55 protein-coding genes, 1 tRNA gene and 1 pseudogene (1 of these 57 running past the window's edge) are annotated in these 56,849 nt (G+C 66.5%); 39 read left to right on the top strand and 18 right to left on the bottom strand.

What is annotated here, in order from left to right; translation table 11 throughout:
- The 3 genes in view from KBI44_06310 to KBI44_06300 are tightly spaced (at most 51 nt apart) and all read left to right on the top strand, a layout consistent with a single transcriptional unit that may run on beyond the window.
- Positions 1-1,052, top strand: partial view of a serine hydrolase gene (locus KBI44_06310; GenBank protein MBP9144076.1) — the 3' portion only. It extends 76 nt beyond the left edge of the window; the window shows 1,052 of its 1,128 coding nt (coding positions 77-1,128); its start codon lies off the left edge, out of view; its stop codon occupies positions 1,050-1,052.
- Between the two features lie 51 nt (positions 1,053-1,103).
- On the top strand, positions 1,104-1,604 hold the full coding sequence (locus KBI44_06305) for a VOC family protein (protein ID MBP9144075.1): 501 nt from the start codon (positions 1,104-1,106) through the stop codon (positions 1,602-1,604).
- Positions 1,605-1,625: 21 nt separating this feature from the next.
- Complete coding sequence (locus KBI44_06300) at positions 1,626-2,099, top strand: hypothetical protein (protein ID MBP9144074.1); 474 nt, start codon at positions 1,626-1,628, stop codon at positions 2,097-2,099.
- A 41-nt stretch (positions 2,100-2,140) separates the two neighbouring features.
- Here the strand turns inward: KBI44_06300 and KBI44_06295 are convergent.
- Positions 2,141-2,226, bottom strand: a tRNA-Leu gene (locus KBI44_06295).
- Positions 2,227-2,451: 225 nt separating this feature from the next.
- Here KBI44_06295 and KBI44_06290 point away from each other — a divergent pair.
- The 20 genes from KBI44_06290 (at position 2,452) to KBI44_06195 (ending at position 23,195) form a co-directional block, all read left to right on the top strand.
- Entirely contained in the window at positions 2,452-2,973 is a 522-nt protein-coding gene (locus KBI44_06290; GenBank protein MBP9144073.1) for a CarD family transcriptional regulator, read from the top strand.
- Positions 2,974-3,172: 199 nt separating this feature from the next.
- Entirely contained in the window at positions 3,173-5,638 is a 2,466-nt protein-coding gene (gene priA / locus KBI44_06285) for a primosomal protein N' (protein MBP9144072.1), read from the top strand.
- 67 nt (positions 5,639-5,705) lie between these two features.
- A complete protein-coding gene (locus KBI44_06280; protein MBP9144071.1) occupies positions 5,706-6,695 on the top strand; it encodes an acetyl-CoA carboxylase carboxyltransferase subunit alpha in 990 nt (329 codons plus the stop codon).
- A gap of 6 nt (positions 6,696-6,701) precedes the next feature.
- Positions 6,702-8,426, top strand: coding sequence for a single-stranded-DNA-specific exonuclease RecJ (gene recJ / locus KBI44_06275; GenBank protein MBP9144070.1), 1,725 nt, complete (start codon positions 6,702-6,704; stop codon positions 8,424-8,426).
- Positions 8,427-8,436: 10 nt separating this feature from the next.
- Positions 8,437-10,464: a hypothetical protein gene (locus KBI44_06270; GenBank protein ID MBP9144069.1), complete on the top strand. Its 2,028-nt coding sequence runs from the start codon at positions 8,437-8,439 to the stop codon at positions 10,462-10,464.
- Complete coding sequence (gene lptB, locus KBI44_06265; protein ID MBP9144068.1) at positions 10,461-11,195, top strand: LPS export ABC transporter ATP-binding protein; 735 nt, start codon at positions 10,461-10,463, stop codon at positions 11,193-11,195. The genes KBI44_06270 and lptB overlap by 4 nt, the downstream gene beginning before the upstream one ends.
- 22 nt (positions 11,196-11,217) lie before the next feature.
- The gene (rpoN, locus tag KBI44_06260) at positions 11,218-12,690 is read left to right on the top strand and encodes an RNA polymerase factor sigma-54 (GenBank protein MBP9144067.1); all 1,473 of its coding nucleotides are present in this window, start codon (positions 11,218-11,220) and stop codon (positions 12,688-12,690) included.
- A 16-nt stretch (positions 12,691-12,706) separates the two neighbouring features.
- Complete coding sequence (gene raiA, locus KBI44_06255; protein MBP9144066.1) at positions 12,707-13,258, top strand: ribosome-associated translation inhibitor RaiA; 552 nt, start codon at positions 12,707-12,709, stop codon at positions 13,256-13,258.
- 3 nt (positions 13,259-13,261) lie between these two features.
- A complete protein-coding gene (locus KBI44_06250; GenBank protein MBP9144065.1) occupies positions 13,262-13,753 on the top strand; it encodes a PTS sugar transporter subunit IIA in 492 nt (163 codons plus the stop codon).
- A complete protein-coding gene (gene hprK, locus KBI44_06245; protein ID MBP9144064.1) occupies positions 13,746-14,705 on the top strand; it encodes an HPr(Ser) kinase/phosphatase in 960 nt (319 codons plus the stop codon). The genes KBI44_06250 and hprK overlap by 8 nt, the downstream gene beginning before the upstream one ends.
- A complete protein-coding gene (gene rapZ, locus KBI44_06240; GenBank protein MBP9144063.1) occupies positions 14,674-15,573 on the top strand; it encodes an RNase adapter RapZ in 900 nt (299 codons plus the stop codon). The genes hprK and rapZ overlap by 32 nt, the downstream gene beginning before the upstream one ends.
- A complete protein-coding gene (locus KBI44_06235) occupies positions 15,570-16,013 on the top strand; it encodes a PTS sugar transporter subunit IIA (protein MBP9144062.1) in 444 nt (147 codons plus the stop codon). The genes rapZ and KBI44_06235 overlap by 4 nt, the downstream gene beginning before the upstream one ends.
- Entirely contained in the window at positions 16,006-16,275 is a 270-nt protein-coding gene (locus tag KBI44_06230) for an HPr family phosphocarrier protein (GenBank protein ID MBP9144061.1), read from the top strand. The genes KBI44_06235 and KBI44_06230 overlap by 8 nt, the downstream gene beginning before the upstream one ends.
- Positions 16,272-18,026, top strand: coding sequence for a phosphoenolpyruvate--protein phosphotransferase (gene ptsP / locus KBI44_06225; protein MBP9144060.1), 1,755 nt, complete (start codon positions 16,272-16,274; stop codon positions 18,024-18,026). The genes KBI44_06230 and ptsP overlap by 4 nt, the downstream gene beginning before the upstream one ends.
- Positions 18,027-18,038: 12 nt before the next feature.
- Entirely contained in the window at positions 18,039-18,392 is a 354-nt protein-coding gene (locus KBI44_06220) for a cupin domain-containing protein (protein ID MBP9144059.1), read from the top strand.
- Positions 18,379-19,191: a hypothetical protein gene (locus tag KBI44_06215; protein MBP9144058.1), complete on the top strand. Its 813-nt coding sequence runs from the start codon at positions 18,379-18,381 to the stop codon at positions 19,189-19,191. The genes KBI44_06220 and KBI44_06215 overlap by 14 nt, the downstream gene beginning before the upstream one ends.
- The gene (gene miaB, locus KBI44_06210) at positions 19,188-20,666 is read left to right on the top strand and encodes a tRNA (N6-isopentenyl adenosine(37)-C2)-methylthiotransferase MiaB (protein MBP9144057.1); all 1,479 of its coding nucleotides are present in this window, start codon (positions 19,188-19,190) and stop codon (positions 20,664-20,666) included. The genes KBI44_06215 and miaB overlap by 4 nt, the downstream gene beginning before the upstream one ends.
- Positions 20,667-20,907: 241 nt before the next feature.
- The gene (locus tag KBI44_06205; protein ID MBP9144056.1) at positions 20,908-21,420 is read left to right on the top strand and encodes a bifunctional nuclease family protein; all 513 of its coding nucleotides are present in this window, start codon (positions 20,908-20,910) and stop codon (positions 21,418-21,420) included.
- 145 nt (positions 21,421-21,565) lie between these two features.
- Positions 21,566-22,324 carry a ParA family protein gene (locus tag KBI44_06200; protein MBP9144055.1) on the top strand — a complete coding sequence of 253 codons (759 nt, stop codon included), beginning with the start codon at positions 21,566-21,568 and terminating at the stop codon, positions 22,322-22,324.
- Entirely contained in the window at positions 22,317-23,195 is an 879-nt protein-coding gene (locus KBI44_06195; GenBank protein MBP9144054.1) for a ParB/RepB/Spo0J family partition protein, read from the top strand. The genes KBI44_06200 and KBI44_06195 overlap by 8 nt, the downstream gene beginning before the upstream one ends.
- 736 nt (positions 23,196-23,931) lie before the next feature.
- Here KBI44_06195 and KBI44_06190 read toward each other — a convergent pair.
- A complete protein-coding gene (locus KBI44_06190; protein ID MBP9144053.1) occupies positions 23,932-24,387 on the bottom strand; it encodes a 6-carboxytetrahydropterin synthase in 456 nt (151 codons plus the stop codon).
- A 3-nt stretch (positions 24,388-24,390) separates the two neighbouring features.
- On the opposite strand from KBI44_06190, the gene KBI44_06185 reads away from it, so the two are divergent.
- Positions 24,391-26,865, top strand: a complete 2,475-nt coding sequence (locus KBI44_06185) for an LptF/LptG family permease (protein MBP9144052.1) — start codon at positions 24,391-24,393, stop codon at positions 26,863-26,865.
- Between the two features lie 15 nt (positions 26,866-26,880).
- On the opposite strand, the gene polX is transcribed toward KBI44_06185, so the two are convergent.
- The 3 genes from polX to KBI44_06170 form a co-directional block, all read right to left on the bottom strand.
- Positions 26,881-28,644 (bottom strand): DNA polymerase/3'-5' exonuclease PolX, encoded by a 1,764-nt coding sequence (gene polX, locus KBI44_06180; protein MBP9144051.1) that lies wholly within the window; start codon positions 28,642-28,644, stop codon positions 26,881-26,883.
- A gap of 112 nt (positions 28,645-28,756) precedes the next feature.
- Positions 28,757-29,935 carry a methionine adenosyltransferase gene (metK, locus tag KBI44_06175; GenBank protein MBP9144050.1) on the bottom strand — a complete coding sequence of 393 codons (1,179 nt, stop codon included), beginning with the start codon at positions 29,933-29,935 and terminating at the stop codon, positions 28,757-28,759.
- 143 nt (positions 29,936-30,078) lie between these two features.
- On the bottom strand, positions 30,079-30,675 hold the full coding sequence (locus KBI44_06170) for a DUF84 family protein (protein MBP9144049.1): 597 nt from the start codon (positions 30,673-30,675) through the stop codon (positions 30,079-30,081).
- A 91-nt stretch (positions 30,676-30,766) separates the two neighbouring features.
- Between KBI44_06170 and KBI44_06165 the strand changes: the two genes are divergently transcribed.
- Positions 30,767-31,471, top strand: a complete 705-nt coding sequence (locus tag KBI44_06165) for an RNA methyltransferase (protein MBP9144048.1) — start codon at positions 30,767-30,769, stop codon at positions 31,469-31,471.
- On the opposite strand, the gene KBI44_06160 is transcribed toward KBI44_06165, so the two are convergent.
- Entirely contained in the window at positions 31,458-32,438 is a 981-nt protein-coding gene (locus KBI44_06160; protein ID MBP9144047.1) for an electron transfer flavoprotein subunit alpha/FixB family protein, read from the bottom strand. The two genes, KBI44_06165 and KBI44_06160, sit on opposite strands and share 14 nt — an antisense overlap.
- Positions 32,438-33,226 (bottom strand): electron transfer flavoprotein subunit beta/FixA family protein, encoded by a 789-nt coding sequence (locus KBI44_06155; GenBank protein ID MBP9144046.1) that lies wholly within the window; start codon positions 33,224-33,226, stop codon positions 32,438-32,440. Before KBI44_06155 ends, KBI44_06160 begins: the two co-directional genes overlap by 1 nt.
- 164 nt (positions 33,227-33,390) lie before the next feature.
- On the opposite strand from KBI44_06155, the gene KBI44_06150 reads away from it, so the two are divergent.
- The 7 genes from KBI44_06150 (at position 33,391) to rpsT (ending at position 38,618) form a co-directional block, all read left to right on the top strand.
- Complete coding sequence (locus tag KBI44_06150; GenBank protein MBP9144045.1) at positions 33,391-34,119, top strand: MotA/TolQ/ExbB proton channel family protein; 729 nt, start codon at positions 33,391-33,393, stop codon at positions 34,117-34,119.
- The gene (locus KBI44_06145) at positions 34,119-34,559 is read left to right on the top strand and encodes an ExbD/TolR family protein (GenBank protein MBP9144044.1); all 441 of its coding nucleotides are present in this window, start codon (positions 34,119-34,121) and stop codon (positions 34,557-34,559) included. Before KBI44_06150 ends, KBI44_06145 begins: the two co-directional genes overlap by 1 nt.
- Positions 34,556-35,314: a TonB C-terminal domain-containing protein gene (locus KBI44_06140; GenBank protein ID MBP9144043.1), complete on the top strand. Its 759-nt coding sequence runs from the start codon at positions 34,556-34,558 to the stop codon at positions 35,312-35,314. Before KBI44_06145 ends, KBI44_06140 begins: the two co-directional genes overlap by 4 nt.
- A 13-nt stretch (positions 35,315-35,327) precedes the next feature.
- Positions 35,328-36,767, top strand: coding sequence for a Tol-Pal system beta propeller repeat protein TolB (gene tolB / locus KBI44_06135; GenBank protein MBP9144042.1), 1,440 nt, complete (start codon positions 35,328-35,330; stop codon positions 36,765-36,767).
- Positions 36,768-36,912: 145 nt separating this feature from the next.
- On the top strand, positions 36,913-37,446 hold the full coding sequence (gene pal, locus KBI44_06130; GenBank protein MBP9144041.1) for a peptidoglycan-associated lipoprotein Pal: 534 nt from the start codon (positions 36,913-36,915) through the stop codon (positions 37,444-37,446).
- Positions 37,447-37,456: 10 nt separating this feature from the next.
- Positions 37,457-38,296 (top strand): tol-pal system protein YbgF, encoded by an 840-nt coding sequence (gene ybgF / locus KBI44_06125; GenBank protein ID MBP9144040.1) that lies wholly within the window; start codon positions 37,457-37,459, stop codon positions 38,294-38,296.
- 58 nt (positions 38,297-38,354) lie between these two features.
- A complete protein-coding gene (gene rpsT, locus KBI44_06120; protein MBP9144039.1) occupies positions 38,355-38,618 on the top strand; it encodes a 30S ribosomal protein S20 in 264 nt (87 codons plus the stop codon).
- A gap of 76 nt (positions 38,619-38,694) precedes the next feature.
- On the opposite strand, the gene KBI44_06115 is transcribed toward rpsT, so the two are convergent.
- The 8 genes from KBI44_06115 to KBI44_06080 all read right to left on the bottom strand — a co-directional run bounded on the left by KBI44_06115 (position 38,695) and on the right by KBI44_06080 (position 45,356).
- Positions 38,695-39,213 carry a hypothetical protein gene (locus tag KBI44_06115; GenBank protein MBP9144038.1) on the bottom strand — a complete coding sequence of 173 codons (519 nt, stop codon included), beginning with the start codon at positions 39,211-39,213 and terminating at the stop codon, positions 38,695-38,697.
- Entirely contained in the window at positions 39,210-41,708 is a 2,499-nt protein-coding gene (locus tag KBI44_06110) for a leucine--tRNA ligase (protein MBP9144037.1), read from the bottom strand. Before KBI44_06110 ends, KBI44_06115 begins: the two co-directional genes overlap by 4 nt.
- On the bottom strand, positions 41,705-42,814 hold the full coding sequence (locus tag KBI44_06105) for a transglutaminase domain-containing protein (protein ID MBP9144036.1): 1,110 nt from the start codon (positions 42,812-42,814) through the stop codon (positions 41,705-41,707). Before KBI44_06105 ends, KBI44_06110 begins: the two co-directional genes overlap by 4 nt.
- The gene (gene nusB, locus KBI44_06100; protein ID MBP9144035.1) at positions 42,814-43,311 is read right to left on the bottom strand and encodes a transcription antitermination factor NusB; all 498 of its coding nucleotides are present in this window, start codon (positions 43,309-43,311) and stop codon (positions 42,814-42,816) included. Before nusB ends, KBI44_06105 begins: the two co-directional genes overlap by 1 nt.
- 84 nt (positions 43,312-43,395) lie before the next feature.
- Positions 43,396-43,884: a 6,7-dimethyl-8-ribityllumazine synthase gene (locus KBI44_06095; GenBank protein MBP9144034.1), complete on the bottom strand. Its 489-nt coding sequence runs from the start codon at positions 43,882-43,884 to the stop codon at positions 43,396-43,398.
- A gap of 146 nt (positions 43,885-44,030) precedes the next feature.
- Entirely contained in the window at positions 44,031-44,738 is a 708-nt protein-coding gene (locus KBI44_06090; protein ID MBP9144033.1) for an SDR family oxidoreductase, read from the bottom strand.
- A 28-nt stretch (positions 44,739-44,766) separates the two neighbouring features.
- Positions 44,767-45,105: a type II toxin-antitoxin system HicB family antitoxin gene (locus KBI44_06085; GenBank protein ID MBP9144032.1), complete on the bottom strand. Its 339-nt coding sequence runs from the start codon at positions 45,103-45,105 to the stop codon at positions 44,767-44,769.
- Positions 45,102-45,356 carry a type II toxin-antitoxin system HicA family toxin gene (locus KBI44_06080; protein ID MBP9144031.1) on the bottom strand — a complete coding sequence of 85 codons (255 nt, stop codon included), beginning with the start codon at positions 45,354-45,356 and terminating at the stop codon, positions 45,102-45,104. Before KBI44_06080 ends, KBI44_06085 begins: the two co-directional genes overlap by 4 nt.
- Before the next feature lie 221 nt (positions 45,357-45,577).
- Between KBI44_06080 and KBI44_06075 the strand changes: the two genes are divergently transcribed.
- From KBI44_06075 to KBI44_06045, 7 genes and pseudogenes are all read left to right on the top strand, one after another.
- Positions 45,578-46,402, top strand: a complete 825-nt coding sequence (locus KBI44_06075; protein ID MBP9144030.1) for a hypothetical protein — start codon at positions 45,578-45,580, stop codon at positions 46,400-46,402.
- Between the two features lie 51 nt (positions 46,403-46,453).
- Positions 46,454-47,218, top strand: a complete 765-nt coding sequence (locus tag KBI44_06070; GenBank protein MBP9144029.1) for a hypothetical protein — start codon at positions 46,454-46,456, stop codon at positions 47,216-47,218.
- A gap of 171 nt (positions 47,219-47,389) precedes the next feature.
- Positions 47,390-48,004 carry a hypothetical protein gene (locus KBI44_06065; GenBank protein ID MBP9144028.1) on the top strand — a complete coding sequence of 205 codons (615 nt, stop codon included), beginning with the start codon at positions 47,390-47,392 and terminating at the stop codon, positions 48,002-48,004.
- Positions 48,005-49,250: 1,246 nt separating this feature from the next.
- A complete protein-coding gene (locus tag KBI44_06060; GenBank protein MBP9144027.1) occupies positions 49,251-49,628 on the top strand; it encodes a hypothetical protein in 378 nt (125 codons plus the stop codon).
- A gap of 90 nt (positions 49,629-49,718) precedes the next feature.
- Positions 49,719-51,311 (top strand): DUF4339 domain-containing protein, encoded by a 1,593-nt coding sequence (locus KBI44_06055; protein MBP9144026.1) that lies wholly within the window; start codon positions 49,719-49,721, stop codon positions 51,309-51,311.
- A gap of 302 nt (positions 51,312-51,613) precedes the next feature.
- On the top strand, positions 51,614-52,333 hold the full coding sequence (locus KBI44_06050) for a DUF4339 domain-containing protein (GenBank protein MBP9144025.1): 720 nt from the start codon (positions 51,614-51,616) through the stop codon (positions 52,331-52,333).
- A 667-nt stretch (positions 52,334-53,000) separates the two neighbouring features.
- Positions 53,001-54,108: pseudogene (locus KBI44_06045) on the top strand (IS3 family transposase).
- A 298-nt stretch (positions 54,109-54,406) separates the two neighbouring features.
- Here KBI44_06045 and KBI44_06040 read toward each other — a convergent pair.
- The 3 genes from KBI44_06040 to KBI44_06030 all read right to left on the bottom strand — a co-directional run bounded on the left by KBI44_06040 (position 54,407) and on the right by KBI44_06030 (position 56,049).
- Positions 54,407-54,781, bottom strand: coding sequence for a hypothetical protein (locus KBI44_06040; protein ID MBP9144024.1), 375 nt, complete (start codon positions 54,779-54,781; stop codon positions 54,407-54,409).
- Positions 54,782-54,832: 51 nt separating this feature from the next.
- On the bottom strand, positions 54,833-55,456 hold the full coding sequence (locus KBI44_06035) for a hypothetical protein (protein MBP9144023.1): 624 nt from the start codon (positions 55,454-55,456) through the stop codon (positions 54,833-54,835).
- A gap of 266 nt (positions 55,457-55,722) precedes the next feature.
- The gene (locus tag KBI44_06030; protein MBP9144022.1) at positions 55,723-56,049 is read right to left on the bottom strand and encodes a hypothetical protein; all 327 of its coding nucleotides are present in this window, start codon (positions 56,047-56,049) and stop codon (positions 55,723-55,725) included.
- Positions 56,050-56,849: the final 800 nt, after the last annotated feature.

Here is a 56,849-nt window from a genome sequence, read left to right as displayed (position 1 = left end):
CACCGCTCGCTCGCGCTGGCGAGTCGGCGCCCGTGCCGCAGCAGTTTGCTGCCGCCGCGGCCGCGATCGAGCGCGGGGACTTCCAGCAGATCACCAGCGTCCTCGTCGCCCGCCGGGGCGAGATCCTCTTCGAACGATACTTCGACGCCGGCGGCGCCGAAGCACGGCGAAACACGCGCTCGGCGACCAAGACCGTGACCGGACTCCTGGCCGGGCTGGCGATCGAGCGCGGCCGGATTCCGTCGGTCGCCGCGCCGATCCTGCCCTACCTCGCCGAAGCGATCGGCAAACGGCCCCTCGAGAATCCCGATGTGCGCAAGGGGGCGATCACCGTCGAGGACCTTCTCACCATGAGCTCGCTGCTCGAATGCGACGACGAGAACTCCTTCTCGCGCGGCAACGAGGAGAGGATGTACCTCGTCGAAGACTGGGTGGGATTCTTCCTCGACCTGCCGATTCAGGGGTTTCCCGCCTGGTACAGGAAGCCCGCCGACTCGCCGTACGGACGCAACTTCCGCTACTGCACCGCCGGGGTCACGACCCTCGGCGCGGTCGTTCAGTCGGCAGTGGGGAAGCCGCTCGCGGAGTTCGCCGAGGAGGCGCTCTTCGCACCGTTGGGAATCACCGGGGCCGAATGGCAGTACTCGCCGCTCGGTCTCGCACAGGGCGGCGGAGGCCTCGGCCTGCGCACCCGCGACCTCTGGGCTTTGGGGCAGCTCGCCGCCGACGGTGGGCGCTTCCAGGGGAAGCAGGTGATCTCCGCCGAGTGGATCTCGGCCGCCACCGCCCCCCACGCCGAGATCGACGAGACCACCCGCTACGGCTACCTGTGGTGGATCCACGACTTTCCCGCGCTGGCGGCCTTCCCCGGCAGGACGCTCGAGAGCTTCGCGATGAACGGCACGGGCGGCAACACCGTGCAAGTCGTACCCGATCTCGACGCCGTCATCGTCATCACCACGACCAACTTCGGCGTGCCACAGCCGCATCGCCTGACGCAGAAGCTCCTCTTCGAACAGCTCCTGCCGGCGCTGGGGACTTTGCAGGAGTAGGCGGGCTCCGGCAGAATGCGCTCAACCGCGGTCCGCGAGGAGTGAGAACGCATGACGATGCCGTTGCCTGCCGCCCTCCACCACACCTGTTTCGTCGTCCGCGATCTCGAGGGTACTGCCCAGCGCCTGGCGGACGCGCTCGGGGTCGGGCCGTGGGCAGTGCATACGATCGTGCCCACGAGGTCGAGGGTGCACGGAGTGGAGACCCCGTTCACCTTTCGCGTGGCGCTGTGCGCGGTCGGCGGCGGGCACTTCGAGCTCGTCTCGCCGCACACCGGCCGCAGCGTTTGCGATGAGCACCTCGAAGAGCATGGCGAAGGGTTCCACCATACCTGCCTGGTCTATCCGACCGTCGAAGCGGTGCGCGCCGCCAAGGCCCAACTGATAGCGCAGGGGCGCGAGTGCCTGCAGGAGGGGAGTGCCGACGACGCCTTCGACTTCGCCTACTTCCAGTTCCCCGAGATCGGCTCGGCGGTGGAGGTGCTCTTCCTCGATCCCTCGCAACTGCCGCCTCCGGACGCGGTGATCCAGCCGCGGCATCTCCCGGAGTGAGGCCGGGATGAGCTGCGGCGGGTGGCGCTCGTGAACGCACCGGGTCTGCCCCTGGAGGTCGTTCGCCGGGTCGTCGTCCTCGTCGCGACGTTCGGATTCGTCCTCGTGCCGGGGATGGTGCTGGCTCTCGGCGGACCCCTCTTCGCCGGCTTCGTCAGCTCGTTCCACTGGGCGCATCTCTGCATCGCGGCCCTGGGGCTCTATGGCGTCGCCTGGCTCGGCGCCCCGAAGCTCGCGGCCGCCGGCCCGCACCTGGGATTCGACGCCATCGCCCTCACCCTGAAGGCGTTCGCGGCCGGAGCTGTCGCCGGCTGCCTCACCAACTACTTCGTCGTCGGCCGCGATTTCCGGCGAGGGGACTTCGAAAGCCTGGTTCTCACGCCACTCTTCTGGATGGCCCTCTTCGGCCTCCCCCTCGCCATCCTGGTCGGCTTTCTCCTCTGGTACAGCTTGGGCCGGCGCCTCCGGCGCGCGCCTGGAATGCCGACCGAATAGCTCGAGCGGGCCGTGCTGGATTACTAAGTTATTGATTCCATTGGTGCCGGAGACAGGAGTCGAACCTGCACGCCCGTGAGGACGGGGGATTTTGAGTCCCCTGCGTCTGCCATTCCGCCACTCCGGCATGAAAAAGGTGGTGGGGGAGGGATGCTACGGGCCGGGCAGGGTGCTGTCAATCTGTGGAAAAGTCGGTGGAAAACTCCCTTGTGAGCGGACACTTACGCCGCAGTTATGCTACCCCCAGGGGTTGACGAATTCGCCGTTTTCGGCTACTCTTCGGCGTCGGCAGTTGTAGCTCTCGTATCCTAAGTACCCAGCTTCACAATAGTTACAGAAGGGGGCAGAGGACGTGACATTCAAAGTCGGTCAGAAGGTCGTCTACCCGAATCACGGCGTAACCGTTGTGGAGGAGATTGCTCCGAGCCGGATCGATGGCACCGAGCGCACCTGTTACCACCTCCGGCTCCTGTCGGGAAATTCCAAGGTGATGGTGCCCAAGGACAACCTCGATCTCGTCGGGCTGCGTCCCCTCTGCGAGGCGAAGGAGATCCGCACGCTGTTCGGCATCCTCGAGAACGGCAGCGTCGAAGCACAGAAGGACTGGAAAGGCCGCTACAAGCAGAACGTCGAGAAGATGAAGACCGGCCGCATCACCGAGGTCGCGGAAGTGCTCAAGAACCTCCGCTTCGTCAGCCAGAGGAAGAGTCTCTCTTTCCGTGAGAAGAAGATGTACGAGCGCGCCAAGAGCTTCATCGTCAGCGAAGTCGCCCACGTCAAGGGACTGACCGAGCGCGACGCCGAACAGCAGGTGGAGCGCGCCCTGACCTCCAGCATCGAACGCAAGAAGAAGGGCGACCTGCTCGCCAGCTAGTCGCCGTGGTCGTGCAAGCCTGCGGCCGCTCCCGCTTCTCCGGAAGCTGGGGCGGCCGTTTCACTTTCTGCCGGTCCGAACGCGCACGGGGGGAGCTCTTGACGCAGGGTGCCACCTAGTGGCCGACAGGCCGCAATCGGAATCGCTGCTGCCGGGGCCCTCGGAGCCAGCGAAGCCACAGCCAGCGGCTGGGGCCGACGTGGCGCCGGCGACCGCGTTCGTGGACATCGCTCTGCCGCTGCCGGTGGGGCAGACCTTCACTTACCACCTGACGCCGTATCAGCAGCAGCGCGTCCAACCCGGAGCGCGCGTGCGTGTGCCGGTCGGGCGCCGCCGGATGACGGGCTATGTGGTCGCGACGCGCGCCGCCGCTCCAGAGGGCTTCGCCACCCGGGCAATCGAGAATCTCGTCGACCGCGATCCGGTGCTGCCTCCCGAGCTGCTCGAGCTCGCCCGCTTCGCCGCCGACTATTACCTGACACCCCTGGGCGACGTCCTCGCGGCGATGATCCCTGCCGAGGCCGATTCGTGGGGCGACCGGCGCGTCCGCCTCACCGACCAGGGGGCGCTGGCCCTGCATCACGAGGCCCTCGGTCGAGACCTGCAGGGACTGCTCCTCGAGCGTGGACAGATGCGGATCTCGGAGATCGAGGAGCAGCTCGACGATCCCCGGATCGAGGCGGTCCTCGTGCAGGCGATCGAGGAGGGCGCCCTCGCCTGGGACGAAGCCGGAGCGCGCGGCGAACGCTACGCCGCGGCGTTCGAGCTCGCCCCCGGCGACCCGGATCTCCAGCGCGAGCGCGCCGGGCGATCGGCGGCCGGGCGCGCGGTGATCGATTTTCTCGTCGCCCTCGGCCGGCCGGCGCTCGCCGACGAGCTCCGCCAGGGCGTCGGCTGCAGCGCCGCCGTCTTGAGGCGCCTCACCGGTCTCGGCATCCTGCTTCGTTTCAGCCAGCCGAGCCGGCTCGGACTCGACCGCCATCTCCTCGCCCACGCCAACGGCAGCTCCGCCGCGCCGCCGCTGCTCGAGCTGCGTGGCGACCAGGCGAGCGCCGTGACCGAGCTCGAGCGCGCGCTCGCCAGCGGGAAGTTCGAGCGCTTCCTGTTGCGCGGCATGACCGGTTCGGGAAAGACCGAGGTCTACCTCCGCGCCGCCGCCGCCGCGCTCGCCGGCGGCCGCAGTGTCCTCCTGCTGGTCCCCGAGATCGCCCTCGTGCCCGCCCTGGCGGCGGCCGCGCGTCTGCGTTTTCCGAAGGAGCTCGCGGTCCTGCACTCCGGGCTCGGCGCCGCCGAGCGCCAGCAGGAGTGGGCGCGCATCCGCACCGGAGAAGCGCGGCTGGTCGTCGGTCCGCGCTCGGCACTCTTCGCGCCGGTCACCCGGCTCGGCCTCATCGTCGTCGACGAAGAGCAGGACCTTTCCTACAAGCAGGACTCGTCGCCACGCTACCAGGGGCGCGACCTCGCACTCATGCGGGCCAAGCTCGCCGGCGCGGTCGCCGTGCTGGTCTCGGCGACGCCCTCGCTCGAGACCCGCCTCGCGGTCGTCTCCGGCCGGATGGCGGCGCTGACGCTCACCGAGCGCGCCGGCAACGGCGCCCTCCCCGAAGGGATCCTCGTCGACCTGCGCAACGAACCGAGTGTCGGAGTGGGGGGAAAGGGTCGCCTGCCCGGCGACGTGCAGTTTTCGGCCCGCCTCCTCGCCGAGATCGAGCGCGCCCTGACCGAGGGCGACCAGACGATCCTGCTGCGCAATCGACGCGGCTACGCGCCGCTGCTGCTCTGCCGGGCCTGCGGCGAGGACTTCCGCTGCGACGATTGCGGCCTGCCGCGCACCTACCACCGCAAGGGTGGCCGCGGCGAGCAGTTGATCTGCCACTACTGCGACTCCCGGCTCGCCGTGCCGCCGCGCTGCCCGCGCTGCCGGGCCGAGACTCTGGAGCCGATCGGTTCCGGCACCGAGCGCATCGAAGAGGCGGTGAAGGAGCGTTTCCCCGATGCCGCCGTCGACGTGCTCGACCGCGACGCGCTCTCCCGTGGCGGCGGCCCCGCGGCGATCCTCGAGCGCTTCCAGCGCGGCGAGACCCAGATCCTGGTCGGCACCCAGATGGTCTCCAAGGGTCATCATTTCCCGCGCGTCGCTCTCACCGGGATCCTCTCCGCCGACAGCTACCTTGGATTTCCCGACTTTCGCGCGGTGGAGAAGACCTACGCCCTGCTGACCCAGCTGGCCGGGCGCGCTGGCCGCGGCGAGCGTCCCGGACGCATGGTCATCCAGACCTTCCTGCCCGACCACTACGCCATCCGCGCGGCGCTGCTGCAGGACGATGTGGCGTTCGCCGAACAGGAGATGCGTTTCCGGCGGATCTTCCACTATCCGCCCTACACCCGGATGGTGCAGCTCCTGCTGCGCGACGCCAACCGCGAACGCGGCCTCGCCCGCCTCGGCGAGATCGCCGCGCGCATCGGCCGCCATCCGCGTGCCGAGGAGCTGCGCGTCACCGGACCGGCCACGGCGCCGCTCGAGCGCCTGCGCGGCGAGTGGCGGCTGCAACTGCTGGTCCGCTCCGCCCAGGGGGGCCTCCTCCGGCAGGCGATCCGCGAGGCGCTCGGGGAGAAGCCGCACGCCGGTCTCGCGGTCGACGTCGACCCCTTTCATCTGCTGTGAACGGACCGGCCTCGCGGCCCAGAGCGGTTTGACCTGCTTCCCGCGCCTCCGGTAACCTGTCCCCCCCGTGAGTCTCCAGGACGCCCAGTTCGAAGAGCCCCTCGTCGCCCTGCGCCACAGGATCGAAGAGCTCGAGGGCTACCCGGAGGGTAGCGGCCGGGAAGGGGAGTTGCGCGAGCTGCGCAGGGAGCTGCGCAGCGAGACCGAGCGCATCTTCGCGGGTCTTTCGCGCTGGCAGAAGGCGCTCGTCGCGCGGCACCAGGACAGGCCCTACACCCTCGACTACGTCCGCATGATGACCGAGGAGTGGGTGGAGCTCCACGGCGACCGGGCGTTCGGCGACGACGCCGCCATCGTCGCCGGCCTGGCGCGATTCCGCGGCCGCTCGGTCGCCATCATCGGCCACCACAAAGGGCGCGGCACGAAGGAGCGCATCGCGCGGAATTTCGGCCAGCCACGGCCCGAGGGCTACCGCAAGGCGCTGCGCATCATGAAGCTCGCCGAGCGCTTCGGCCTGCCGGTCATCACCCTGATCGACACCGCCGGCGCCTATCCCGGCCTCGACGCCGAAGAGCGCGGACAGGCCGAGGCGATCGCCCGCAATCTCCTCGAGATGGCCGGACTCCGGGTTCCGATCGTCGTCGCCGTGACGGGCGAGGGGGGCAGCGGCGGAGCTCTGGCGCTGGGCGTCGGTGACCGCGTGCTGATCTTCGAATACGCCGTCTACTCGGTGATCTCGCCCGAGGGCTGTGCCGCGATCCTCTGGAAGGACCAGGAGATGAAGGCGCAGGCGGCGGAGGCGATGCGCATCACCGCTCCCGACCTCCTCAAGTTCGGGGTCGTGGACGAGATCGTCAGCGAGCCTCCCGGGGGGGTGCACACCGATCCCGAGGCGGGCGCGGCGCGGCTCGGGGACGCGATCGACAGGGCGCTCCAGGTGCTCGAGAAGATGAGCCCCGAGGAGCGCCTCGAAGGGCGCTACCGCCGCTTCCGATCGCTCGGGGTGACCGGAGGCGTCGGCGGGCCCGTTGGGGCCGCCGCGGCCGGCGGTTCCTGAAGACGGGTGCCCGCGATCTGGATCGCCAGACTGCCCGCGCCGGCAGATGAACTCCTCCAGCAGCTCGAAGTCACGGGTTTGCCGCGCGATCTGGCGTTCCTCCTGGCGCAGCGCGGCGTCACGACCGTCGCCGAGGCCGCCGCCTTCCTCGCTCCAGGCCACGACAGTCTGCACGATCCGCTGCAGCTTTCGGGAATGCAGGAGGCGCTCGACCTCCTCCTGGCCGCGCACGAACGGCGGAGTCCCGTCGCTGTAATCGGCGACTACGACGTCGACGGCCTCACCGCCACGGCTCTCCTCCTGGGGGTTTTTCGCGCGGTCGGTATCGAAGCGCATGGCATCCTGCCCAATCGCCACGCCGGCGGGTACGGCCCGCAAGCGATGCACATCCAGCAGGCGGAAGAGCTCGGCTGCCGTCTGATCGTCACCGCCGACTGCGGAATCCAGGCACACGCCGCAATCGCGGAGGCGAATCGGCGGGGGATCGAGGTCATCGTTACCGACCATCACCTGCCGGGGAACCGGCCGCTCGGCGCCGCAGCGGTCATCAACCCACGCCAGGAGGGCTGCTCCTATCCGTTCCAGGATCTGGCCGGCGTCGGCCTGGCGCTGAAACTCGGGGCGGCGCTGCTGCAGCGCTTCGGGCGCGAGGTCCCCTGGACCGCGCTCTTCCGGATCGCCTGTCTCGGAACGATCGCCGATGCCGCGCCGCTGGTCGGCGAGAACCGGGTGCTCGCCAGCCGCGGTCTCGCCAGCCTGTCGAGCACTCCATCGGTGGGGCTGCAGGCGCTGCTGGCCGAAGCGGAGGTCGGAGCTCCGGTCTCGGCGCACGACGTCGGCTTTCGCATCGGACCGCGGTTGAACGCCGCCGGCAGGCTAGGGGCCGCCGATCCGGCGCTCGAGCTGCTGCTGACCCGGGATCCGGTCCGGGCAAGGGAGCTCGCTGCGCAGCTGGGACGCTTCAACTCCGAGCGGCGAGACCTCGAGAAACGGGTCGTGGACGATTGCACGGCCCGCTATTCCGGACGCGACCTGCCGCGCGTGATCATCGGCTGGAGCACGGCCTGGCACCGCGGCGTGGTGGGGATCGCCGCCGGCCGCCTGGCTCGTCTCTACCACCGGCCGGCCGTGCTCTTCGCGGTCTCGGAGGGCGACGGGATCGCCGTCGGTTCGGGGCGGAGCGTGCCCGGGATCGACTTGCACGGCTTCCTGCGCGGCTGGGAGTCGCGCCTCGCGCGCTTCGGCGGGCACGCCCAGGCGGTCGGGCTGACCTCGGACGCCGCCGCTCTCGAACAACTCGCGCCGGAGTGGGAGGCGGCGGCCGCCGCCTGGCCGCCCGAGAAGCTCGAGCCCGAGGTCGAGTACGACCTGCCGCTCCGCCTCGCGGAGGTGACCCCGGGGCTGCTCGAGCGTCTGGCGCGACTCGCACCGTTCGGCATGGGGAATCCCGAACCGGTCTTCCGTCTCGGCCCCTGCCGTAGGGCCGGTGAGCTGCGCCTCTTCGGCGCCGGGCACTGCGGGTTCCTGGTGAGCGCTGTCGCCGACGGCCGTGCCGCCGTCGGCAGCAGCAGCGTCGAAGTCGTCGCCTGGCAGTGGGCGGAGCGCGCCGCGCGCAACGGTGCCTTCGACGGCGAGTTCGAGATGCTGGCGGCGGTGGAGCACGACCGCTTCCGCAACCGCCCCCGCCTGCGTCTCGTCGACAGCCGCCCGGCGCATCCCCGGACCCACTAGAATGGCGGTGATGAAGAGGGCGAATCAGGGTTCGATCCAGCGTCTGCGGCGCGCCCTTCTGGGCGCGCTGCTCGTCGCGCTGGCGGGTCTGGCCGGGCTCTTCCTCCTCGGACGCCAGGGAGCCCCTGACGAAGAGCCGCCGATCGCCGCACCCCGATCGGGCTCCTCCGGAGAGGCCACCACGTCGAGTTCCGACGGCGCCGGCAGCGACGCCAACGTGGTCGCCTCCAGCGATGCCTTCGATTTCACCCAGTCGCTCGAGGGGCGGCCGGTCTTCAGCGTGCATGGCGACCGCTTCCAGACGACGCGCGAGGGCAAGATCGAGCTCGAAGGGGTGCGCTTCGAGATCTTCCGCGAGGCCACGAGCTACTCCGTCGCGAGCGACCGTGCCAGCTACGACTCGAACTCCCAGGAAGCTCTCCTCACCGGTCACGTAAAGCTCGCCGGCGGTGAGCTCGCGGTCGAGAGCGGCCAGCTGCAACTCTCCAAAGGCGGCAAGCTCCTGGCCGCCGAGGGCCCGATCGCGCTCCGCCACGGGCAGTATTGGCAGGGCGAGGCGGGAGCCCTCGAGTTCGACGTCGCCCTCGACCTGATGACGATGCGCGGCCCGGTGGCGCTGTCGGGCCAGCCCCCGGGGGTAGAACGCATGACCGTCGACGCGGGCAAGGTCGTGCTCGACCGGGCGGGCCGCGTCCTGCGGGCCAAGGGCGCGGTTCGCGTCGGCCGCGGCGCCAGTCATTTCGCGGCCGACGAGGCCGAGCTCTTTCTCGCCGAGGACGGCGAGACGCCGGCCCTGCTCCTGCTCGATGGCGCCTTGACGGGAAGCTACTTCGCGGTCGCCGCCGACGCCGCCGACCGGATCGACTTCCGCGGCGCCAAGCTCTCCCTGCAGTTCGGTCCCGCGGGTGTGAACGAACCCCTGGAGATGGGTCTCGAAGGACGAGGCAAGAACCTGGCGCTGATCGAGTCGGTCGACGGCGCGACCATCCACGGACTCGCCTCGCGAGCGCTCTGGATGACCTTCGAGGGCGGACGGCCGCAGACCGCCAGGAGCACCGAACCGGTCTATTTCGCCGAGTACGTGCGGGGCCTGGACGACCCGCTGCGCTCCGGGCGTGCCGACCGCGCCGAAGCGGAATTCGCTCCTGGGGGCGGCATCGCCCGCGTCGTTCTGATCGGCGGCGTCACCCTGACCGACCCGAAGTTCCAGGGCAAGGGCGACCAGGCGCACTTCGACCTCGCCGCCGAGCGCTCGGAGCTGCTCGGCGATCCGGCGCGGACCGAGAGCGACAGCGGCGAGCTCGTCGCGCCCCGAATCGTCTATGCGCGCAAGAGCGGCCTGCTGACCGCGGACCGGGGCGTGCGCGGCGTCCTGGCGCGCGGCGGCGGCAAGGCCGTCGCCGGCGTCGGCTTCCGCGCCGACCAGCCGATCGAATTCCAGGCCGACGAAGCGATCTTCACCGACGCGCCGCGCGGCTTCTTCCTCAAGGGAACGGTGCGCGCCTGGCAGGGCAAGAGCCTGCTGCTGGCGAACCAGTTGCACGGCGAGGAGACCGAAGAGCGACTCTCTGCCTCGGGGGGAGTGCGCACCCTGATCGACCTCCGGAAGCCGGCCGCAAGTCCGGCGCCGGCGGCCGCTCCCTCCGCCCCCTCCGCCCCCTCCGATACCGCGACGATGACCGAGGTCATCGCGGACTTCCTCTCCTATCGCCGGAGGGAGGCTACCGTCACCTACACCGGCGGCGTCCGGCTGACGCAAGGGGCGCGGACGCTCACCTGCGACGAGCTCGTCGGCGAGCTCGACGCGGCGCAGCAGATGAAAGCCATGACCGCCAAGGGCAAGATCCTGCTGCGCGACGCCACCGCGGGCCGCTCGATCCAGGCCGAGAGCGCGCTCTACGACGTCGGTGCGGAGACGATCGAGCTCCGGGGGAGTCCCGTGACCATGAAAGACGATACCGGCGCGACGCTCCAGGGCAAGCGGGCCCTCTACGACCTCGAGTCGGGCTCGGCACGCCTGGTGGGTGCGGCGCAATGAAGGCGGCGGGACCGCGGCTCCGGGCGACCAACCTCCGCAAGGTCTATGGCGGGAGGACGGTCGTTCAGGACGTCTCCGTGGAGGTTGCGCCGGGGGAGATCGTCGGGCTCCTCGGACCGAACGGCGCCGGCAAGACGACGACCTTCTACATGGTGGTGGGCCTCGCGCCTCCGGACGGCGGCAAGGTCATGCTGGGAGACGACGAGATCACCGATCTGCCGATGTACCTGCGGGCGCAGCGGGGGATCAGCTACCTGCCGCAGGAGCCTTCGGTGTTCCGCAAACTCTCGTCCGAGGACAACCTGCGCGCGATCTTCGAGACCCTCGACCTCACGCATGCCGAACAGGAACGGCGCATCGACAGGCTGATCGAGGAGTTCCGGCTGCAGAAGGTCCGCAAGAGCATGGGCTACATGCTCTCGGGCGGCGAACGGCGCCGGGTGGAGATCGCCCGCGCGCTGGTGCTTTCGCCCTCGTTCATCCTCCTGGACGAACCGTTCGCCGGCATCGATCCGATTGCCGTCCTCGACATTCAAGGTATCATCCGCCACCTGAGACAGATGGGAATCGGCATCCTGATCACCGACCACAACGTCAGAGAGACCCTGAAGATCACCGACCGCGCCTACATCATCAACAACGGCGGAATTCTTCGCGCCGGCACGCCGCTCGAGCTGTCCTCCGATCCGCAGGTCCGCAAGATCTACCTCGGCGAGCAGTTCGAGCTCTAGCGCCCCTCACTCCCGACACTTCATGGCTCTCGAACAGAAACTCTCCCTCAAGCTCTCGCAGCGGCTGGTGATGACGCCGTCGCTGCAGCAGGCGATCAAGCTGCTGCAGATGACCCGCCTCGAGCTCGAGGCGGTCGTCGCCCAGGAGCTCGAGATCAACCCGGTCCTCGAGGAGGCCAGCGAGGTCGAAGAGGAGGAGGAGGACGGCTCGCCGGTCGAGCTCTCGCCCGACGAGGCCCGCGATGAGGTCCCGGCGCCCGAAGTGATCGAGCGCCAGCGCCTCGAGCAGGTGGCGTTCGAGGCCTATCTCGACGACGCCTCCGGTGACGACGGTGGCAGCTACGGCGAATCCGAGAATCGCGAGGCGCCGCCGCTCGAGAACACCCTGACGCGCGAGCCCGACCTCTACGACCACCTGCTCTGGCAGATCCATCTCTCGGACTTCCCGCCGCTCGAGCGCGAGATCGCCGAGCTCATCGTCGGCAACCTGAACCCGGACGGCTTCCTGGCCGCCTCGCTCGAGGAGATTCACGAGCTGGCGAGCTCGGGGCGCGAACAGCCGCTCGCCATGGAGCAGGTGCGCGCCGTCCTCGAACAGGTGCGGCGGCTCGATCCGCCGGGAATCGCCTGCGAGAACCTCCGCGAGAGCCTGCTCCTGCAGCTCGATCTGCGCGGCGAGCCGGCCGACTCGATCACACGCCAGGTGCTCGCGGACCACTGGGAGCTCTTCCTGCGCCGCCAGTACGCGACGATCGCGCGCGCCCTCGGGGTCACCCTGGCCGACCTGGAGCCGGTCATCGAGGAGATCAAGACCCTCCAGACACGGCCGGGCCGCAAGTTCACCAACGATCGCACGCACTACATCGAGCCCGACGTCCACGTCATCCGGGTGGGAGACGAATACGTCATTCAGCTGAACGACGACGGCCTGCCGCGGCTGCGGATCTCGAGGTCCTACCGCAGGATGCTGAAGAATCTCCGGCAGGAGGGCCGCCAGAACGACGCCCAGCAGTTCATCTCCGAGAAGATGCGCTCGGCGCTCTGGATGATCAAGAGTCTCGACCAGCGGCAACGCACGATCTACAAGGTCGCGACCTCGATCGTCCGCCAGCAGCGCGACTTCCTCGACCACGGCCTGGATCACCTCCGGCCGATGGTGCTGCGCGACGTCGCCGAAGACATCGGCATGCACGAGTCCACGGTGAGCCGGGTGGTGTCGAACAAGTACATGCATACGCCGCGCGGTCTCTTCCCGCTCAAGTACTTCTTTCACAGCGGCATCGACCGGGACTACGGCGAGGATATTTCGTCGCTCACCGTGAAGCGCAAGATCCGGCAGCTGGTCGAGTCGGAGGACACGCGGCATCCGCTCTCCGACAGCGAGCTGATGCGCATCCTCAACCGCGAAGGCATCCAGATTGCCCGGCGGACCGTGGCCAAGTACAGGGACGAGCTGAACGTGCCTTCATCCTCGGATCGCAAACGCATCTTCTGACCAGGGGAGGGAATCCATGAACATCGAATTCGTCGGCAGGCACCTGCAGGTCGCGGAGAAGACGCGAACCCTGGCCGCCGAGAAGCTGGAGAGGCTCAAGAGGTTCCTCCCCGAACCGATCGACGCGCACATCGTCCTCGAGGCGGGAAAATTCCGGCACTCGGTCGAGATCAAGGTGCGCTGCGCTTCGGGCGAGTTCCTGGCCGGAGAGGAGGCGGTCGAGCTGCACGACGCGCTCCTTCTCGCCACCGAGAAGGTGGAAGAGCAGGCGAAGAGGGCGCGCAAGCGCCAGGTCGATCATCCACGCCGCCAGGACCGCTCCGAGGCCAGCGCTCAGCAGTGGCCGGTGGAGGTTCTGACGCGGGAGAGTGTGCGCCAGGGCGAGTCGCCGATCGTCGTCAAGTCGAGCCATCTCGAGATCCATTCGATGACCATCACCGAAGCCGCGCTGAAGCTCGAGAGCTCGCGCAGCGAATTCATCGTCTTCCGCGACCTGGAGAACGAGAAAGTCAGCGTCATCTACCGCCGGCACGACGACGACTACGGCCTCATCGTTCCCGAGATCTGATCTTTGAGAGGCGGACTTCCGGATTCGACGTTTTCGAAGTGGCTTCGCTCCGAGCTCGTTCTGCCCGCGCTCGCGGCGACCTCCGCGTCCGGAGTGCTCGACGAGATCGCCGCCGGGGTATCCCGAGCGGTGACGGAAACGTCCGCCGCCGCCATTCGGTCGGGATTCCTCGAGCGCGAAGCGCTCGGATCGACAGCTGTCGGAAACGGTTTCGCCATTCCGCATTGCCGAGTGGAAGGAGCCAGCAGAGTTCACATGGCGGTGGCCAGTCACCCCGTCGGTGTCGACTTCGAAGCGCCCGACGGCACGCCGGTGAAGGTCTTCTTCGCCATCGTGGCCCCTCAATCCGGCGCCGGGGGGCACCTCGAGGCACTGGCCACAGTCGCGCGATTCCTGCGGGAGCCGGAACGACGGGAGCTCCTGTTGCAGGCTCGCGGATCGCTGGAGCTGATTTCTGCGCTCCGCGCCGGCGCCGGGGAGCCATCGCATGCCTGAGACCCATAGCGTGTTGGTGAGCGAGCTCTTCGGCGGTGAGCTCGCCGATCTGCGCCTCTCCGTCCTCGCCGGCGAGAACCATCTCGACAATCCGATCACGCACCCGCGCGTGCAGAAGCCCGGACTCGCCTTCGCGGGCTACTACGAGTACATCAAGCCTGGCCGCGTGCAGATCGTCGGAGAGAGCGAGCTCGAGTACCTGAAGACCGTCGAGGAAGGGGAACGCCGCGAGCGGCTGCGCCGCATTGCCGCCCTGCCGATACCGGTCGTCGTGATCACCAAGGCACTGGTTCCCGGGCAGGAGTTCCTCCACGAGTTCCGGGCGCGTCAGATTCCCGTCCTGCAGTCGGGGGCGCTCTCCTCGGTGGTGATCAAGCAGCTCTCGTGGTTTCTCGAAGACCACCTCGTGCCGTCGACCCGGCTCCATGGCGTGCTGCTCGACATCTACGGCCTGGGCGTGCTGCTCATCGGATCGAGCGGCGTCGGCAAGAGCGAAGCCGCTCTCGACCTGATCACCCGCGGCCACAGCCTCGTCTCCGACGACCGCGTCACGATCAAGCGCTATCCGAGCGGCGAGCTCGTCGGATTCTCCGAGGAGACGTTGAAGCACCACATGGAGCTGCGTGGCCTGGGCATCATCAACGTCAAGGACCTCTTCGGACTGGCGGCGATCCGCGCCCGCAAGCCGATCGACCTGGTGGTGGAGCTCGAACCGTGGCGCGAGGGGCAGGCCTATGACCGGCTCGGCCTCGATGAGACCGTGTTCAGCATCCTCGACACGCCCTGTCCCTACATCCGCATGCCGGTCGCGCTGGGGCGAAACGTCGCCAACCTGGTCGAGATCGCGGCGCGAAATCATGTGTTGAAGCTGCAGGGCACGCACTCCGCGCGCGAGTTCGCGCGCAAGCTGGAGGAGCAACTTGAGCGCAGCCGAAGCGGCAAGCCCCGCTAGGGCCAGGCTGGTCCTCGTCACCGGGCTCTCCGGATCGGGGAAGAGCACCGTCGCGAAGTGTTTCGAGGACCTCGGGTACTACTGCGTCGACAACCTGCCCTTGCCGCTGCTGCGGCAGTTCGTGGCTGCGCCGCTCGACTTCGTCCCTGGGCGCGACCACATCGCAGTGGTGATGGACATGCGCGCTCCGGGCTTCGCCGCCGAGGCGCCACTCCTCCTCGCCGAGCTCGATCGCAACCGGATCCAGACGACGCTCGTCTTCCTCGAGTCCTCGGAAGAGGCGCTGATTCGGCGCTTCTCTGAGTCGCGGCGGCCGCATCCGTTTTCCGACGAGCTGCCGGTGGTCGAGTGCATCCGCGCCGAGCGCGCCATGATGAGCGAGCTGCGCGGCGCCGCCGACCTCATTCTCGACACCAGCGACTGGTCGATCCACGACATTCGCAGCCTCATCTACCGCGAGTTCGGGCGCGACGCCGGCCACGAGCCGGTCATGAACGTGAGCCTGGTCAGCTTCGGCTACAAGCACGGAGCCCCGTTCGGTGCGGACCTGCTGTTCGACGTCCGTTTCCTGCCCAATCCGCACTTCGATCCGGACCTGCGGCCACTCACCGGCCTGGACGAGCCGGTGCGCGAGTTCCTCCGCCAGAAGACGGATTTCCAGGAGCTGGTCACGCGGCTCGCCGACCTCCTGCGCTTCCTCCTGCCGCGCTACCAGCAGGAGAATCGCAGCTACCTCACGATCGGCATCGGCTGCACCGGCGGCCAGCATCGGTCGGTCGCCTCCGTCGAGGCCCTCGCGGCGCAACTCGGGGAGGCCAGCTGGACGGTGCGAGTGAAGCACCGAGATCTCGAAAGGTCGAAATCTTGACCGCCGTACTGCTGGTGACGCAGGGACGACTCGCGCAGGAGCTGCTCGCGGCGGCGGAGACGATCGCCGGCGTCCGGCCGGATATCCGGGCGCTGTCGCTCGAATGGAACGAGGGCATCGACGCGGCGCGCGAGCGGATCGCCGCCGCGGTCGCCGGCCTCGATCGCGGCGATGGGGTCCTCATTCTCACGGACATGTACGGCAGCACGCCCTCGAACGCGGCGATCGCCCTGGCGGTGCCGGGACGGATCGAAGTGGTGACGGGTGTCAATCTGCCGATGGTCGTCCGGATGAGCTGCTCCTCGGTGCTGCCGGGGCCGCTCATCGAGACGGCCCGCTGGCTGGAAGAGAAGGGAAGAAGGAGCATCTGCCGCGGAGGCACGGCGGATCCCAAAGGACCGCCGCCGCCGCCGGCCGTCGGGTGCTCCGACCATGATTGAGCGCGAGATCGAGATCGTGAACCGCCTGGGCCTTCATGCCCGGGCGGCCGCCAAGCTGGTGCACCTCGCGAGCGGTTTTTCCTGTCGCGTGAGCGTCCTGTTCGCTGGCGAGGACGTGGACGCGAAGAGCATCCTCGGACTTCTGCTGCTCGCCGCGCCACAGGGCTCGAAGCTCGGGGTGCGCTGCGACGGGCCCGACGAAGAACGGGCGGTGAACGAGATCGCCGCCCTTTTTGCCGACCGATTCGGAGAGAGCGAATGACCGGGATCCGACCGATGATCACGCTGCAGGGATTGCCGGCCTCTCAAGGGGTCGCGATCGGTCGAGCCGTCGTCATCGCGAACCGCGCGCTCGAGGTGTTCCGCATCCCGATCGCCGCGGAAGAGACCGATGCCGAAGTCGCCAGGCTCAAGGCGGCCTGCAGCGCCACGCAACAGCAGATCCAGCGGACACGAGCCAAGGCGAGCCATCTCTTCGGCCAGGAGTTGGCCGCCATCTTCGACGCCCACTCGCTGCTGCTCTCGGACCGCATGTTCCTCGATCAGGTCGAGCGCCGCATCGTCGAGGAGCAGGTGAACGCCGAGTGGGCCGTGCACGAGACGTCGCGCGAGCTCGCCAAGCGATTCTCGGAGATCGAGAATCCTTACCTCCGCGAGCGCGGACAGGATCTGGAGGACATCGGTCGACAGCTCCAGAGAGTGCTGCAGGGGATCGCCCACCACGAGATCTCGGACGTCACCGGCGACGTGATCCTCGTCGCCGACGACCTCATGCCGTCGGAAGCGATCCGGTTGGGCCGCGACAAGGTCGTCGGCTTCGCCATCGAGGCCGGCGGCCGGACCTCGCATACGTCGATCATCGCCCGGTCGCTCGGGCTGCCCGCGGTGACCGGTCTCGAGGAAGTCACCGACTACGTGACGAACTCCGACCCGGTGATCGTGGACGGCCGGGCCGGCCTGGTCATTCTGCATCCGACCCCGGAGGTCCTGGCCGAGTACCAGCAGCTGCGCGCCGCGCAGGTCGCGACCGGGGCTGGAGTAGCCGAGTCGCGCGAGTCGCCTCCGGTCACCGCGGACGGCGTCCCGGTCGAGTTGATGGCGAACATCGATCTGCCGGAAGAGCTGGGCACCCTCAACCGTCTCGGCGCGCGGGGGATCGGGCTCTACCGCAGCGAGTTCCTGTACATGGAGACCGACCCCCACCTGCCCACCGAAGAGGATCATCTGCGGGTCTACCTCCAGCTCATCGAGGCCGCCGCTCCTTTCCCGGCCGTCGTCCGGACCTACGATCTCGGAGGGCGCAAGCTCGCACGGGAGATGATGGACAGCGCCGAGGAGAATCCGGTTCTCGGCCTGCGCGGGATCCGGCTGACTCTCGCCCGGCCGCACATCTTCCGCACCCAGATCCGGGCGCTCCTGCGCGCCGCCGATGCCGGCGATCTCTGGATCATGGCGCCGATGGTGAGCCGGGTGGAGGAGGTCGAGGCCTTGCGCGGCTTCCTCGGGGAGGCCGCCGCCGAGCTCGCGCGAGAGGGCATCGCCCACCGCTCCACGGTCAAGGTCGGCATCATGGTGGAGGTGCCGGCAGCAGCGATCATCGCCGACAGCCTGGCGCGGGTCGTGGACTTCATGGCGATCGGCACCAACGACCTGATCCAGTACTCCCTGGCCGTCGACCGCAACAATCGCAGCGTGGCGAGCCTCTACGAACCGGTCCATCCAGCGATTCTCCGCATGTTACGCTTCGTCATCGAGAGCGCTGACGCGGCCGGCATCCCCGTCAGCCTGTGCGGCGAGATGGGGGCGGACGCCCAGATGCTGCCGCTTCTGGTCGGCCTCGGCCTGCGCAGGGTGTCCGCCTCGCCGAGCGCGATCCCGGCGCTGCGCCTGAAGATGGCCGGCATTCGTGCCGGCGACGCGGCCCGCCTGGCGGTGGCCTGCTGCGCCGCCCGCTCGGGAGCCGAGGTCTATCGATTGCTGGCGGAGCTCCCCGAGGCTCCCGGACAAGGATGAGGTGAGCGACTGATGAGGCAACCGGTGCGTCGTATCGAAAAGCCTTGGGGCTACGAGCTGATCTACGCCCACACCGAGCGATACGTGGGAAAGCTCCTGCATATCGAGCCCGGCGAGGCGCTCTCGCTCCAGTACCACAACCACAAGGACGAGACCTTCTTCGTCGCCCGCGGCGGCATCGAGCTGCAGGTCGAGGAGAACGGGACAATGGTCCCTCAGCGGTTGGAAGAGGGCGAGTCCTATCACGTGACTCCAGGAACCAGGCATCGCATGGTCGCCGGAGCGGCCGGCTGCGATCTCTTCGAGGTCTCCACGCCGGAGCTCGAGGATGTGGTCCGCCTGGAAGACCGCTATGGCAGATCGTGAGCTCGGGCCATCGCGCGTCACCGGCGCGCTGCTCACCGCGCTCGCGCTCCTGACGGCCATCGGCTGCGGCGCCGCGGTGCCCGATTCGGTGGCCTTGCCGCCCATCTCGGAGAGTGCGGCCGAGCCCCCGCCGCCCAAGACCCAGGGAGAGGAACCGGTCGCGGCACCCCCGCCGCCGACGGTGGTCGTCATCGACAACGGCGATCGCCCGGCCGAGGGACCGAAGAGTCTCGCTCAGGCTGCCAGCGAGGAGCGTGAGCGCCGCTCCCAGGCCGGAAAGCCCGTAGCGGTGATCGACAACCGCAACTTGGCGGAGTTCTCCAAGGGTCAGAAGTTGACGGTCGCCGAGGGCGGAGGCGCGACGGCGGCGGAGGAGGCCACGGCCCAGGCCGTCGGTGAAGCCGTGGCGAACGCCGCCCGCGACGAGGCCTATTGGCGGAATCGGGGGCTCGAGATCCGCCGCCATTGGCGCGAGTCGGCCGACCGGGTCGTCGAGCTCGAAGGAAAGTCGGAGGAGCTCCGCCGGCGATTCTATGCCGCCGACGATCCCTACCAGCGCGATTCGCAGATCAAGCCCGAGTGGGATCACACTCTGGACGAGCTCGACTCGACGCGGCGCGAGGTGGAGCGGTCGGAACAGGAGCTCGAGCGCTTTCTGACCGAGGGGCGCCAGGCCGGTGCGTTTCCGGGCTGGCTGCGGGAGGGTTCCGAGCTCGAGCCGGAGCGCAAAGTTCTCGAGTCGCCGAGCGCCGAGCCGACCGAACCGGTCGTGCTCGACGAGCCCCGTGAACAGCCGTGAAGCTGCAGCCGCCCACCGGCCTGTCGTCACCCCGAAGATTACGCCGCTTTTACGTCGAAACCTGGGGCTGCCAGATGAACGAGCTGGACAGCCAGAGGATGACCGGCCAGCTGATGCTGCAGGGCATGTTGCCGACCCATGCGGCGACGGACGCCGATCTCATCCTCCTCAACTCCTGCAGCGTGCGCGAGAAGGCGGTCCAGAAGGTCTATTCGCGCCTGGGTGAGTATCGATTGCTGAAGCGCGACCGCCCGCACCTCCAGATCGGGCTTTGCGGCTGCGTCGCCCAGCAGGAGGGGGAGGAGATCCTGGCACGCGTCGCCGATCTCGATTTCGTCCTCGGACCGGCGAGAGTGGGCGAGCTCGCGGATGTTCTCGCCCGGCGGGCAGGAGGGGAGCGGGTGGTGGCGACCGGGTTTCCCACCGATCGGCGCTACGATTTTGACTCGATCTCCCGCGACGGCCTCTACAAGGGAATGGTCACGATCATCGAAGGGTGCAACAAGCGCTGCACCTTCTGCATCGTGCCGTCGACCCGCGGTCCGGAGTCGTGCCGCTCCGCCGCCGAGATCGAGCGCGAGGTCCGCCATCTGCTCGACTTCGGATTCGTCGAGATCGAGCTTCTGGGACAGACGGTCAACCACTGGCGGGAGCCCTCGGCGCAATTCGATCCTTCCGGCACCCGGCCCGAAAGCGCGGACGGAGAAGACTTCGCCGACCTGCTCGGCCGACTGGCGGTCCTCCCGGGCCTTCGGCGTTTGCGCTTCATGACCTCATTCCCCCGCGACTTCTCGCCGCGCATGGTGGAGCAGTTCCGCCGGCACCCGAACCTCTGCGACGGACTCCACCTGCCGGTCCAGTCGGGCAGCGACGCGGTCCTGCGGCGCATGGGTCGCGGGTATACCATCGCCCCCTATCTCGAACTGGTGAGCTCGTTGCGCGCCGCGCGTCCGACCATCGCGCTGTCGACCGACATCATCGTCGGCTTCCCGGGCGAGACCGAGGCCGACTTCGACGCGACGCTCGACCTCCTGCGCGCCGTGCGCTTTGCCGCCGTCTACGCCTTCTGCTACTCGCCCCGGCCCGGCACGGCGGCGCTGAAACTTGCCGACTCCGGAGTTCCCGAGCCGGTCGCGCAGCAGCGGCTGCAGCGTCTCTTCGCGCTCCAGGCCGAAATCCAGGAGGAGCTCCATGCCGAGTTCGTCGGCCGCGAGATCGAGGTCCTGGTCACCGGCTGGGCCAAAGCGCCCGGGGTTCTGACGGGCCGGACCGGATGCAACCGGATCGTCCAGTTCCCGGCTCCGGAGAGCGCCTCCGCGACGCCGGGACCGGGGAGCCTGGTCCGCGTCGCCATCACCCGCACCCACGCTCACAGTCTGATCGGTACCTTCCTCCTGAGCGTCGACTCCGCGCCCTCTGGCGCCCCCGACGCCACGCCGGAGGCCGCGCCGCGGCTGCGCGTCATTCCAGCCTAACTCGCCCGCTGAACCCCACTGCACCAAAGATCTACCCGGGCGAAAGCCGCGCCGGATAAATCGGAAACTGTCACCGATTTATCCTCGTCCCCCAGGGGCGCTCGGGCACTCGAGAATTCAGGGTGGGCGACCACGCTTCAAATAGGCGCCCGCCCTGGATTCTCGAGTGCCGGAGTGCCCCCGCGCCTCCCGCAGTGAGGGTGCCTTGACCGCCGCGGGCGGACGACGCACAATCCGTGCGATGAGCGATTCGGAACCTCCAGGAGAGGGTTGGGTGGAGATGGAGGTCAAGGGGCTGCTGCTCGACCCCGCCTCCGAGACTCCGGTGCTGCTCCTGCAGGCGGTCGGGGGCACTCTGGTGCTGCCGATCTGGATCGGTCAGATGGAGGCCAATGCCATCGCCATGGCGCTCGAAGGGATGCGCGAACCGCGTCCGATGACCCACGACCTGATGCACGACATCCTCCGCGAGCTCGCCGTGGACGTTGTCCGCGTCGAGATCTGGCAGCTGCGTGAGGGGACTTTCTACGGTCGGCTGAGATTGGGCAGGGGAGAGCAGAACGTCGAGATCGACGCCCGGCCGAGCGATGCCGTCGCCATGGCCGTACGCGCCGGCGCGGCGATCTGGGTCGCCCAGAGCGTGCTCGAGTCGGCGCTCCAGCTCGATCTCGCGACCGCAGGCGAAGAGGAGGAGCGCCTGCGCGACTGGCTCGAGAAGGCGCGTCCGGAGGACCTCGGCAAGTACACGATGTAAATGCCACAAACACGACAAGTGTATTGTTTGCAGTTGTTTATGTCGAATGTCGGCGCGCCGACATGGCCCTGAATGCGCCAGGTGCGGCGCCGCGGCGGTACGGCTTGACCGCACGGAAGCGGTTGAATACACTGCCGGCTCCGCGATGATCCTAGCCATCACAAACCAAAAAGGCGGGGTCGGCAAGACGACCACCGCGATCAACCTCTCGGCCGCTCTGGCCTCCAAAGGCCTGCGGACACTGCTCGTGGATCTCGATCCGCAAGCCAACAGCTCGATGTCGTTCCTCGACATCCACGGTCTGCAACGAACGATCTTCGACGTACTGACCGATACCTCGGTCAATCTCGCCGACATCGTCGTGCTGGCGGAGAAGGTGCCGAACCTTTCGATCGCTCCTTCGAGCATCGCCCTGGCCAAGATCGAGTCGAAGCTCCTCGGCGAGCTCGACAGCCACTTCCGGCTTCAGGATGCGATCAAGAGCGTCAGCGAGAATTTCGACTTCATCATCCTCGATACGCCGCCGACGCTCGGCATCATCACTGTCAACGCGCTCGTCGCTTCGTCGCACGTCCTGATCCCGATCCAGTCGAGCTACTTCGCGCTCGAGGGCACAGACGACCTGCTCGAGACGATCGACAAAGTGAAGCAGCGCGCCAACCCGCAGCTGCAAATCCTCGGCGCCGTCATCACCCTGCACGACAAACGGACCTTGCTGTCGCGCGACATCGTGGACCAGATCCAGAAGGTCTTTGGCGACAAGCTGTTCGAGACCATGATCACCAAGAGCGTTCGACTGGAAGAGAGTCCGGCCTACAAGGAGTCGATCTTCACCTTTGCGCCGCGCTCGACCGGAGCGTACGAGTACTACAAGCTCTCCGAGGAGGTACTCAGCCGTGTCTGAGGCCGGAACTGCCAAGAGGGGCCTGCCGCTGCGGGTCAAGATGCGGCACGGCGCGCACTTCGTCGACGAGCTGGCGAGCCGCAACGAGTCGTCGGTCGGCCGTCTTCTGCCGCTTTCGAGCCTGCGCCCGAACCCGAACCAGCCGCGCACCGAGATCGGCGACCTTTCGGATCTCGTGGCGTCGATCCGCAGCAAGGGCGTTCTCGAGCCGATCCTCGTTCGCAAGCCGGATGCGGTCGACGGCGTACCGCCGCCCGTGAAGTTCGAGATCGTGGCGGGGGAGCGTCGGTACCGCGCGGCCCTGGAGGCGGGCCTCTTCGAGATCCCGGCCATCGAGCTCGAGGTCACTGCCGATGAAGCGCTCGAAATCACGCTGATCGAGAACCTCCAGCGCAAGGACCTGAACGCGTTCGAAGAGGCCGAAGGCTACCAGGCGCTCGGCACCCTGCACAGCTACACCCAGGAACAGATCGCCCAGGCGGTCGGGCGGTCGCGCAGCTCGGTGGCCGAGAGCCTCAGCCTCCTCGTGCTGCCCCCGGAGGTCCGCGAGAGGGCCCTGGAGTTGGGAATTCAGGCCAAGTCGGCCCTGCTGGAGCTCGCCAAGGTCACCGACTCCCACGCCCTGGACGCTCTTCTGGCCCGCGCCGGCCGCGAAGGCCTGAGCCGTGACGACCTGCGCAGCGAGCTCCGCAGAGGATCCGCGGGCAAGGATGGCACCGCCCGCAAACGTCCGTTCGCGTTCAAATTCCGCGCCCCCGACAAGTCGTTCCAGCTGCAGCTCCAGTTCCGGCAGTCGACCGTCGAGAAGTCCGACCTGATCCGCGCCCTGGAACAGATCCTCGACGAGATCCGCAACACGCCCGAAGCCTGAGGCGAAGACCCGCCCGAAGGGCAAAGCGCTTCTTTTCAAAAGCCAAGACAAAAGCAAAGGCTCTCAGTAAAGGGAAAGCCTTCATGGGGCGTTGGAGTGACGCCTCCGGAACCTCAGACCTCAGAACCGAGATGTAGGATGCGTTGAGCGCAGCGAAACGCATCGTTCGGGTGAGGCAGGAAAGGGGCGGTTCGCGGCGCAGCGCCCTCCGAGAGGTAGCGCCGGGAGCCGAACCGGGAGCCACGTCCGGCACGCGATCGATGCGTTTCGCTGCGCTCAACGCATCCTACATTTCCATCGCCGGACGAAGAGGTGGACTCGGCGGTGGCTGGGTCGGGCCCACGGCGCGCAAGGAAGTGCCCGCGAACGCCGCACCGGAAGGGCCCGCAGAGAAGCCGTACCCGCCCAGGCGACTCACTGAACATTATGTAAAACCTGCCTCAAGAAAGCCGTGACCAGCCAGCGTTCGCGAGTGCAGGTTTACATAATGTATCTTATCGGACGTTCTATCCGACGACGAAAGTCCGCACCTCCGGCCGCAGCTGTTCCGGCCGCAGCCTCCGTCCGGACAGCCCCACCCGTGCCGCCCCTGCCACTTCCATTTACCGGTCTTTTGCTTTTGTGGGTCTGTTGCTTCTACTGGTCTTCTGCCTTTACCGGTCCTTTGCTTTTGCCGGTCTCCGAGGGCTGCGGGCCTCCGGCCCCCAGCCCTCGCTCGACCGGCGGGCGCGATCGCTCAGCGCCGCGTCCACTTCGACGCCAGCCGGTCGTCCTCCGCGAGGCGGACCGACTCGAGCCGGTTCGCCGGCGGCAGGAGCGAAGCGATCTCGCCGGCGATCCAGACCGCCAGATTCTCGGTGGTCGGAATCTCCCCCCCCGCGGCGAACTCGGGAACGGCGTCGTTGATGTGGGCGTGGTCCAGCCGGCGCACGACGGCGTCGCGCACCAGGGCGTCGAGATCCGGCAGATTCACCACGAAGCCGGTCTCGGGATCGACCGTCCCCGAGACCTCGATCGTCAACCTGTAGTTGTGCCCGTGCGCCGGCGAGTTCGAGCACTTGCCGAAGCGTGCCAGGTTCGTCTCCGGCGTCCACTCCGGCCGGTAGTACCGGTGGCTCGAAGAAAACGAATAGTTGCGCTCCAGAACCAGGGCTCCCGGCGTCCGTCCGGCGAGGGGCTGCGATACGCTCATTGAGTGAGACCTCTGTTTGCCCGGCTCGACCGCTACGTCCTCAGGGAGATCATCGGTCCGCTCGGGCTGGGCTTTTTAGTCTACACGTTCATCCTGCTGCTCCAGTTCCTCTTTGCTTCGGCGGAGATGATCATCCGCCGGGGCCTTCCGGCCCCGATCGTCGGCCAGCTCGTGCTCTATTCGCTGCCCAACATCGTCGTCCTGACGATTCCGATGTCGCTCCTCCTGGGGGTCCTGGTGGGAGTCGGACGGCTGGCCTCCGACAGCGAGCTCGTCGCCCTGCGCTCCACCGGCATGTCCATCTACCGCCTGCTGCGCCCGGTCCTCGCGCTGTCCGCCCTCCTGACGGTCGTCAACGGGCTCCTGATGGTCTACCTGCTGCCGCAGGGAAATCGCGCCGTCTCCCGCCTCTACCTCGACATCCTCACGCGCACCGTCGCCCAGCAGGTCGAGCCGCGGGTGTTCTACAACGAGTGGCAGGGGAAGGTCCTCTACATCTTCGAGGCTTCGGCCCGCAACGAGGAATGGAAGGGCGTCTTCCTCGCCGATGCCGTTCCCAGCGAGCGCCAGGAGGTCATCGTCGCCCGCCGCGGCAAGCTCCTCGTCGAAGACGAAGGGGAGCGCGTCGTGCTCCAGCTCGCGGACGCGATCAAGCACAGTTTCGACTTCCACTCGCCGAAACGCTACGAAACCAGCCGCCACGAGACGCTGCGCATCGTTCTGCGCGACCGCTTCCTCTCGACAGAGAAGGCGCGCATGGCCTCCCGCCGGGGGCCGCGCGAGCTCGAGCTCGCGGAGCTCCGGAAGCTCTCCCGCGACATCTCGGCCACGCCCGAGCAGCGTCGCCTCGCCCGCGTCGGGGTGCACAAGATGTTCGCCATCCCCGCCGCCTGTCTGGTCATGGGCCTGATCTCCCTGCCTCTCGGTTTCACCAACCGGCACGGCGGGAGATCGTCCGGCTTCGCCATCTCGATCGGAGTGATCGTCGCCTACTACGTGCTGCTCTCCCAGGGCGAGGACGCGGCCAGGCTGGGCAAGCTCTCTCCGGGATTCGCGATCTGGCTTCCCGACCTCCTCCTGCTCGCCATCGGTCTCGTCCTGCTGGGAGTGCGCAATCGCGACCGCGGCATCCTCCCCCGCCGCCTCCAGCGCTTCCTCGGCGCGAAATGGGCGAGTGTGAAGCGGCGGCGATCGGCCTGGTCGAAGCGTCGGACCGCAAGGCCGGACGAGGATCGCCGGCCGGGCCTCGCCGCGACCACCGTCCTTTCGCGCGGCTCCGGCGGCACCCCTGCGAGCCCGAACGGCGTCGCCGGCGCCGGGGCTCACGATGCGACGTCGGCGGCGCGCCCCCGACGTCGTGTCGTGCTGCGCCTGCCGCGCCTTCGGCTGCGCTTCCCGAACATCCTCGATCGCTATGTCCTGCGGCGGCTCGGCGAGGTCCTGGCCCTGGTCTGGATCTCGGCGATCGCCATCAGCTCGATCGCCGACTTGACCGGCAATATCGACGACATTCTCAAGAACCAGCCGCCGGCCAGGATCGTGCTGCAGTACTACAAGTACCAGTCGCTGCAGACCGCCTACGACATCGCTCCGATCGCCGTACTGATCGCCACTCTGATCACCTTCAGCCTGCTCTCGCGCACCAGCGAGGTGATCGCGCTGCGCTCGCTCGGAATGAGCCTGCACCGCGTCGCGCTGCCGGCGGTCGCTGGCGCCGCCGGAGTCGCGATGCTCTGCGCCTTTCTGCAGCTCCAGGTGCTGCCGGCGTCGAACCAGAAGGTCGAGGAGGCGAACAACATCATCAAGGGGCGAACGCAGCCCCGATCGGTCCGGCGGGCCGACCAGCAGTGGCTCCTCGGCCAGGGAAGGTTCATCTACAACTACCTGAACTTCGATCCGAAATCGTCGTCGCTGCAACGTCTGCAGGTCTTCGACTTCGACGAGAAACACCAGCTGGTGGCGCGACTGCTGGCCGCGAACGCCCAGTACACGCCGAAGGGCTGGGCGGTTTCCGACGGTTGGGCGCGCACCTTCGAGGGCCTGAACGAGCGCTCCTTCCGCAGCTTCACCACGCCCGTCGCGGTGGACCTCGAAGAGAGCCCCGACTACTTCGAAGCCGAAGTTCGCCGGCCGAGGGAGATGGGGTTCACCGAGCTGCGCGCCTACGTGCGCGAGGTGCGGGAGAGCGGGCAGGCCGTGCCGGCGCTCGAGGTCGCGCTGCAGGATCGCGTCGCCTTCCCCTTCGCTTCACTGGTCATGTCGCTCGTCGCCCTGCCGTTCGCGTTCCGGCTGGAGAGGAAGGGCGCCCTCTACGGGCTGGGTCTGGCGATCGTCCTGGGGATCTTCTTCCTGGCGGTCTTCGCCTTCTTCCGCACTCTGGGCCAGGTCGGTACGTTCCCCGCCGTCATCGCGGCCTGGAGCCCCAATGTCCTCTTCGCGCTGCTTTCGGGATACCTCTTCCTCGGCGTGAAGAGCTGAGGGCCCACCGCAGAATCAGACTCCCGGACCGCCTCTACCCAGGAGTCCTCGCGCCCGTTCCCGGCGAGCGTCGAAGTAGTCGCGGAGCTCCCCCACCGGCCGGCAGTTGAGCACCTGGCCGGGAACGGCCAGCGCCTTGCGGGCGATTCCGATCCCGTATTGCACGTCGGTCAGCCCATGCGGCGAATGGGCGTCGGGATGGATGGAGGTCGTGCCACCACCGGCGAGCCAGAGCCGGAGCTGGCGCCAGTCGAGATCCAGCCGGTGCGGGTTGGCGTTGAGCTCCGGAATGGCCCCGTTCTCGCGCGCCGCCTGCAGCACCCGGTCGAGATCGACGTCGTACGGTTCGCGAACGAGCAGCAGACGCCCGGTCGGGTGCCCGAGGAAGGTCACGCACGGATGCGACGCGGCGCGCACCCAGCGCGCGGTCATCGCTTCGCGCGAGAGGTTGAACCGGCTGTGGACCGAGGCGACGACATAGTCGAAGCCGAGCAGGAGCTCGTCGTCGAAGTCGAGCGCGCCGTCGGCCAGGATGTCGCATTCCGTACCCTTGAACAGCCATGGCTTCCGGCCAGCGGCGTTCCAGCGGTCGATCTCTTCCCACTGCCGCCGCACGCGGGCGGCGTCGAGTCCGCGCGCATAGGCCGCGGCGCGCGAGTGGTCGGCGATGCCCAGGTACTCCCAACCCAGGTTGCCCGCCGCCAGCGCCATCGTCTCGAGCGTGGCGATGCCGTCGCTCCAGTCAGTGTGCACATGCAGCGTGCCGCGCAGATCCGCGAGCTCGACGAGCGCCGGGATCGCACCGGCTTCCGCGAGCTCGATCTCCCCCATCCCCTCGCGGGTCTCGGGCGGCAGAAAGGACAGACCGAGCTTGCCGTAGATGGCGCTCTCCGAGTCGAGCGCGAAGCGGGTCTCGCCCTCGTGGAGCCCGTACTCGTTGAGCGTCCAGCCGTACCCCTTGGCGCGCGAGCGCAGCTGGACGTTGTGCTCCTTGCTGCCGGTGAAGTGCAGCAGGGCCGCGGGCATTTCGTCGCGTTCCACCAGGCGCAGGTCCGCCCGCAGGCCGCCGGCGACGACCACGGCAGCCTTCGTGACACCCTGCTCGATCGGCTGCAGTACCGACGGTGCGGCAAGGAAGTGCTCGACGACGGCCGAGCGGTCCGAAGCGCCAACACTGACCAGCAGGTCGAGGTCGCCAATGGTCTCGCAACCGCGCCGCAGACTGCCCGCGATCACGACGTCGGCGACCGCCGGATGGGCGCGGAGGTGTAGCGCGAGCTCCTCCGCCGCCCCCCGCGCTGCCGGTTGAAGATGCCGTTCGCCGAAGCGCTGCAGGCTTCCCAGTCCCTGCAGGAGCTTCTCCTGACTCTTGGCGCCGAACCCCGGGAGGGCCGCGACGCGGCCCTCCCGGCAGGCGCGTTCGAGCGCCGCCGGGGAGTCGATCTGAAGATCCTTGAGGAGAACGTGCAACCGTTTCGGCCCGAGCCCCGGAATCCGCAGGAGGTCCCGCACTCCGGCCGGGAACTCGGCCCGCAGCTCGGCGAGGAGGGCGAGCGAACCGGTGAGAACGATCTCCGCGATGCCGGCGACCAGACCCGGACCGATGCCGCGCACCTCGCCGAGCGTGCCGGCCTCGAAGAGGTCCAACGGATCCTCGGCCATCCCCTCGATGGCGCGCGCGCCGTTGGCAAACGCGCGGCAGCGGAACGGATTCTCTCCCCGCAGCTCGAGGAGGACGGCGACCTCACGCAGCAGTGCGGCGATCTGCGTGCGGTGGATCCGCACCGGTCCACGACCGGGAGGAGGCGGGTCCGCTCCCCCCGGGGTCGGTGGCCTGGGATCGTCCTTGTCGTTCATGCCGGGCGGCCTGGGCGGCGACGGCCGGGAGCGCTCAGACGGCCGCGACCGGCACGGCTCCGCCCACCCCGGCGGCGGCGCGCAGCTCGGCGGCGCGGTCGACCCTCTCCCAGGTGAAGCCGGGCTCCTCGCGGCCGAAATGGCCGAAGGCCGCCGTCGCCTGGTAGATCGGTCGGCGCAGGTCGAGCGTTGCGATGATGTCGCGCGGCTTGAGCTTGAACTCGTTGCGCACCAGACGCTCGATCTTCTCTTCGGAGACGACCGCGGTACCGAACGTGTCGACCCGCACCGACACCGGCTCCGCGACGCCGATCGCATAAGCGAGCTGCACTTCCACTTTGTCCGCGAGACCGGCAGCGACGAGATTCTTGGCGATGTACCGCGCCATGTAGCAGGCCGAGCGATCGACCTTCGTCGGATCCTTGCCGGAAAAAGCGCCGCCACCGTGCCGGCCATAGCCGCCGTAGGTGTCGACGATGATCTTGCGGCCGGTCAGCCCCGAGTCGCCGTGCGGTCCGCCGATGACGAACTTCCCGGTCGGGTTGACGTGGTACTGGGTGCGGTCGTCGAGATAGGCCGCCGGAACGACGGGGTGGATGATCTTGGCGATGACCTCGCTGCAGATCTCCGCGTGCGACACCTCGGGCCCGTGCTGGGTCGAGACCACGACCGCCTGGACGCGGGTCGGTTTGCCGTCGACGTACTCCACGGTCACCTGGCTCTTGCCGTCCGGTCGGAGCCAGGCGAGCTCACCGCCGCGTCGAGCTTCCGAGAGTCTGCGGGTGAGGGCGTGCGCCAGCATGATCGGCAAGGGCATCAGCTGCGGCGTCTCGCGGCAGGCAAAACCGAACATGAGGCCCTGGTCGCCAGCGCCGCCCGTGTCGACACCCTGGGCGATATCCGGCGACTGGCTGCCGACGGCGCTCACCACGCCGCAGCTTTCGAAGTCGAACCCGAGTCCGGGCTCGGTATAGCCGATATCGCGGATCGCCTTGCGGGCCACTTCCGAGAAGTTCACGTAGCCGGTGGTCGTGATCTCGCCCGCGAGCACGACGAGTCCGGTCGCGACGAGAGTCTCGCAGGCGACGCGACCCATCGGATCCTGCCGCAGGACATCGTCGAGAATGGCGTCGGAGATCTGATCGCAGATCTTGTCCGGGTGCCCTTCGGTGACCGATTCTGAAGTAAACAGGCTGGCGTCGCGGCTGCTCATGCTGGAACCTCTGTAGAAGGAAGGGACGGTGTGCCCCGAAAAGATAACTTTATCAGACCGAATCGAAGATCGGCGGTTGCCGCGCCCTCCCCCTATCGGCTTGTGCGCTGCTTGGCCCTGGCGGCGCGTGCGCCGCGTATCGCCTAGCGGCGCGTGCGCCGCGTATCCAATATCCCGAAGAACTGCGTCGACAGCGCATGCAGCGTAGCCTCCGCGACGGCGGATCGCCGGCTCTCGAGGCCACCGGTCAGGGAGGCTACGATGCCACCGCTCCTGCGCGTGCCGGGAATCGAATGTGGCAGCTGGTCCATGCCCAGGCCGTCGACCAGATGCGGCGGCAGCTGCAGCGAACCGCTGGAACCCAGCGTCTCACCGGCCCCACCGCGCAGCACCGCCCAGCTGCGCACGAAGAACGGCGTCTCCCCGTCGAGGTCGAGGCTGTGGTAGCAGGCCTCGACGGCGAGATAGAAGTGGTAGACGCCCGGGAGCTCGGCTGCCATCCGCTGCACCGACCGGCGCGCGCGGGCGATCGCTTCGACATCCGACAGCGGCAGGCCGGTGAGGGGGGCCGCGAGCTCCTGCTGCACCACGGCGACCGGAGCCACCTCGCCCGAATCACTGCGGAAGAAGCGCCGGAAAGCGTCACGGACACCGAGCAGGGTGTCGGCGCCGGAGTCGGCGACGCAGACTTCGATACCGCGTTGGAATTCCCCGAGGAACTCCCTAAGATCGGGCGCCATGATCGAGAGCTCGCAGAATGAGGCTATCAAGATTCTCCGCCGTGTGCGGCGAAGCCGGGGTACGGAGGCGGTGCTCGAAGGGCCTCATCTCGTGCTCGAAGCCCTTCGGCTCGGCCTTCGCCTGCAGCCGGTCGTCGCCACCGAGGAGTTCCTCGGCAGCGCTCGCGGCGAGGAGGTTCTTGCCCGCCTGCAGCGCCCGCCGCTGGTTGCCGCCGCCCGGATTCTCGAAACGCTTGCCGACGCCGACTCCCCCCGCGGCCTGCTGGCCGTTTGCAGCCTGCCGCGGACAGGACTCGAAGGGGTGACGCCGCGTCCGCGCGAGATCTGGCTCTATCTCGACCGGATCCAGGATCCGGGAAACCTCGGGGCGCTGGCCCGCGTCGCCGAAGGGCTGGGCGCCGCCGGCCTCTTGCTCTCTCCGGGCTGCGCCGACCCCAATCATCCGCGGGCGCTCCGGGCCTCGGCGGGCAGCCTCCTGCGGGTGCCGGTCGCCGTCCACGCCGAGCCGGCTGCGACCGCCGAACGCTTCCGCGCCGCGCCAGCGCAGGAGGTCCGTTGGATCGGCCTCGAGGCGCATGCCGGCGCGCTGCCTCTCGCCGAGCTCGGACCGCGAGGCAGCGCCGAAACGATCGTCCTCGCGCTCGGCGCGGAGGGCCCCGGGCTCTCCGCGCCGACGCGCGCACAGTTGCACGCCAGCGTGACGATTCCGCTCGCCGGCCGGCTCGAATCGCTCAACGTCACGGTCGCCGCGGCGCTGGTGCTGTCCCGGCTGGCACCGCAGCTCACGCCTCCTTGAGCGCCGCCACCATCGCCGGGATCACCTCGTGGAGATCGCCGACGATGCCGTAGCTCGCGATCTTGAAGATCGGCGCCCCGGCATCCTTGTTCACCGCCACGATGCAGGCGGAGCCCTTCATGCCGACCAGATGCTGGATCGCACCGGAGATGCCGAAGGCCAGGTAGAGCTTCGGGGCGACGGTCTGTCCGCTCGATCCGATCTGCCGGTCGCGCGGCAGCCAGCCGCTGTCGATCACCGGCCGGCTCGCCCCGATATCCGCCTTCAGGAGCCGGGCCAGCTCCTCCACCGGGCCCATCTTGTCGGCGCCGCCGATGCCGCGGCCGATCGCCACGATGATGTCGGCCTTCGAGAGGTCGACGGTCTCGCCGCCGACCTGCTCGACGCCGAGGATCTCCCGCCACGCGGAGGCCGAGGCGAGGTCCAGATCCACCGCCTGGACCGGCGCCGTGCCCGCCTGCCGCGCGTCCGCCGAGAAGGCGCCCGACTGGAGGGAGACCATCGTCGCTCCGTCCCCCTTGGCGCGCACTCTGGCGTGCAGCTTGCCGCCGAGGATCGGGCGCTTCCAGATGGTGCCGCCGCCGGGTTCTGCGGCCTCGAAAGAGAGTCCCTCGGGGATGATCGCCGCGCCGGCGGCGAGCGCCAGACGGGGCATGTACTCGACCGTCTGGTAGGTGTGGGGGAAGAGCACCACCTCCGGCCGGTCGAGCGCCATCCAGCCGGCGAGAGCCGCGACATAGCCGCCCGGGGTGTAGTCCGCGAGCATCGGCTGGTCGATGACGCGCACCGACTCGAGATCGCAGCCCGCGACCTCGGCGGCGAGGCCGGCGACGCCGCTGCCGAGGAGGACCGCCGAGGCCTTGCCGCCGGAGAGAGCCGCGAGCTGCTGGGCGGCCGCCACGGCCTCCCAGGCCATGCGGTGAATCTTGCCTTCACGCTGCTGCAGGACTGCGCAGACTTTCGCCATCAGATCACCCTCGCTTCGTTCTTCAGCTTCGAGATCAGCTCGCTGGCGGCGCCGTCACCGCTCAGGATCTGCGCCCCCACCGCGGACTCCGGGAACCCGACCGAGAGAACCTCCAGCCGGGAGCCCGCGAGCCCCACTTCAGGATCGGAGAGACCGAGATCGGCGGGCGAGAGCTCCGCGATCTCCTTCTTCTTCGCCGCCATGATTCCCTTGAGGGAGGCGTAGCGAGGGTGGTTGAGACCCGCCTGCACCTCCAGCACCGCCGGCAGGGCGACCCGGAAGACCTCGGAGAGCCCGCTCTCCATCTCGCGCGTCACCTTGAGGGTACGCGCTCCGTCCTCGACCTCGACCCCCATGACGAGCCAGGCGTGCGGCCACTCGAGCAGGCCGGCGACGATCGTGCCGGTGACTCCGAAGCCGTTGTCGTCCGACTGCGAACCGGTGATCACCAGGTCGCAGGCTTCGCGCCGGATCGCTGCCGCGAGTGCGCGCCCGGTGGCGAAGGCATCGCCGCCCGCGAACGCCTCGTGACGCAGATGCACGGCCCGTCCGGCGCCGAGGGCGAGTGCCTTGCGCAGCGCTTCGCGCACCCGCTCCGGCCCGAGACTGAAGACGATGACCTCCCCACCCTGCTTCTCGGCGATCTGCAACGCCTCCTCGAGGGCGACTTCGTCGCTCTCGTTGATGGCGAACGGCAGATCTTCCTCGTCGATCCAGCGGCCATCCTTGGCGACCCGCAGGCGCGCCTCGGTGTCCGGAACCTGTTTGATGCAGACGGCAATTTTCATCTGGGAGCCCTCTCTCGAAAGTACGTCTCGTCGGGTCAAAGGTATGCTCGACCCGACGGTCCCGTCAACGTTCCGGACCCCGCGCTCGTAAAACCGGGGTCGGGCGCGTGGACAGTCTCTTCGGCGGCATGCTACTTTTCCGGGCTCTGGAGATCCGATCCTTCATGGCTGAAATCCTCTCTCTGACCCTGCTCGCCCAGACCCCCACACCCGCGACGACAGGGCTCGCCGAGGCTTTCGGCCAGTCGGGGCCGATGGCCCAGGTGGTGCTCGGGCTGCTGCTGTGCTTCTCGATCGGCTCCTGGGCGATCTTTCTCTGGAAGATCCTCCACCTGCGGCGCGCCGACCGGCAGAGCCGCAAGTTCCTCGAGATCTTCCGCGCCAGCAAACGCTTCAGCGAGGTCAGCGCCGCCACCGCCAAGCTCGCCTCTTCGCCCCTGGTCGGAATCTTTCAGGCCGGCTACGCGGAGATCGACCACCAGATTCGCGCCCAGCCCGAGGATTCGACGGCACGTGGGCAGTACCAGATCCGCTCCCTGACCAGCGTCGAGCGGACGCTCCGGCGAGCTCTCACCGGCGAGCTCGAGATCCTCACGAAATCGGCCACCTTCCTCGGGACGACGGCCGCGGTGACCCCGTTCATCGGCCTGTTCGGCACGGTGTGGGGCATCATGGGGGCGTTCGAGGACATCGGACGTACGGGATCCACCTCCCTGGTCGCGGTCGCCCCCGGCATCGCCGAGGCGCTGATCAACACCGCCACCGGACTCGGCGCGGCGATTCCTGCCCTGGTGGGCTACAACTTCCTCGCCGGCCGCTTCAAGCGCCTGCGCCACCAGATGGAGGACTTCGCCCTCGAGTTCCTGAACCTGACCGAGCGCAATTTCACCTGATGGCCTTCCTGGGCTCGACCGGCGGGTTCACCCAGGACGACGACTCGATCCTCTCGGAGATCAACATCACTCCCCTGGTGGATGTGATGCTGGTTCTGCTGATCATCTTCATGGTGACCGCACCCATGCTGCACCAGGGGATCGAGGTCGCGCTGCCGAAGGCGGAGGCGCCGCCGCTGCCGGTCCGCGGCGAGGATCCGGTGGTGCTGTCGATCAACCGCGAAGGCCTCATCTACCTCAAGGACCGCCCGATCCACCCGACCAAACTGGTCGAAGTTCTGACCCCGATGCTGCGCGGCCGCGCCAACGAGACCGTCTTTCTCAAGGGCGACCGCGACACCCCTTACGGCAAGGTCATCGACGTCCTCGACACGTTGCATCGCGGCGGCATCGGCAAGGTGGGCATGGTCACCGAGAAACCGGAGCCCAAACGGCAGTGACCTCGACGTACGCGGTCACCGGAGTGCTCGAGCGCCGCCAGACCGACCGGGAAGGCGCCCTCCTGACGCGCTGCGCCCTGGCGGCCTTCGGCTTGCACGCGCTGCTGGCCATCGCGGCCCTGGTGCTGCCCCGCCTCGAGCCCGAGCACAAGCCCCCGATCGAGTACGTCGCGGTGCAGATCGTCCCCGCCGCACGGCTCGGCGTCGAGCGGCCCCGGCCGTCGACACCCCCACCCCCGGCGCCGGAGCCGCCAAAGGCGGAGCCCAAGCCGGCGCCGCCCGAGATCGCCCCGCCGCCCGACACGCCCACCCTGCGCGAGCCCGCGGCAGCGAAGCCCGCGCCCAAACCGGGTCCGGCCCCTGCCGCGACGAAACCCGCCCCGCAGCCCGCGGCGCCGGCCGCCGAGCCTGAAGTCCAGGGCAGCGAGCGCGGCAGCACGAACGCGCTCGCGCTCGGCGCCGCGGTCGCCGGCCTCGACAACCCCGATTTCGTCTACGGTTACTATGTCGACCAGATGCTCTCGATGATCCAGCGCAACTGGGTGAGGCCGATGGTTGGCTCGGGCGTCGAGGCGACGGTGCACTATCGAATCCAGCGCGACGGCAGGATCGTGGAAGTGCGCATCGCGACCTCCTCCGGCATCAACTCCTTCGATCTCGCGGCGCTGCGCGCCGTGCAATCCTCGACTCCCCTGCCGCCGCTCCCGCGCGCCTTCCGCGAGGGTTCGCTCGGCGTCAACCTGATCTTCCGATGAGGACCCTTCGACCATGATCCACTCGCGATGGAACCGAGCCGCCGGAGTCGTGCTGATCTCCGCGGCCTGCTGGGCAGCACAGGCGCAGCAGCCGCCGGTCGAGGCCGCTCCCCCCGCCGCCCCCCCCCAACCGGCGCCCCCTTCTGCTGGAGCTCCGGGAACGCCGGCAACCGGAACGGCGCCCGCCGGCCCCGGAGCGAGCGGGACGACGATCACCATCGTCATGCCGGACGGCTCGACCCGCGCCCAGATCGTCCTCGCCGTGCCCGCGCTCGGCAACCTGGCTGCGCTCCAGGGCACCGCCGGGAACGCCGCGCGCACCGTGGACCAGACACTGCGGAACGATCTCGAGAAGAGCGGCATCTTCCGTCTGCAGGAAGCCGACGAGCTCGCGGTGCTCACACTCACGGGCGACCTCGCGCACGATGCCGACCAGTACCGCTCCCTGGGCGCCGAGATGCTGCTCCAGAACGAGATCAAACTGGACGGTGACCGGCTGGTCATCGAAGGCCGCCTCATCGACCTCGCAAGTCGCCAGCCGATCGTCGGCAAGCGCTATCGGGGCACCTTCGACCTGGCGCGCCGCATCGCGCACACCTTCGCCGACGAGATCATCCTCTACCTCACCGGCAAGCGCGGAATCGCCCTGACTTCGATCGCTTTCTCCTCCGATCGCGACGGTGAGAAGGAGATCTATCTGATGGACTACGACGGTTTCGACCAGCGGCGGATCACCGGCCACCGTTCGATCTCCCTCTCGCCCGCCTGGAGCCCTACGGGCGACGTGCTCTCCTACGTCTCCTTCTTCGGCGGCGAAGGCCCGGCGATCTACCTCGCCGATATCCTGAGCGGCCGCAAGTCGCCGGTCGTCACCAGCGGCTCGCTCAACACCTCGCCGACCTTCTCGCCGGACGGTCGCCGTCTCGCGTTCGCGCGCGGTCTGGGCGCCAACATCGAGATCTTCACCTGCCGGCGTGACGGCAGCGACCTCCGGCAGTTGACCAGCTCGCCCGGCATCGACACCAACCCGGCATGGAGCCCGAACGGCAACGAGATCGCCTTCACGTCCAGCCGCTCCGGCTCGCCGCAGATCTACGTCGTCGATGCCGAAGGCACGAATCTCCGGCGGGTCACCTTCGAAGGCGACTACAACGACGGCGCCTCGTGGAGCCCGGACGGCACGCGCATCGCCTACGCCACCCGCGCCCAGCAGAACCGCTTCGATCTCGCCCTGGTGGATCTGGTGACGCTCGCCACCCAGCGCCTGACCGACGGCAGCGGCAGCAACGAAACGCCCGTCTTCTCACCGGATGGGCGGCGGCTCGCCTTCAGCTCGACCCGGGCCGGCGGCGTCCAGATCTTCGTCATGGAGGCGCGCTACGGGGCGCCTGCGGAGCAGCTCACATTCGAAGGCGCGAATCGCGCGCCCGACTGGTCCGGATATCTTCCCTGAGCGCGATCCAGGGCTGGATTCCAACTTGCATGTGCTAGATTTCAAGCGGCTTCGGACTCCACAGGAGTCCCCGTTCCGGTCCAACACCAAGGAGATGAAAATGAACACGCGTCGAATCCTCTGGACAGCCCTGCTGGCACTCTCCATGGTCGTGACGGCTTGCGCCAAGAAGGCTCCGAAAACCAGCGACGTCGATGCGAACACTGTGGCCACGCCGCCGCCCGCCACCGACGTCAATCCGCAGGCGCGCCCGGCGGTCGTGGACCCGACCGAGAACGACCCGCTGAAGGACCCCGATCTCGCGAAGATCAACGACTACCTGGTCAAGCAGGGCCTCCTGGGCGACGTCTTCTTCGAATACGACAAGGCCGACCTGCGCGACGACGCCCGCGCCCGCCTGGCGGCGAACGCCGACTGGCTGCGTGCCCACCCCGAGTTCGAAGTGACGATCGAGGGCCACTGCGACGAGCGCGGCACCAACGAATACAACCTCGCGCTCGGCGCCCGGCGCTCCGGATCGGCCCGCGACTACATCACTTCCCTCGGCGTCGCCGCGTCCAGGATGCGTTCGATCAGCTATGGCGAGGAGCGTCCGCAGTGCACCGCGAGCAGCGAGAGTTGCTGGGCCATGAACCGCAGGGCCCACTTCGTCGTCACCGGACGCACGAACGTCGGTTGAGGTGCGATCGTTGCCCGGAATGAACCAGGCCGGCAGGACGATTCTGCAAAAGCGCGCAGCCTTCGCAGCCCTGATCGCCGCCGGAGTGGCGATCGGTGGCTGCGTCTCCTCGACCGACATCGACGCGCTGAGCGACCAGATCGCCGACGTCCAGAAGCAGGCGTCGCAGCTGCAGCAGCAAGGCTCGAGCAAACAGGAAGTGGCCCAGCTCGAGGCGACGATCCAGCGCCAGACCGACGCGCTGCTCAAGGCCGAAGCCGACATGCGGCTGGACATCAACAGCCTTTCGGCCCAGATCGCCCAGCTGCAGGACAAGCTCGAGGACACCAACTACCGTCTGGCGCAGGTCTCACAGCAGATCGCCGCCACGAACCAGGACCTCAAAGCCTCGCGCACAGCTCCCCTGATTCCGGGCGCGGCGGCGGACGGATCGCAGCCTTCGGCCGCGGTGAGCTCGGATCCGGAGACTCTCTATCAGACCTCCTACAGCGATTATCTGCGCGGCAACTACGACCTCGCGATGCTCGGCTTCAAGCAGTACCTGGAGGCATTTCCCGATACCGACCTGACGGACAATGCCATCTACTGGATCGGCGAGTGTTTCTACCGCCAGCAGAAGTACGTCGAGGCGATCGCCGAGTACGACCGGGTGCTGAAGCAGTTCCCGCGCAGCGACAAGACGGCGAGCGCGCTGCTCAAGAAGGGCTTCGCGCTCCTCGAGCAGGGACAGAAGAAGGACGGTATCGTGCAGCTGCAGAACGTGGTCAAGAGCTTTCCGTCCTCGGACGAAGCCAACCTGGCCAAACAGCGACTGCAGAGCCTTGGCGTTGATCCCGGAGGCCGGAAGTAGTAGAATCCCGTTTTGCCCGGACTGGGCATTCTCTTAGATCGAAGCGAAAGGGTTCACCATGGCGAACACCAAGTCGGCCAAGAAGCGCGCCGAAAAGTCTGAGGCTCAGCGGATCAAGAATCGTACGATGCGCTCGCGGATGCGGACCGCCGTCAAGAAGCTGCGCGCAGCGGTCGCTTCGGGCGACGAGAAGAAGGCCCAAGAGCTCCTGCCGCTGACCATCAAGGTCGTGGACTCGACGGCCCAGAAGGGCATCATTCATCGCAACACTGCGGCGCGGACCAAGTCCCGCCTGGTGGCTTCGCTGCGCAAGGCCCAGTAACAGAAGAAGAAGCAGAAGAAGATGCTCCGGACCCCGGCGACCCCCTCGGGTCGCCGGTCCATGCCGCAACCCCTCCTCAGAAGCCTTCGAGCAGATCGGTCACGAGAGACTCGGCGAAGTCCTTCGCCGTGGCCTCGATGGCCGGCGTCTCGCGGTCCTGGAAGCCGAGCTCCGAGGCCTGAACCTCGTAGCTGCTGCGGAACAGGTAGTTGTCGTTGCCGTAGAGCAGGACCTCCGTCCCCACCTGCTTGAACGTCACGCTCACCACGATGGCAATCTCGTACTCGGTCGCTCGTCCTTCGCTGTCGAAGGTCACCGGACTGAGGGTGAACGAGGTCACCTTGCCGGCGAGAACGGCATCGGAACCCTCCGCGGAGCTCAGCACCTCGAAACGGCGACGATTGACCAGTTCGGTCGTCAGGGCGCGAGTCAGGATCTGATCGACCTGGCTGCGCGGCGTGGCGTTCTCGAGCGGCACCAGCTGCACACGGCGGACCTCTTCCGGAATGTTCGAACCCCTGCCGACCAGCGAGTAGCCGCAGCCGGCCAGGGTGACGAGGAGGAGAAAGAAGGCGGAACGGGGAAAGCGCTTCATGCCGGCATGTCCTTTCGAGTCACCACGTTCACCAGCCGTCCGGGAATGAACACGAACTTCTCGATCTCCCTGCCTCCGAGGTGCTCCCGCACCTTCGGGCTAAGGAGTACCGCCCGCCGGACCTCCTTCTCGCCCCAGGCGCTCTCCACTTCGATGCGGTCCCGGAGCTTCCCGTCGACCTGGACGACGAGCAGGAACTGCTGCCGCTGGAGCTTCGCCTCGTCGAGCACCGGCCAATCGCTTTCGAGCAGCGACTGCCCGTTGCCGCGCATCTCCCAGATCTCCTCCGTGATGTGCGGCGCCATCGGATGCAGCAGTTGCACCAGCGTGTCGATCGCCGCCTCGCAGCAGATCTTCGACGCCGTCTTCTCCTCCACGGCGCGCGTCAGACCGTTCAGGAACTCCATCAGCGCGGCGACCGCCGTGTTGAATTTGAAGCGATCGAGATCCCGTGTCACGCGCTGGATGGTGACGTGGCGCAGGCGCTCCAGGGCGTCATCGGAGGGCGCGGTCGGCGGGCAGTCGTGCAGCCGCTCGGCCACCCGCCAGATGCGATTCAGGAACCTGTAGGCCCCGGAGACCGCCTCGTCGCTCCACTCGACTTCGTCCTCCGGCGGGCCCAGGAAGAGAGTGTAGACGCGTTCCGTGTCCGCGCCCATCTCGTCGATCAGCGGATCCGGCGAAACCGCGTTGCCCTTGGACTTCGACATCTTCTCCACCCGCCCGGTCTTCTCGGCGTAGCGGGTGATCATTCCCTGGTTGAAGAGGTTGGTGAACGGCTCCTCGAACGGCACCAGACCCATGTCGTGAACCACCCGGCAGATGAATCGCGCATAGAGCAGGTGCAGGATCGCGTGCTCGATACCGCCGATGTACTGGTCGACAGGCGCCCATCGCGCCGCGATCTCGGAATCGAAGATGCGCTGCGGATCGCGCGGCGAAAGGTAGCGCAGGTAGTACCAGGAGCTGTCGACGAACGTGTCCATCGTGTCGGTCTCGCGACGGGCCGGTGCCTTGCACCGCGGACAGGTCGTGTTCACGAACGACTCGCAGCGCGAGAGCGGATTGCCCTCCTTGCCGGTGAACTCGACGTCGTAGGGCAGCTCGATCGGCAGCTCGCTCTCGGGCACGGGCACGATGCCGCAGGCGTCGCAATAGACGACCGGGATCGGCGTCCCCCAATAGCGCTGTCGCGAGATCAGCCAGTCGCGCAGGCGGTAGGTCACCTTGGCGCGCCCCCAGCCTTCCTTCTCCATCCAGTCGATGAAGCGCTGGATGGTCTCAGGGCCGTCGGCGAGGCCGTCGAACTGCCCGCAGCCGCGGATGCGCCCTTCGTGCAGGATCGGCGCCGCCATCTCCTCCGCCAGCAGCGCTGCGTCCGGTCCCCCGGGCGGCCGGTCGGGATGGTAGACCAGCCGCACCGCGAGCTTCTCCTGGCGGGCGAACGCGAGGTCGCGGGCGTCGTGGGCGGGCACGGCCATGATCGCACCGCTGCCGTAGTCGGGCAGGACGTAGTTGGCGAGCCAGATGGGAATCGCCTCGCCGGTCGCGCGATTGGTCGCCATCGCACCAGTGAAGCGCCCCTCCTTGGGAGAGCTCTCGCCCTCGCGCTCGATGCGCGGCGTCTTGCGGACCTTCTCGATCCATGCCGCGAGCGCTTCGCGCTCCGGATGTCCGGCGATGAGCGTCGCGGCCAGCGGATGCTCGGGCGCGAGCACGAGGAAGGTCGCTCCGTGGATGGTGTCGGGCCGCGTGGTGAAGACGGTGATCGATTCGGCGCGTCCCACGACCGCGAAGTCGATCTCGCCGCCCTGGGAGCGCCCGATCCAGTTGCGCTGCATCGCCTTCACCTTGTCCGGCCAGCCGCCGAGGCCGTCCAGCCCGGCGAGCAGGCGATCGGCGTATTGCGTGATGCGGAAGAACCACTGCTCGAGCTCGCGCTGCTCGACCGCCGTGCCACAGCGCTCGCAGGCGCCTTCGACGACCTGCTCGTTGGCGAGCACCGTGCGACAGCTCGGACACCAGTTGACCGGTGCGCGGCGCTTGTAGGCGAGCCCCTTCTCCAGCATCTGCAGGAAGAGCCACTGGTTGAACTTGTAGTAGTCCGGAAGGCAGGAGGTGATCTCTTTCGACCAGTCGTAGAGGATCCCCCACTTGCGGAACTGGCTCTTCATGACGCGGATGTTGTCGAGCGTCCAGTCGCGCGGATGGATGCCGCGCTGGATCGCCGCGTTCTCCGCCGGAAGACCGAACGAGTCCCAGCCCATCGGATTGAGCGCCCGCCGGCCGCGCATGCGCAGGTAGCGGTAGAGGGCGTCGCCCAAAATGTAGTTGCGCCCGTGACCGACGTGCAGCCGGTCTCCGGACGGATAGGGGAACATCATGAGCATGTAGTACTTCTCGCGCGAGTTCTTGAGATCGACTTCCGACGCGCGCTGCCGCTCCCACCGCTCCTGCCACTTCGCTTCGATCTGCTTGTGCTCGTAGCCGTTCATTGCCTGCCGTCGCCCTCTCCCACTCCCCCTCCCGCTGCGATACCGGTCGCCGAGGCGATGACGACATCCGCCAGTACGGGTCCATCGATCGTGATCCGTCGAGTCGCTTCCAGTCGCCCCCGCTCGCGAATCTGCACTTCGTAGGTCGCCGGCGCCAGGCCGAGGAAGACCGCCGTGCCGCCGCGCACGCTCTGGGATCTCCGGCTGCCGGGACCGATCAGCTCGGCCTCGCCGTCGGGAAAGCCCGGAACGAGCACGCGCAGCGCCGCCGAGCGCCGGCCGGCGCCGTTGGCGCGCGCCAGCACGAGCCGGGCCGGCGTCTGGGCCAGCTGGTCGATCTCCTCGAGGCGGTTGTCGCGCGAGAGCATCAGCGCGGGACCGGGCAGATCGCTCTCGACGACACTCGAGGCGAGTCGGAGGTAGGTCGCCGCGACGAAATTGTGGCTGGCCAGGGGGTCCGAAAAGACCCAGCCGCGGTCGTCGTAGAAGACTTCGATCCAACGATGAAAACCTGCGGCCGCACCACCGGAGAAATCGTCCACGACGTAGCCGGCGATCTCCCGGGCAGGGATGGCGAGCGCGTCGAGCAGCGCCACCGCGAGTCGCGCGTTGCCCGTGCAATAGGCCGAGCGCCGCTCGAGCACCGACCGGGGATCCTGGGCCTGGGTGCGGTCGAGCTCGTAGCGCACGTTGGCGGAGATCCAGCCGAGGATCCGCGACACCGCCTCGAAGCGCGTCTTCGACCCGGCGGCGACGGCGCGCGCCAGGCGCGCTTCGGGACCGCTCGCCGCGGGCAGCGCCCGTTCCTCGAATCGCTGCCGGCTGGCGAGCGGCGCGAGGTCGACCTCGACCTGCGCCACCGCGTCGGCGACGACCAGGCGATACCCCGAGTTCGCATACGACTCGACCTGCACACCAGCCGGGATCAGCATGGTAGCGCTGTCGGTGCCGCGCACGACATGGGTCGCGGCGCCAGCCGGAAGGGAGGAGAGCAGTGCACCGCACAGGCCGATCGCGGCGAGCCGCACCCGCCAGATCCTCGACACCCGCGACCCCTGCGATGCCCGCAACTTGCCGTGCGCGACCGGTCCGGCCGGAGCGCGCATCACCGCAGGCTCCCGGGCATCGGCTCGTTCTTCATGAGGCCATCCAGGACGCCGTTCACGAAGCGGCCCGACTGCTCGGAGCCGAACCGCTTGGCGAGCTCGACCGCCTCGTCGACCACGACCAGCTTGGGCACGTCGTTCTGGTGCCACATCTCGTAGATGGCGAGGCGCAGGATGTTGCGATCCACGGACGGCATCCGCTCGAGGCGCCAATTCTCCGCCTGGGCGCGGATCCGGTCGTCGATCTGCTCGCGGTGGCTCTCGACCCCCTCGACCAGGCGGCCGGCATAGAGGAAGGCGTCCTGGATCTCGTCGGGTCGCGGCACCGGCCGCAGCGGCGGCGCCGGAGTCTCGGGCTCTGCCTCCCGCGTCTCGACTTCGTCGGCCCGCAGCTGCCGGAGGTAGTCCTCGGGGTCGAACGTCCGCAGGACGTCGGGCAAGGCAGAGGCGCCCAGGTCGCGCTGGAAGAGCATCTGCAGGGCCATCTCTCTTGCCATCCTACGTTTTCCCACGAACAGAACCCCTCTTCAAAGAGCCTTTCCGTCCTTGCGGACGAGAGCTACCGACTCGAGTGATGGTGGTCAGGAAGCCCGGTGTTGGCGAAGGCGGTCGAGCAGACTCGCCATTTCGAGCGCCGCCAGGGCAGCCTCCTCGCCCTTGTTGCCCTCTTCCCCGCCGGCCCGTGCCACCGCCTGCGCCATCGTCTCACAGGTCAGCACGCCGAAGGCGACCGGCAGCTCACGACGCAGCGAGACCTCCGCGATGCCGCGGCTGCACTCGTTGGCGATGACCTCGAAGTGCAGCGTTCCGCCCCGGATCAGGACGCCCAGGGCGATGAGCGCCGAGAACCGGCCGCTGCGCGCCAGGGCGTCGAGGCCGGCAGGGATCTCCCAGGCGCCCGGCACCCGGACGACCTCGATATCGGCCGCCGTGACCCCATGGGCGAGCAGCGCGCTCTCGGCGCCGGCGAGGAGACGATCCACCACCGCGCCGTGGAAACGCGCCGCGACGATGCCGAAACGCCGCCCCGTGCCGTCCAGGGAAAGGCTGTCAGGAACCCCCGAGTTCACGATTAACCCCTTTCAAATGAGAAGTCTACGAACTGGACGCGAAGCCTGTCAACGCACGGGCGCCCAGCGCGGCGCCGGTGCGTCGACCGCCCTCTGAGCGCTCAGAGATATCCGAGGGCCTGGAGGGCCCGGAGCGCCTCGATCGCCTACAGATTACCGCCCCTCGGCTGCAGATGGATCTCCTCGACGCTGGTCGTCGGATCCGCATCCAGCGCCCAGACGATCGCCTTGGCAACCGCCTCCGGGGAGATCATCGACGCCCGATTCCACTCCCCCGGCACGCCTTCCCAGAGCGGGCTGTCGGTCGCTCCCGGGTAGATCTCGGTGATCCGCACCGCCGAGCCCGCAAGCTCCTCGCGCAAGGCAGCGACCGCGCCACGCAGCCCCCATTTACTCGCCGCGTAGGCCGACCAGTCCGGGAAACCCTTCTTCGCCGCCACCGAAAGCAAGGCGAAGAGGTGCCCGCCGCGTTCGAGAAGGTCGGGAAGACAAGCCCGGTAAAGGAAAACAGCTCCCAGCAGGTTGGTTTCCAGCGACTCGCGCCAGGTTTCGGGGGTGAGCTCCCCGAAAGACGCGACGCGGGCGACCCCCGCCGAAGGAACCACCACCTGCGGCCGGAAACCGGCGGCGCGCGCCTGCTCGACCGCCGCCTGCACCGCGCCGGCATCCCGCACATCAGCGACCACCGCGATCCCTTTACCGCCCGCGACGCGAAGCGTCGCGTCGATCGGCCCGGCACTGCGGCCGAGGAGGACCAGCGGATGCCCGCGCTGCGCGAGCGCCAGGGCCGCCGCCCGGCCGATGCCGGAGCCCGCGCCGGAGATCACCGCGGCGCCGAGAGCCTGGCCTGTCATCGCTTCTCCTGAAGGCGCCATGACGCGGTCAGCCGCCGGCCTTCACAGCGCGCTGCAGGACCTCGGTCGCCCACTGGTTCAGGCTCTTCCCCGCCGCCTGGGCGACGACGAGAGCCCGCCCGTGGACTTCGGGCGGCACCCGCAGCAGGAGCTTCCCCGAAGCCGGCTTCTCCGGCTTGATCCCCGCCTCCGCGCACTCGGCCAGATAGTCCTCGACGGCCTTCCTGAACTCGGAGCGCAGCTTGGCGACGGTCTCACCGTGGAAACTGATGATGCTGCGCACGCCGAGGATGCGCCCGACGAAGATGTTGTCCCGGTCGTCAAGTTCGACCCGCGCCAGGTAACCCTTGTGCGTCATCGTGTTCATGGATGCACCCCCGCTCTCTCCAGCAACTCCCGCGCCTCCTCGACCTGATAGCGCTCCGCTTCCTTGCCCGGGTGCGGCCGGTGGCAGCGCCATGTCTCTCCAGCAAGCTCGACTTTCACCGGCGATCCCGCGCGCTCTTCGACGGACCCACCCAGAGCAATGAACAACGCCTCGATGTCCACGAAGGGAATCGAAGCCAACGTCGGCCGCGCGAAGATTGCCGCGAGCGTCTTCCGATGCCTCGCGTTCACGGTTCGATGCTAGCACATTACGATAGCATCTTCTCGCTGCGGGCAACGCGAGCGGAGCCCGGTCCGCTTCGGCTTGCAGCGCCGCTCAGTTAACGTGATGTTACCCTCTACAGCATGATGGTGACACGACGTTTCCAGTCGCACGAGCGGGCGTCCGGCTTCTCCGGTTCGGCATGGTGCCGTGACGCTCAGCTCCAGGTCCGTTAAGCGGCATATCAACCATGGCCCCTGCACACGCGGCCCCTCGCACCACTATTGAGGTCCTCGACCCAGCCGATGCGCTCACGGCGGTGGAATCAAACTCAGCCGACCAGTTTTCTCGGACAACAACCTTCATGGAGCCGCAGGGGTGCGACTTCTCTGTCTTTGTTGAGTGGGCCATTCTGGATGTTAACGCGGCCGCCGCACTGCCTGACGGGAAAGACAAGGCGCGGTTTCTTGTCTCTGCGCTAATGAATGCGAGACGGGGACTGTCTAACTTGGTTGATCAATATCTTCGCCGCGACGGCTTCGCGTTCTGCAGCGATGCGCCTCGAGATGCTGAGTCGAAGGCAGCGCTCTTAGTTCGTCGAGGGATCTTTGACCAACTCGCCGCCGACGCTCTTGCCCGAGCGGTCGACCGGAGAAACCGAGTCGAGCATCAGTACGAGTTTCCCAGCTCCGCCGATACCCAGGACACCATTCAACTGGTTCGCGCAACCGTCGACGGTGCATTGGTGCGGTCGGATCCGAAGTGCTCCCCGGCGTTCTTCGGATCTTTCTCCGGTGGCTACAAGTTGACCCCCGCAGGCGAGGAGTTCTGGTTCGACTCTTGGAGCGGTCTAGTGTTCGTCTTCGCCCTTTCCGAGCCTGAGCCGTGGTTCGGCGTCGTAATACCCACGACCGACACCGAAGCAGCTCTCCGACGTGCCCCTTTGAGGAGTTTTAGCTGCGAGCAGCTTCTGGCGCTTCACGTTGCGCTCGAGCGACTTCCAGACGGCGGAGTCAGCGGATACGGGGCGAAGATATTCCGCGGTCAGCTCGAATCGGCAGGCCTGTTGGCATGAGAGCTCTTCCGGCTATCCACCCCTTCGGAGCTCCTTGGATGTCTCCTGCAAATGCTGATTGCCATGAATCCCTCCCTCGTCGACTCGTTCGGAAGCACCACTTGGCAGTTCGATCGAACGGGCGTATTCAGCAGCGGCGCCCGGCCGCGGCGTGCCGCCCATAATCTGCCAGGCGCCGCTCCAGCCACTTCCATGACTCGAGCAGCGCCTCCCAGGGACAGTGCAATCGTCTTCCGCGATCTTGAGCACGCGTTCGGAAAGCTCAGGCTAGCTCAGGCTAACCCTGCCGAACTACGGAGAGCGCTTAGAGAGTTCATAGGCCTCACGCAGCAGCTTACAGAGATCTGTCGTCACGAATTCTCGCAAGTCACTGGCAAGAAGTGGATCCCCGCGCAGTTTCCTGGATGGACGCCGACCTCATCGCTCTTCAAAAAGCTGCGACGGTCCGACTACCACGAGCATCCATTCCTGGTCGACGTTCGCCACAGCCAGATCATTCCCTTCGGCAAGACGGACACCGGTGCGGAGCTAGCCCTTAAGGTGGAGAGCACGGCGAAGATCGATGACCCAAACCGGGAGCGGTGCCCCCGCCCCGGCATGTCCATCCATCTACCCAAGGAAGATGTTTGGATGAGGTCCATAGAAGACAAGACGCGCTACATTTTTCGTGGTCGCACTTCCGAGGTTCGAGCAGCACTCGCCGCAGCCGGAACCGACGATGTCTTAGATTTGGCGGAGTCATGCATGGGGACGTTGCGTGGCTATTACACCTACTACTGCGACCGTCTAGACGAGTCACTCCGACCCGGCAAATGAGCGAATGCTTGTCGCGATCTAAAGAAGATCGTCGCGCGCAGCTTTTGGGACGCTTCGTTGTTTGTTTCAGCTGTCCGAGCACCCAGAAGGGACAACTGAAGGAGGTGACGGCGGATTCTGCTGACGCTCGGTTGTTCAGGATACGCTTGACGTCATTCGGAGCATACTAAGATGGCGACTTGGAGCCCCAGATTAGTCATGTCAAGAGAGGCGGCAACGCTCGCTGACCTCGCAGGGGCGAAGTATGACCTCGAGACAACAATCGGTTTCTGCAAGCAGCTCGAAGCAGTCGATCCGCAGTCGCCTAAAGGCTATGTTCTAGTCGACGCGCTTTCGACTGCCATTGCAATTCGCTACTCACGGTGCTTCACGAGTGGGGTCCGCCCGAGGCTCGACGCTGGCGTTGTGAAGGCCCTCCCGGGAGACCTGCGGGCGATTCACGACTTTCTTCGGGTGATTCGCGACAAGTACGCTGCACATTCCGTGAACGCTCTCGAGGAGAACCACGTCACCGTGCATGTTCGTGAGGCTCCAGGGCAGCCCGCCATTGGTGGCATCGGCACTCTCCAGGCGCGTACGTTGGTGTTCAGTGGCGAGAATGCCGCGCGTGTACGGGAGCTCTGCCAAGCAGTGGCTATTGCCGTCGAAGCCCTGATGAAAGAGCAACAAGCTGTCGTTAAGCAGCAGATCGGAAGTATGCCTGTCGAAGAGGTATACAAGATGCAGGAACCCGAAGCCTACGCGCCCGAGTGGGACAAGATTCATCTTCCAAGGCGCAGAGTCTGAAGCGAGTCATGTCGACCAGGCGGTTGAATTCGGACACAGCGCTTCGGCTTTGCCGACTTGGTATCGAGCACTGTGCCTCAGGCCCAGGCTTGTCTGAGACGATGAGGAGACGTAGGTGGTGCTAAAGCTGGCCACATGGAATGTCGCACTGCCCGTTGCGCCTCACCGGCGCGCGGCCTTGTCCTGCACACTACCCGCGAGCGGGCTGATGTGTGGGTCCTCACGGAAACGCATGATGACTTCAACCCAGGTCATGCTTTCTCCCGCTCCTCCGCAAGCGGCCGTGATGGCCTTCACGAGGAGAAGCACCGCTGGGTGACCCTCTGGTCACGGTTCCCACTGGATCCGCTGCCGACGTCCGATCCGGCGAGGTCGGCAGCGGCTCGCATCAGACCCGAATCCGGCCCCCCTTTCATCGTCTTTGGGACAGTTCTCCCTTGGCTCGGTAGCCAGTGGCGGGGCTTTCCGAGTAAGGGTAGCGTCGCATTTCGCGCGGCGCTTTCTGTCCAATCCGCAGACTGGATGGCGATCCGGCGGAACGACCCGGACGTCGAGTTGTTCGTTCTAGGTGACTTGAATCAGGATCTGGTTCGGGGTGGCCCTCGCTACTATGGCTCACGTGCGAATCGCATCGCACTCGAAAGTGCTCTGCTGGATGCTGGGCTCGTTGCCCTTACCGCGGCGGATGGCGATCCGATCCGACGCGATTCCGCGCCCTCCGCTTGCATCGACCACATCTGCGCCAGGAGTGATTCAAGCTGGCGCGTGGAATCGACCGCCAGGTGGCCGAACGCACCCAGGCCCGATCGAAGACTGTCCGACCATTTTGGGCTGTCAGTGACTTTGCTGCCGCGAGCGAACCACTCTTGAGGGAACACCTCGTCGATTACGTTTGCTGATGCGACAGCCAAGCGTCGCCTTATCACCCGGCGCGAAGCGCAAATTGGGCAATATCGATGGCAAGGGGCATTCGCTTCGTCTGTGGTTGATGCCACAGGAGCCATGAGGCCTGGTCCGACGGCAAGCCCCGGGGCACTCAGTTTTCCGGGGGCCGAACGCCGCACCGATCGGGGCGCGCGAGTGCATCACCTGCCACCGGTAACAAACCTGAGGGCGAACACGCAGCGGCTGGGGCTTCCGCGCCCGCAGCGAGGGTGCGCACAAGTGTTGTAGGTAGCGGCAGCCGGCGCGATCTGCAAGGCGCAGGCTAAACTGGCAAACCAAGTTCGCAAAGAGGAGACCGATAATGGATCGCCAGAGGCAGGCGGGTGCAGTGAGAGTGGGCTGCATCTTACTTGTCACCGTTTTCGCGATGTTCGCCTTGCCGACACTGTTCGTTCTCTGGAAGCTCTTGCCCGCGAAAACCGCAGCTTCCGAACTCTACGACTATATGGTCGAGCAGGCGAAGGAGGCTGGTGACACGCCCGCCTCGCTGCTCAAGCAACGCCTGGTCAGCAAGGCGCGCGAGCTCGATTTACCAATCGATGCAGGGATTGTCGAGGTTGAACTGCCTAGCGGCAGGATCCGCATCAGCGCCTCCTTCACGGTTCCCATCGAGTTCCCGGGGTACACCTACGACTGGGAGTTCGACCTGCGCGTGGAACGTCCGCTCTCCCCCAAATAGGCGCCAACTTGTCCGACCCCCAGAAATCACAGCGAAGATCCGGAAGATGAGACCCCATCCACGAATCAGCCGAGAGCCAGGAATACGACCTTGAAGACTCGAAGAGTAGGCGCACCCGGTAGGGCTCTCGCAGTTCTAGCGCTCGCCACCGCAACTTGCCTTGCGCCGCCTGTGGGGGGTGTGTCGGTTTCTGTTGGCGGAACGCAGCTCGAGATCCCACCGCCGGACGGCTTTGTAGCGCTCACTCCAGAACTCAGGACAGTCTACGAGTTCCAGAAGCAGTTCATCTGGCCCAATAACGAACAGCTCGCTGTCTTCATCGCCGAGAGCGATATCCCGATTGCGCTCCGTGGGGAGATACCGCCACTCACTCGCGTCTTCAGAGTGCAGGTAGCTCGGAGTACGGCGCCGCTGTCGATAAGCCATTCGCAGTTCGAGGAACTCAAGGAGGTTGGCCGCAAGCAGGTTGAAGACGGCCTTGCAAAATTGAAGAAGGAGCTGCCCTTGCTTTTCGACAAGGTGAGCGAAGGAGTCTCGGCAAGTCTTGGCGCGGAGATTCAGATTGCTCTCGGAAGCGTAGTGCCGCTTCCGGCACATGAAGACTCGGATCACGCTTTCGCTTGGTCTACATTCGTGAACACGAACTTTCGCGCTGAATTAGATCCAGATGCGACAACTGTAACGTCGGTAATGACCAGTGCGTTTGTCCACGTCAAGGGCAAGGTGCTTTTTCTCTACTGCTATGGGGCGGCCGACGATCTGGAGTGGACGCGCACGGCATCTCACGCGTGGTCGGAGCGAATTCTGAAGCTGAACGAGACTTCGACGCTAAGCGGACTTGCCGTGATTTTGCTGAAAGGCCTCATCGCCGCCCTCCTTGTCTTTGGTGGAACGGCTCTCTATTGGCTGTTGGACCGACAGCGGAAAAGGATTGGGCTGGCCGCTCAAGAACTCTCAGAACACGACCCGGCCCCAGTGTTAGAGACGGGCGAAGCTGGTGATCCTCAACTCAACTTTGGAAGGCTCAGCTCGTCGTTGGCTCACGAGCGCTGGAGCCGCGCCGCGAAAGATCAGAACAAGACTGACGAGAGTAAAGAGGACTCTTCCAGCGAGGGAGCATCCATGGGCGACGAGGCTTCGGTTTGGTACTACGCCTACGACGGCAAGCGTAGCGGGCCAATCCCCGAAGGGGCCTTGCGCAGAATCCTGGAGACAAGTTCCAATCCTCGAGACACACTTGTCTGGCGCGAAGGCATGACCGATTGGGCTCGAGCTGGCGAGGTTGAGGAGTTGGGTTTGATCGAGGCCGTTCACATGAATCGAGCTGAACCCTCTTCTGAACTCGCGAAAGTGCTTCCGCCACTGACCGAGCCGGCTGGGCCCCAGGCAGCCGGCAGTCCATCCCCAAGTGGGGCCGCGCTGCAAGTCGTCATAACACTCTGCATTCTGCAGGGTATTCTCGTGGGCGTAATTCTGAACTCAGCGGCGGGCGGAAAGCCCAATGTACTTCCTGCGATCATGAACTTCTTCATCGCAAGATGGTGGATCACCAACAAGAGCGACCGAGCTGCACTTGCCGCAGGGCCGAGAGTTACGGCTTTGAAAGTCTGGGCCGTCGTCTTCGCCGCCCAGTTTGCTCTCGGGACGATCCTGGGTGCCTTGCTCGCCAGGGCTGCCCGCTAGGCCGACCGCGCTCGCCTTCAGTGACTAAGAATCCGGCTCGATCCGCCGGTCGACCCAAGCTCGCCACCGATTACGACCCTTGCTCTTGCAGTCAAGTTCATCTTCCCAGATGATTGCGGTCATTCTCGATCGGCGATTCTTCAGGAGGCGAGCGGTCCCCGCGAGTCTGGCGTCCATGCCAGCACCGGCTGCCTGCCAGCCCCCTGACGATTCGTTCCTGTCGAGGCGCTCGATGTGCCGCGCGCTTCAAGACGCTCCTAGGGCGCGCAGCAGAAGTGCAGGTCCTTCGGTTGGAGACAAGCATGCGCCTGCTGGTACACATCTTCCAGAACAACAAGCAAGAAGGGCCATACACCACTGAAGAGATTCAACAGATGCTTGAAAGTGGGTCGATCGCGCCGATCACGCTGGCCTGGGCGGATGGCATGCCCGACTGGGCCCCGCTGAGCACAGTTCTGGCTCTAGCGCCCCCGCCAACGCCAGCCGCCGCCCCTGCTCCTACCCAGACTCTAACGGCCTCGGAACCCTTCTACACGCCCACACCCGCACAGCCAATGCCCGTGCCACTTGGCCCGACGGGCGTCGGTGGCTGGCTTCTGCTTTTCTGCGTCGGCCTCACAGTTTTAGGGCCCCTCTTTTTTATCAACCAGACCACTGAGGCGTGGAAGGGTGCAGAGGCAGCTTTCTCTCATTTCCCGAGTCTCAAGACGGGAGTGATCGTCGAGAACACCGGCCTCGCGTTGATCCAGGTCTGCAGCGTTGTTGTCGGACTCATCCTCTGGGGCGCCAGGTCCGGCGGTCGGGCTCTCGCAATGCGATTCCTCATCTTCCGCATTTCCGCCTTTGGCGGAGTGGAGCTCATTACACTGCTAGTGATGGGCGACCTGCCGACAGACGTTTTGACCGCGGTCCTGGGCGGGATCGTCGGATCCGCATCGAAAGAAGCGTTCTACTGCACTGTTTGGTGGTTCTACTTCAAGAAATCCAAGAGAGTGCGAAACACCTATGGAGCGGACGCATGAGCTCCAGATCTTCCCGAACAGTCCCGTTGGTGGACTAGGTCCAATGGAGACCTTCCCAGTCCAACTCGCTCTTTTCGGCTTTGTGGACAGGTTTCTGGAGCCCTTCTGCTACGGCTGCGCCGGTTTTCTGATCAGCTACCGATTCTCCAGGTCAGTCCCAGCGAAGGTCCTCGCCATGCTCACCACTGCGGTCTTTTTTCTATGGATGGATGATATTTGGCCCGCTATCGGCTTTCGCTCGGCAAAGGTCGGCATCGCCTCTGGAAACCGGGCATTCGCAGAAATGCTTGAAGGGAACAGCCAGCTGGGCCAGGCTAACTTTAGTACAGGCGAACACACAGGCTTGTGGGGCGCTTTCAATCTAGATGCGTGGGATGTTGCGTCGGCGGCGCTCTTTGTTCCGCTCGCGTTCCAAGTTGGACTTCTTCTTACAAGGCGACGGTGGGATGAGTTGTCCATCCACGGCGGGGGGCCGCCTCCGCTTCCACCAACCAGCGGCCGTGCACCTTCCACGCCTCAGCCGCCAGTTGCCCGCGGCTCTGCACCTCCTCCACCTCCATTCAGTACTCCCTAGGCGCTTGGTGAGAAGGCGACATCGGACTGGGCTCAAAGTGGAGTTGCCCCGGTTTCGTGGACACTTCATGCTCTTTAGAGCGACAAGACCAGGATGCCGAGGAGTCACGCGCAGTACCCCGCAGAGTTTCGGTCACGGATGGTGGAGTTGGCCCGATCCGGTCGTAGCCCGGAGGATCTGGCGAAGGAGTTCGAGCCGTCGAGCCAGGCGATCCGCAACTGGGTTCGGCAGGCGGACGTCGATCAGGGGCGACGAGCGGATGATTTGACGAGCGCAGAGCGCGACGACCTCGGTCGCCTGCGGCGCGAAGTGAAGCAGCTGAAGACCGAACGAGAAATCCTGTCAAAAGCCGCGGTCTGGTTCGCTCGGGAGACCGGTTCGATCCCGTCAGGGTCTTCGAATTCGTGAGAGCGCATCAGGCCGACTATCCCGTAACCACGCAGTGCCGAGTGCTGGAGGTCCCCACCAGCGGCTACTACGCGTGGCTGGATCGCAAGCCGTCGAAGCGAGCGCGCGAGGATGCGGCGCTGTCGACGCGGATCCGAGAGCTTCACCGGCTTTCCCAAGGCACGTATGGGTCCCCCCGACTCCTCGACGATCTCGCCGAAGAGGGCTTGGCGGTGAGCCGCAAGCGAGTCGCTCGGATGATGATAGAGCTGGGCTTGCAGGGCGTCAGTCGGCGTCGTTTCGTGTGCACCACGACTCGAAGTAGCAAAGCCTCGGCTGCGCCGGATCTCGTCCGGCGCGAATTTTCCGCCGATGGACCGAACAAGCTCTGGGTGGCCGACATCACCTACGTGCCGACCTGGAGCGGCTTCCTGTATCTCGCGGTGGTGCTCGACGCCTGGAGCCGCCGCATAGTCGGCTGGGCGATGCGCACGCATCTGCGCACCGAGCTCGTCGCAGAAGCGCTCGAGATGGCGCTCGCGCGGCGAAAGCCGGAGGACGTGATTCACCACTCCGACCAGGGCTGCAGTACACCTCGATCGAATTCGGAAGACGCTGTCGCGAGGCGCATGTCCGGCCTTCGATGGGGACGGTCGGCGACTGCTTCGACAACGCCATGTGCGAGAACTTCTTTGCCACGCTCGAGTGCGAGCTGCTCGATCGGAAGACGTTTCGAACCCAGGCCGAGGCTCGAATGTCGGTCTTTTCCTTTATCGAAGGCTTCTACAACCCCCGCCGCCGGCACTCGGCGATCGGGAACATCAGCCCGATGCGCATCGAAGCTCGTCACGCCGACTCGGTCTCAGCCGCCGAGCTCGACGGCACGCCGCGTTTCCGTGGGAACCAAGAACTGATAGAGCCCCTGCGGGGCTCCACTACAGACTCACAGCCGGTCGTATGAGCGAAAGTCGCAAACTGTCCACCGAATCGGGGCAGCTCCACGCGCGTACCAAGCCGTCACGAAGAGTAGCGCCAGCGTTGCCGGCCCCACGATCCCGCCGTTGTACTTGTCAAGCCAGTCGATCAATCGAGCATCGCCGGCTCCGCGTTAGCTAGTTGAGTGCGTCGTACATGATGGTCACTTTGCGTATCTCACTGCTCTTTCCTTCTCGTTCGATCTGAAAGTCGACTCCAAAGCTCATTCCGGTTCCCGCCTCGTGCGTCGCTAGAAGCTCCGCGAGAGCCCTCTGCGCTTCTCTCTGGAGTTCCTCCCAACTTGCGGCATCAGGAGCCTTTCTATCTTGCTTTCCCCTAGTCCGAAGACTCACGGCAGAAATCGCGCCTGAACTGTCCCGCACAATAACTGCCGCGTTTGAATAGACGACGCCCGACCGCCGCTGCAAGTCGCGAAGGATGGTCGCCATACGCTCTCCGAGCTGCCTCGTATCCTCGCCATTAGTCACTGATTTCTCCTCCGTGGTGTTCATTTGTCGCGCGCCTCGCCCAGGCGCGCCCGAGAACGAGCAGACTCGCGCGAGCTAGGCAGGCGGTGATACTTCCTTCGCTTGAACTTTTCGCTTCGACAATCCGTACCACTTCCAGGCGACGAAGATGCCAATTCCGATCAAGGAACGGAACTCTCCCCTCCAGATCACGAGGAAGACTCCCAGGCCGAGCGCGATTCCAAAGAGCATTGCCGGAACCGCGACCAGGAGTGTCGGGAGTCCGCGGAGCAAAACTCCGCGTGGCCCCTTGAGCTCCATCGACTGACCGACCTTGATTCCGAACGTGTACACGAATGTGAAGATTATCCAGGCCATCAAAAGTCCACTGATTGCCGCTCCCACAAACTCCGCGAGAAGATCGGGGTAGGGCGATGGAAGGACCGCCACCAGGACGCCGAAGACTAAGAAGGTGCCTGCCCCTAATCGGAACGCAAGAGGCAATTCGGGGATATTTCTTCTTGGCTTGGGCGTTGGAAGCACTGGCGATGGAGCGGACGGAGGTGAGGTTGAACTAGCACTTCGTTCCGTGCGGTCCGCCGCCCTTTCGCCCATCAGTAGTTCATCGAGCGAGATCAAGCCGGCGGCCAACATGGACTTTACTTGGTCTTCGGTGAAGGGTCCTGTGCGGACGCCGTTTCTACTTACGTAGACCTCCATCTAGAGAGCCTCCTAGTCTTGCAGTGAGTTCAAAGAGAAACCTGTTAGAGCTCCACCCACCAGAATACGCGGGGCTAGGCGTCCCGTTGAGAGGCGGAAGCCCTTCAGGTTTCCCGCAAGTGATGGCTTCGACCGTTCTCGCCCCCTGCGCCTTCGCAGGGTCTGCACCGACGGCACTACAGGGCGCGCCAAGTCAAAGAAAAGGGCATGAGGAATTTCCCCAAGGGTCGACTAGCAAGAGAACTCAAGACCAAAGTCACCACTTCCTACTTCCGTCGGTCTTCTACGTCAACCTCGACTTCTTCTTCCTCCTCCTCAACTGCATCCCCTTTCCTGAACATCGAAGGGAAGTTCTCTCTAAGAGACTCTTGGAACCACTTGTCAATCCTCACTTCCTCTCTATGTTCGTCCCGCATGTAGAAGAACGTCCAGAGACCTACGAGGAAACCGAACACGCCACAGGCGCCCTCCCATCGAAGTCTCGTCGGTTCTTCAGCAGAGGGGAAGTGGGAGGCCAAGAAGCTTACGAAGAAGGCGATGGTGAACCCACATCCTTGCCCCAACCGCCTTTGTTGCATTTCTTTGTGTGGCATCACTCACCTCTAAGTCGCGGGCTTGCTCTCTTTGGCTCCTGAGACAGTCGGCTCCAAACGAGCCCTGAGCATAAAAGGGGGCGATCGTACACCCGGCGAACCGACTGCAAGCCGCAGGCGGGCGCAGGAGCGACGATCCGCCCCCAGCTCAGGGGTGCGTGTACCCATATTTCCCGACCGTGCCGTAACTGCGGCGGAAACGATGCCGGTCCGTTACCCAAAAACGGCCTACCTGTTACCCCGGCGTACCCCAAAATCGGACCGTCTATCTAAGCTCTTGATTCTATGTTGCTTGCGTTTATGCCCTGCCAGATAACGAGACTGCTTGCGAGATGGAAGAGGTCCTGCTCATCTTTTGCGGCGAGCACGGATTTCAACTTTGGACGCAGGTACTCCAGGACATCGGCCAACTCTCGAACCGAATCTCGCCTCTCCGATTCAGAAGCACGGTGAAGTCGGAACTCTCTTTTTGCTGCTTCAACTCGCGAAATGGTGTTCTCAGCATCAGTGCCCGGAACCGGCGCTTCAAGGAGCGGCTCAAGGCCAGACGGCGAGAGTGCGAAGACCTCCCCGCCCTCTGAGAGGTCGAAGCCGGAGTCGTACGCGCGGAGTATTCGATTCAGTCTTTCGCGGAATTCACCCCTGCCAGCGTTGCGATCGAAGGCATTGCAGGCCTGTATAGCTCGCAGTTCCTGGGACTCAGGCTATGTTAGGTCCTGAGGGCCGAAGGAGCGAAAGCGATGCCAAAGCGAAGCGCGTTGAAGGCGGAGGCGAGGGTCGAGGTGGTGCTGGCACTGCTG

This window comes from Thermoanaerobaculia bacterium (genome assembly GCA_018057705.1).
Taxonomy (GTDB): domain Bacteria; phylum Acidobacteriota; class Thermoanaerobaculia; order Multivoradales; family JAGPDF01; genus JAGPDF01.
This window is presented reverse-complemented; position numbering and strand designations above follow the sequence as displayed.

Excerpts from the sequence above, each read along its gene's own strand:
- KBI44_06305 (MBP9144075.1), top strand. The coding sequence starts at position 1,104 with ATGACGATGCCGTTGCCTGCCGCCCTCCACCACACCTGTTTCGTCGTC.
- KBI44_06270 (MBP9144069.1), top strand. The coding sequence starts at position 8,437 with ATGAAGAGGGCGAATCAGGGTTCGATCCAGCGTCTGCGGCGCGCCCTT.
- lptB (MBP9144068.1), top strand. The coding sequence starts at position 10,461 with ATGAAGGCGGCGGGACCGCGGCTCCGGGCGACCAACCTCCGCAAGGTC.
- rpoN (MBP9144067.1), top strand. The coding sequence starts at position 11,218 with ATGGCTCTCGAACAGAAACTCTCCCTCAAGCTCTCGCAGCGGCTGGTG.
- raiA (MBP9144066.1), top strand. The coding sequence starts at position 12,707 with ATGAACATCGAATTCGTCGGCAGGCACCTGCAGGTCGCGGAGAAGACG.
- hprK (MBP9144064.1), top strand. The coding sequence starts at position 13,746 with ATGCCTGAGACCCATAGCGTGTTGGTGAGCGAGCTCTTCGGCGGTGAG.
- KBI44_06230 (MBP9144061.1), top strand. The coding sequence starts at position 16,006 with ATGATTGAGCGCGAGATCGAGATCGTGAACCGCCTGGGCCTTCATGCC.
- ptsP (MBP9144060.1), top strand. The coding sequence starts at position 16,272 with ATGACCGGGATCCGACCGATGATCACGCTGCAGGGATTGCCGGCCTCT.
- KBI44_06220 (MBP9144059.1), top strand. The coding sequence starts at position 18,039 with ATGAGGCAACCGGTGCGTCGTATCGAAAAGCCTTGGGGCTACGAGCTG.
- KBI44_06215 (MBP9144058.1), top strand. The coding sequence starts at position 18,379 with ATGGCAGATCGTGAGCTCGGGCCATCGCGCGTCACCGGCGCGCTGCTC.
- KBI44_06205 (MBP9144056.1), top strand. The coding sequence starts at position 20,908 with ATGAGCGATTCGGAACCTCCAGGAGAGGGTTGGGTGGAGATGGAGGTC.
- KBI44_06200 (MBP9144055.1), top strand. The coding sequence starts at position 21,566 with ATGATCCTAGCCATCACAAACCAAAAAGGCGGGGTCGGCAAGACGACC.
- KBI44_06190 (MBP9144053.1), bottom strand. The coding sequence starts at position 24,387 with ATGAGCGTATCGCAGCCCCTCGCCGGACGGACGCCGGGAGCCCTGGTT.
- metK (MBP9144050.1), bottom strand. The coding sequence starts at position 29,935 with ATGAGCAGCCGCGACGCCAGCCTGTTTACTTCAGAATCGGTCACCGAA.
- KBI44_06170 (MBP9144049.1), bottom strand. The coding sequence starts at position 30,675 with ATGGCGCCCGATCTTAGGGAGTTCCTCGGGGAATTCCAACGCGGTATC.
- KBI44_06160 (MBP9144047.1), bottom strand. The coding sequence starts at position 32,438 with ATGGCGAAAGTCTGCGCAGTCCTGCAGCAGCGTGAAGGCAAGATTCAC.
- KBI44_06155 (MBP9144046.1), bottom strand. The coding sequence starts at position 33,226 with ATGAAAATTGCCGTCTGCATCAAACAGGTTCCGGACACCGAGGCGCGC.
- KBI44_06150 (MBP9144045.1), top strand. The coding sequence starts at position 33,391 with ATGGCTGAAATCCTCTCTCTGACCCTGCTCGCCCAGACCCCCACACCC.
- KBI44_06145 (MBP9144044.1), top strand. The coding sequence starts at position 34,119 with ATGGCCTTCCTGGGCTCGACCGGCGGGTTCACCCAGGACGACGACTCG.
- tolB (MBP9144042.1), top strand. The coding sequence starts at position 35,328 with ATGATCCACTCGCGATGGAACCGAGCCGCCGGAGTCGTGCTGATCTCC.
- pal (MBP9144041.1), top strand. The coding sequence starts at position 36,913 with ATGGTCGTGACGGCTTGCGCCAAGAAGGCTCCGAAAACCAGCGACGTC.
- rpsT (MBP9144039.1), top strand. The coding sequence starts at position 38,355 with ATGGCGAACACCAAGTCGGCCAAGAAGCGCGCCGAAAAGTCTGAGGCT.
- KBI44_06115 (MBP9144038.1), bottom strand. The coding sequence starts at position 39,213 with ATGAAGCGCTTTCCCCGTTCCGCCTTCTTTCTCCTCCTCGTCACCCTG.
- KBI44_06110 (MBP9144037.1), bottom strand. The coding sequence starts at position 41,708 with ATGAACGGCTACGAGCACAAGCAGATCGAAGCGAAGTGGCAGGAGCGG.
- KBI44_06105 (MBP9144036.1), bottom strand. The coding sequence starts at position 42,814 with ATGCGCGCTCCGGCCGGACCGGTCGCGCACGGCAAGTTGCGGGCATCG.
- nusB (MBP9144035.1), bottom strand. The coding sequence starts at position 43,311 with ATGGCAAGAGAGATGGCCCTGCAGATGCTCTTCCAGCGCGACCTGGGC.
- KBI44_06090 (MBP9144033.1), bottom strand. The coding sequence starts at position 44,738 with ATGACAGGCCAGGCTCTCGGCGCCGCGGTGATCTCCGGCGCGGGCTCC.
- KBI44_06085 (MBP9144032.1), bottom strand. The coding sequence starts at position 45,105 with ATGAACACGATGACGCACAAGGGTTACCTGGCGCGGGTCGAACTTGAC.
- KBI44_06075 (MBP9144030.1), top strand. The coding sequence starts at position 45,578 with ATGGCCCCTGCACACGCGGCCCCTCGCACCACTATTGAGGTCCTCGAC.
- KBI44_06070 (MBP9144029.1), top strand. The coding sequence starts at position 46,454 with ATGCTGATTGCCATGAATCCCTCCCTCGTCGACTCGTTCGGAAGCACC.
- KBI44_06065 (MBP9144028.1), top strand. The coding sequence starts at position 47,390 with ATGGCGACTTGGAGCCCCAGATTAGTCATGTCAAGAGAGGCGGCAACG.
- KBI44_06060 (MBP9144027.1), top strand. The coding sequence starts at position 49,251 with ATGGATCGCCAGAGGCAGGCGGGTGCAGTGAGAGTGGGCTGCATCTTA.
- KBI44_06050 (MBP9144025.1), top strand. The coding sequence starts at position 51,614 with ATGCGCCTGCTGGTACACATCTTCCAGAACAACAAGCAAGAAGGGCCA.
- KBI44_06040 (MBP9144024.1), bottom strand. The coding sequence starts at position 54,781 with ATGAACACCACGGAGGAGAAATCAGTGACTAATGGCGAGGATACGAGG.
- KBI44_06035 (MBP9144023.1), bottom strand. The coding sequence starts at position 55,456 with ATGGAGGTCTACGTAAGTAGAAACGGCGTCCGCACAGGACCCTTCACC.
- KBI44_06030 (MBP9144022.1), bottom strand. The coding sequence starts at position 56,049 with ATGCCACACAAAGAAATGCAACAAAGGCGGTTGGGGCAAGGATGTGGG.